Source organism: Mesorhizobium sp. WSM4815 (assembly GCF_055811575.1).
The window spans coordinates 56,009-112,443 of record NZ_JBVVQS010000091.1; the positions used below are offsets into that span (position 1 = coordinate 56,009).

The window sequence follows — 56,435 nt, forward strand, 5'->3', positions numbered from 1 at the left end:
GTCGTAGCGCCCGTACTGGCTGGCGCCGGCCGGATTGCCGGGCAGATGGAAAGTGGTCGTCATTGTCAGCGGCAGCGAGACCGGATCGCCCTTGGCGAGCTTGACGCCACGCAAATGGGCAAGGGTGGCCGCGCGCGACTTGGCTGTTTCGGACATGTATTTTCAACCTTCTGACCGAGAAAAGAACCTGTTTCTGACCGAGAAAAGACAGGCCAACGCTATGCGTGGTGGCGCTCCGCGGCAAGCCGCCTCCGGTTAGGCCAATCGGCTCTAAACGCTTCGTTAGGCTTAATGGAGCATAAACACGGGAGTGCCGTCAAAGCTGCCCTCATCGGTTGTGGCGCGCGTTTTGTGAAGCCTATTCCCGTTGACGCCCATAGTACCCCATGATATCCCATTCACATATTCAAGCCTTCGTTCCGCGTCAGGGTGAAGCGTACGCCAATCGGGCAGCCGCGGCGGCTGCGCGTTCGCCTGTTTTTGCCTTTTGGAGCGAAGTGAGTTTTGGGCAGGGACCGCGCTGCGGCGGCGCGGGCGGGAGGATGCAGAGGGGTGCGGCGGCGCAAGCGGCCGTAACGCGTAATGGACCGGTTTCTGTCAAGCGCGGTGAACAGGATCGATGCGAAGGGGCGGGTGTCCGTTCCAGCGCATTTCCGTGCGGTTGTGCAGAAGCGCGGTTATTCGGAACTCTATGCGCTGCGCTGCCTGGACCGTCCGGCGATGGATGTCGGCGGGCTCGACCTGCTCGACCGCTACGAGCAGCGCATCGCGCAGGAAGACCCCTTCCTGCAGACCTCGGACGACATGTCGTTCTTCTGCCATGGCGATGGAACCTTTCTCAAGCTCGATCAGGACGGCCGCATCTCGATGACCGATTTCATCCGCGAGCATACCGGCATTTCCGCGGAAGTGGCTTTTGTCGGCCGCGGCAATTTCTTTCAGATCTGGGAACCTGGACGGCTCACCGCCTATGGGGCGGAAGCACGCGCCCGGCTTTTGCAGCTTCGGCAGGGGACGAACCCTGGGGAGCGGCCGGAATGATGGCGGGCTACGGCGATGACCCTCACGCCGTTGGCGGACCAGCCCGTCACATTCCGGTCCTCCTTGCCGAAGTGCTGGAGGCGCTTTCGCCCAAAACGGGCGAGGTGGTCGTCGACGGCACATTCGGCGCCGGCGGCTACACCAAAGCCATTCTGGCGAGGGGCGCCTCGGTTGTCGCGATCGACCGCGATCCGGATGCGATTGCTGCCGGTCGTGTTCTCGAGCAACAATCGGGCGGCAGGCTCCGGCTCGTCCAGGCGCCGTTCTCGACATTGGACGAGCATGTCGAAAGCGCTGACGGCGTCGTGCTCGACATCGGCATCTCCTCCATGCAGATCGATCAGGCGGAGCGCGGTTTTTCGTTCCGTGCCGACGGACCGCTCGATATGCGCATGGCGCAGGCTGGCCTCAGCGCCGCCGATGTCGTCAACTCTTTCAAGGTGGGCGATCTTGCCCGCATCTTCGGGTTTCTTGGCGAAGAGCGCCATGCCGGCCGCATCGCCCGCATGATTGAAAGCCGTCGCGAAAAACATCCGTTCGAGCGCACGCTCGACCTTGCAGACGCCATTGAGACGCATATCGGCCGCGCGCCGAAGGACAAGATCCATCCAGCGACCCGCGTCTTCCAGGCGCTGCGCATTTTCGTCAATGACGAACTCGGCGAACTGGCCAAAGCGCTGTTTGCGGCTGAACGCGTGCTGAAACCGGGCGGACGGCTGGCCGTGGTGACGTTCCATTCCCTGGAAGACCGCATCGTCAAGCGCTTCATCGCCGATCGCGCCGATGCGGCGACCGGATCGCGGCACCTGCCCGAGGCGCAGGCGCGCAGCGCCACCTTCAAAAAGGTGGGCAGCGGCGTGACGCCCGGTGAGGCCGAGATATCGGCCAATCCGCGGGCGCGCTCGGCAAGGCTGCGCGCGGCGATCCGCACCGACGCGCCGGCGCGCGCCGGCGATTTTTCGATTTTCGGGCTTCCAAAACTTCCTGATCCAAAATTTCCCGGTGCCGAGCGGCCGGGAGAGAGGTGAGCACGTGTTTCGTACCAGCGACATAGTCCTTATCGCCGTCATGGTTTCGGCCGCGGCCTTGACCTTCAAGACCAAGCGCGAGGCCGAGGAACAATTGGCGGCGGTGCACAAGATCCAGGCGCAGATCCGCTACGAGGAGGATACGATCGATCTCCTCAAGGCGGACTGGAGCCTGCTTACCCAACCGTCGCGTCTGCAAAAGCTGGCCGAGACCTATAAATCGCAACTCGAGCTCGAGCCGGTCAGCGCCCGCCAGATCATCGGGCTGGACGATCTGCCGGCAAAACCCCTCACCATCGAGGACCTTTCGTCCGAGCGGCTGGGCGGCATGGCCGACAGTTCCAGCAAGGAACCGATGGGCAACGACCCCGTGGTCACCGGAGGCATCGTCCAATGATCGCCAGACTTCCAGTGATCACCAGTCTGCTGACGCGCCGCGCCAAGTCCGGTGACGACGGATCGATTGTGGTCGAAGGCGCCCGCAAGGCGACCGGCGGCAAGGGCAGGACCCGTGTCGTGATGACGATGGCGGTGTTTTTCGGCATCTATCTGACCATCACCGGGCGGCTGGTCTATCTCGGTTTCCAGAACCCCGACCTGTCCGGCGGTCCGCAGAGCCGGGTGACGGCGTCGCGGCCCGACATCGTCGACCGCAACGGCGAAGTTCTCGCGACCGACATCAAGACGGCGTCGCTGTTTGCCGAACCGCGCCGCATTGTCGACGCCGACGAGGCGATCGAAAAACTGGCGACGGTGCTTCCCGAAATCGACTACGAGCAGACCTATCACAAGCTGAAGAGCGGCGCCGGCTTCGTCTGGCTGCAGCGGCAACTGACGCCCAAGCAACAATCTGAGATTCTGCAGCTCGGCATTCCCGGCATCGGCTTCCGCACCGAAAAGCGCCGCTTCTATCCGGCCGGCGAAACCTCGTCCTACATTGTCGGCCTCACCAACATCGACAACCAGGGCATCTCCGGCATGGAGAAATACATCGACGAACAGGGGCTGAGCGATCTTCAGGCGTCCGGCCTGGCGGTGGCCAAGGATCTGAGGCCGGTGCAGCTTTCGATCGACCTGCGCGTCCAGCATATCGTGCGTGACGAGGTCGCCACCGGCATGGAAAAATACCGCGCAATCGCGGCGGGGGCCGTCGTTCTCAACGTCAAGACCGGCGAAGTGGTCGCGATGGCCTCGGTTCCGGACTTCGATCCGAACAACCCCTATAATGCGCACGACAAGGACCGCTTGAACCGCATGTCGGCCGGGCTCTACGAGATGGGCTCGACCTTGAAGAGCTTTACCACCGCCATGGCGCTCGATTCCGGCAAAGTGACGCTGGAAAGCCGTTTCGACGCTACGCGCCCGATCAGGATCGGCCGCCAGACCATCCATGATTTTCATGGCAAGTCCCGGGTGCTGTCGGTGCCCGAAGTGTTCATCTATTCGTCCAACATCGGTTCGGCCAAGGAAGCCGAAGCGGTCGGCATCGAGGGGCACCGCGAATTCCTGCATCGCCTGGGCATCCTCGAGAGAATGCAGACGGAACTGCCTGAGGTCGCCCGCCCGACCGAGCCAAAGGTCTGGAAACAGGTCCATTCGATCACCATCGCCTTTGGTCACGGTGTGTCGACGACGCCGCTGCAGACGGCGGTCGGCTGTGCCGCGCTGATGAACGGCGGCTATCTGATCCAGCCGACATTCCTGAGACGGGCGCAGGAACAGGCGATGTCGGTGGCCAAGAAAGTCGTCAGCGACAAGACCTCCGAGAACATGCGCTATCTCTATGCACTCAATGCCGAGAAAGGCTCAGGCAGGAACGCCAGGGTTCCAGGTTATCGCGTCGGCGGCAAGACGGGAACGGCCGAGAAGGTTGTCAACGGCCGCTACTCAAAGGACAAGAACTTCAATGCCTTCGTCGCGGCGTTCCCGATGGACGATCCGCAATACATCGTGCTTACCATCGCCGACGAACCGAAGCCGGAAAAACCCGGCATGGGTGCGACGGCCGCCTCGAATGCTGGCGCCATGGCTGCAAACATTATCCGACGTTCGGCTTCCATGCTTGGCGTGAAGCCAGATTTCAGCCATGAAAATGGCGCAACGCTGGTTTCCTATCAGTGATTCTGAGGGCGCGCCGGCAACTGCGCGCTATTTTGTTGCTATGAACGGGGTTCGATGAAGCTGAAAGACCTAGCCGGTATCCTGCCTGTCGAGGGGACAGCGTCCTTCGATACGGAGGTTACCGGGATTTCTTTGGATTCCCGCCAGGTAGGACCGGGCGTGGTCTTCTTCGCCCTCGCTGGCACCAAGACCGATGGCGCGGCCTATGCCGCCGATGCCGCCAAGCGCGGCGCCGCAGCGATCGTGACCGGCAAGGGCAGCGGCGCCGTCACCGGACTGCCGGTGCCGGTTTTCGCTGTCGACGATCCGCGCCTGGCGCTGGCGCTGAGTGCGGCCCGCTACTTCGGCAGGCAGCCGCAAACCATGGTCGCGGTGACCGGCACCAGCGGCAAGACATCGGTTGCGGCTTTCACCAGGCAGATCTGGGAGCAGTCAGGCTTTGCCGCTGCTTCGATCGGCACGACCGGCGTGGTGGCGCCGGGCCGCAACGAGTACGGCTCGCTGACCACCCCCGACCCGGTCGACCTGCACAGGCTGCTGCGCGAACTGGCGGAGGCCGGCGTCACCCACGCGTCGATGGAGGCCTCCAGCCATGGTCTCGATCAGCGCCGGCTTGACGGCGTGAAACTCGCAGCCGGCGGGTTCACCAATCTCGCCCGCGATCATATGGACTATCATCCGACAGTCGAGGACTATCATCGCGCCAAGCTGCGCCTGTTCGACGCGCTGCTGCCGAAGGGCGCGCCGGCCGTCATCTTTGCCGACGATCCCTGGTCGGAGCCGACGATCCAGGCGGCAAGGGCCGCGGGACTGGATGTGCTGACGGTCGGCCGCCACGGCGAGTTCCTGACACTGAAGCGGGTCGAGCACGAGCGCCACCGCCAGCGTGCCGAGGTGGAAGTCGATGGCGTTCTCCACGAGATCGACCTGCCGCTGGCCGGCGATTTCCAGATCGCCAATGCCCTGGTTTCGGCGGGCCTCGCCATTTGTACTGGAACACCTGCCGCCAAAGCCCTGATGGCGTTGGAGAAATTGAAGGGAGCCCCGGGCCGGCTGGACCTTGTTGGCACCGCTGTCAACGGTGCGCCGGTCTATGTCGATTACGCGCACAAGCCGGACGCGCTGGAAAACGTGTTGGCTTCGGTCCGGCCGTTCACCACCGGCCGCGTCATCGTCGTGTTCGGCTGCGGCGGCGACCGCGACCGTGGCAAGCGTCCGATCATGGGCGAGATCGCCACGCGGCTCGCCGATGTCGTCATCGTCACCGACGACAATCCGCGCTCGGAAGTGCCCGAAACGATCCGTGCCGCGATTCTTGCCGCTGCACCCGGCGCCATCGAGATCGGTGACCGGCGCAAGGCGATCCACCAGGCAGTCGCCATGCTCCATGCCGGCGATACGCTGATCGTGGCCGGCAAGGGGCATGAGGAAGGCCAGACCGTCGGCGCCGAAACGCTGCATTTTTCCGACCATGAGGAAGTCCGCGCCGCGCTCCAGGAGCACGCCGCATGAGCTTCCTGTGGACCTCAGAGGATCTCGTCGCCGCCATGGGCGGACGACCGCTCGGTCCGATGCCGGAGGGTATCAGCGGCATCTCGATCGACAGCCGCAGCCTTGAGCCGGGCGATGCTTTCTTCGCGATCAAGGGCGAGGCGATGGACGGCCATGATTTCGCGACCGCCGCCATCAAGGCCGGCGCCGGCGTGCTGGTCGTCGCCGAGGGCAAGCTGCCGTCGCTCGGGCGGCTGACGGCGCCGATGATCGTCGTGCAGGACGTCTTGGCCGCGCTGGAAAAGCTGGGGCTGGCCGCCCGCGCGCGCTCGAATGCCAAGATCATCGCGGTGACCGGTTCGGCGGGCAAGACCACCACCAAGGAAGCGCTGCGCCATGTGTTGTCAGTGGTCGGCAAGGTGCACGCATCGGCGCAGTCTTTCAACAACCACTGGGGCGTGCCGCTGACGCTGGCGCGGATGCCTGTGGATTGCGACTATGCCGTGTTCGAGATCGGCATGAACCATCCCGACGAGGTCCGACCACTGGCCAGGATGGTCCGGCCGCATGTCGCCATCGTCACGCTGATCGCCGCGGCACATCTCGGCTTCTTCCGCAATCTGGACGAGATCGCCAAGGCCAAGGCCGAGATTTTCGAAGGACTGGAACCGGACGGCGCCGTCCTTCTCAACCGCGACGACCCGCGCTGGAAGCTTCTGGACAAGATGGCGAGAGCCGCCGGCGTCGAGCACATCTACGGCTTTGGCGAGAATGCCCGTGCAACCTTCAAGCTGCTGACATGCGCGCTGCATGCCGATCATTCCGTCATCACCGCCAAGATCGGCGGTCAGGAGATCACCGCCAGGGTCGGCGCGCCGGGCCGACACATGGTGCAGAATGTGCTGGCTGTGCTGGGCGCCGCGCACCTGGTCGGCGCCGACATCGCCAGGGTGGCGCTGGCGCTGGCCGATCTTTCGGCCGAACGCGGACGCGGCAAGCGCCATGTGCTGCGCCACCCCAAAGGTCCGATCACGCTGATCGACGAGAGCTACAACGCCAATCCGGCGTCGATGAGCGCAGCGATGGCGCTGCTCAATGCGACGCCGGTGTCAGGCGAAGGCAGGCGCATCGCGGTGCTCGGCGACATGCTCGAGCTCGGCGATCATTCGGCGAAGCTGCACGCTGCCCTTGCCGATCTCATCATCGGCACCGAGACGCGCACGGTGTTTCTCGCCGGCCCGCAAATGCGGGCGCTGGCCGACATCCTGCCTGATGAGATCGAGACAGAATATCGCGCCGGCGCGGAGGATCTGAAACTGGTGCTTCTGTCGGCGCTGAAGCCGGGCGACGTGGTGATGATCAAATCGTCGAAAGGCATCGGGTTTTCCAAACTGGTCGACGCACTGCTCAGCAAATTTCCGGCGGCAGCCGCAACCGCCAAACAGACCTAGAGCCAGGTCCGGGGACCGAATCGCATGTTCACACTGCTCGTCGAATTCGCGGACAAGATCTCGGTCTTCAACGTCTTCCGCTACATAACCTTCCGCACCGGCGGCGCGCTGATCACCGCGGCGCTGATCGTCTTCATCTTCGGCCCGGCCATCATCAATTCGCTGAGGCTGCGGCAGGGCAAGGGCCAGCCGATCCGTGCCGACGGGCCGCAGACGCATTTCAAGAAAGCCGGCACGCCGACCATGGGCGGGCTGATGATCCTGTGCGGCATCATCGGCTCGTCGCTGCTGTGGGCGAACCTGTCCAGCATCTATGTCTGGGTGGTGCTGCTGGTGACCCTGGGTTTCGGCTCGATCGGGTTCTACGACGATTATCTCAAGGTGACGAAGCAATCGCATCTCGGCTTTTCCGGCAAGGCGCGGCTGGGGCTTGAATTCGTCATCGCCGGCATCGCCGCCTGGGTGATCATGCACAACGGCCAGGCGCCGTTCTCGTCGTCTCTGACCTTCCCCTTCGCCAAGGAGTTCCTCATCAATCTCGGCTGGTTCTTCATCCCGTTCTCGTGCTTCGTCATCGTCGGCGCCGGCAACGCGGTGAACCTGACCGATGGCCTCGACGGCCTTGCGATCGTGCCGATCATGATCGCGGCGGCGTCCTTCGGCGTCATCGCCTACCTGTCCGGCAATGCGGTGTTCGCCGAGTATTTGCAGATCCATTTCGTGCCCGGCACCGGTGAATTGGCGGTGGTCCTCGGCGCAGTGATCGGCGCCGGCCTCGGCTTCCTGTGGTTCAACGCACCGCCGGCGGCGATCTTCATGGGCGATACCGGCTCGCTGGCGCTTGGCGGCCTGATCGGCACGGTTGCGGTTGCCACCAAGCACGAGATCGTGCTGGTCATCGTCGGCGGCCTGTTCGTCGTCGAGATCCTGTCGGTCATCATCCAGGTCGGCTACTTCAAGATGACCGGCAAGCGGGTATTCCTGATGGCGCCGATCCACCATCATTTCGAAAAGCTCGGCTGGACCGAAAGCCAGGTGGTGATCCGCTTCTGGATCATCGCCGTCATCCTGGCGCTGGTCGGCCTGTCGACCCTCAAGCTGCGATAGGAGGCCGCTTGATCCCCGCCGCATCCTTCGCAGGCAAGCGCGTTTCACTCTTCGGGCTCGGCGGCTCGGGGATCGCCACTGCGCGCGCGTTGATCGAGGGCGGGGCGGAGGTGCTCGCCTGGGACGACAATCCCGGCAGTGTCGCCAATGCCGCGGCCGTCGGTATCGCGACCGGCGACCTGCGTGGCGCCGACTGGGCGAAATTCTCGGCCTTCGTGCTGTCGCCCGGCGTGCCGCTGACGCATCCGAAGCCGCACTGGACAGTGGAACTGGCGCGCGCTTCAGGCGTCGAGATCATTGGCGACATCGAGCTGTTCTGCCGGCAGCGGACCTTGCTGGCGCCGGCTGCACCCTTCGTCGCCATAACCGGCACCAACGGCAAATCGACGACCACGGCGCTGACGGCGCATATCCTGAAATCGGCCGGATGCGACACGCAGATGGGCGGCAATATCGGCCGCGCGGTGATGACGCTCGATCCGCCGGAGCCGGGGCGGCATTATGTCGTGGAATGCTCGTCCTACCAGATAGACCTGGCGCCCTCGATCAATCCGACTGCCGGCGTCCTGCTCAACCTGACGCCCGATCATCTCGACCGTCATGGCACGATGCAGCACTACGCCGCGATCAAGGAGCGGCTGACGGCCGGCAGCGAAACGGCCATCGTCGGCGTCGACGATTCCTGGTGCGCCCAGCTCGCCGACCGGCTGGAGCGGGCAGGCCGGCACGTCATTCGCATTTCGAAGCGCCTGCCGCTGACCGACGGCTATTTCGCCGACGGCACCGATCTGATGGAGGCGGTGCACGGCCGTTACAGCCGGGTCGCCTTTCTCGAAGGCATCGGCTCGCTGCGCGGCCAGCACAATGCGCAGAATGCGCTGGCCGCTCTCGCCGCCTGCCTCAAGGTCGGGCTCGATCTGGGCGAGATCCAGTCGGGGCTGGAGAGCTTTCCCGGGCTGGCGCACCGTATGGAGCAGGTCGGCCGCAAGGGCCATGTGCTGTTCATCAACGATTCCAAGGCGACCAATGCCGATGCGGCTGCGCCCGCATTGTCCTCCTTTTCGCGCATCTACTGGATCGCCGGCGGGTTGCCGAAAGAGGGTGGCATCGAGCCGTTGCGCGGCCTCTTTCCGCGCATCGCCAAGGCCTATCTGATCGGCGAGGCCGCACCAGCCTTCTCGGCGACGCTTGGCGAGGCGGTGCCCTACGAGATCTCCGGCACTCTGGCCGCAGCAGTCGAGCATGCGGCAAGCGACGCGGCGAGGGACGACTGCAACGGCGAGGTGGTGGTGCTGCTTTCACCGGCCTGCGCCAGTTTCGACCAGTTCAAGAATTTCGAAGTGCGCGGCGAAGCCTTCAGGCAAGCTGCGAGCACTATTGATGGCGTGAAGCTCATCGGAGGGGCACGATAATGCAAAGCCGTCTCGACAAAAGCCCGGTTGCCACTTGGTGGTGGACGATCGATCGCTGGTTCCTGGCTGCGTTCCTGTCGCTGATGGGGCTCGGCATCGTGCTGTCCTTCGCGGCAAGCCCGGCGGTGGCCCAGCGCATCGGCCTGGACAGTTTCCACTTCGCCACGAGGCAGATCATCTTCACCATTCCCGCACTTGGCGTGATGCTGGCCGTCTCCTTCCTGGAATCGCGGCAGATCAGGCGCATGGCCCTGGCGATGCTGTGCATCACGCTGGTGCTGATGTTGGCGGTGCTCTACATCGGCGTCGAGGTGAAGGGCGCGCGTCGCTGGGTGTCGCTCGCCGGCGTGTCGCTGCAGCCGTCGGAATTCCTGAAGCCTGCCTTCGTCGTCATCTGCGCCTGGCTGTTTGCCGAACACAAGCGCCAGCCCGACATTCCAGGCAATCTGTTCGCCATGCTGCTGCTGGCCCTCGTCATCTCGCTGCTGGTGGCACAGCCCGATTTCGGCCAGACCATGCTGGTACTCGGCACCTGGGGGGTGATGTTCTTCATGGCCGGGCTGCCATGGCTGTGGATCATCGCGCTGGGCGCTGTCGGCGTCGGCGGCGTGTTTGCCGCCTACACCGTGTTCCCGCATGTCGCCGGCCGCATCGATCGCTTCATGACCGGCGAGGGCGACACGTTCCAGGTCGACATGGGCCGCGATGCGCTGATCAATGGCGGCTGGTTCGGCGTCGGGCCGGGCGAGGGCACCGTCAAGCGGGTGATACCCGACAGCCATGCCGATTTCGTCTACTCGGTGGCCGGCGAGGAGTTCGGACTGATCATGTGCTTCTTCATCATGACCATCTTCGCCTTCATCGTGCTGCGCGGCCTCGGCACCGCGCTCAAGGAGCAGGACGATTTCACACGCTATGCGGTCGGCGGCCTGGTCACGGTCTTCGGTCTGCAGTCGGTCATCAACATGGCCGTCAATCTGCAGCTGATGCCGGCCAAGGGCATGACCTTGCCGTTCATCTCCTATGGCGGCTCTTCGCAGATCGCCATCGCCATCTCGATGGGCATGGTGCTGGCGCTGACGCGCAAGCGACCGGAAAAGCGCAAGCAATTGGGCTTCGCGCCGTCGCGGCGCGCCATGCCGGCGGAGTGAAATGTCGAGGGGCGCGATCCTTCTGGCGGCCGGCGGCACGGGCGGGCATCTCTTCCCGGCCGAGGCGCTGGCGCACGAGCTGATCAGGCGCGGCTGGACGGTGCATCTGGCCGCCGATGATCGTGCCGAGCGTTTTGCCGGCCAGTTCCCGGCGGCGGGCATCCATCCGATCCAGTCGGCGACCATTGGCTCGAAAAACCCGTTCGCCGTGCTCGCCGCCTTCTGGAAGATCTGGGGCGGCGTGCGGCAGGCGTCGGCCGTGATCGGTCGGGTCAAGCCAGCCGTGGTGGTCGGTTTCGGCGGCTATCCGACGCTGCCGCCGCTCTATGCGGCGACGCGGCGCAAGGTGCCGACGCTGATCCACGAGCAGAACGCGGTGATGGGGCGCGCCAACCGGGCGCTCGCCGGCCGTGTCGATGCCATCGCCGGCGGGTTCTTGCCCGAAGATTCAAGCGCTGCAGGCGCCAAGACGGTGACGACCGGCAATCCGGTCAGGCCGCAAGTGCTGGAGGCGGCAAAGACGCCCTATGCGGCGTCGACCGGGGAGCAGCGGTTCCGCTTCCTGGTGTTCGGCGGCAGCCAGGGCGCACAGTTCTTTTCCGATGCGGTGCCGGCGGCGGTTCGACAGCTTTCCGATGCACAACGCAAGCGGCTTGATATCACCCAGCAGGCGCGTGCCGACGATGTCGAGCGGGTGAAGGCGGCCTATGCCGTCCTTGGCGTCGAGGCTGAGGTGTCGCCCTTCTTCACCGACTTGGCGGCGCGCATGGCTGCGGCGCACCTGGTGATGTCACGATCCGGCGCATCGACCGTATCGGAAATCGCGGTGATCGGCCGGCCGGCGCTGCTGGTGCCCTATCCGCATGCGCTCGACCACGACCAGGCCGCCAATGCTGCGGCATTGGCCGCGGCAGGCGGCGCCGAAGTGCATCCGCAATCGACGCTTTCCTCCGAGCGCATCGCCGCGCTCGTCGGAGCGCTGATGGACAATCCGGAGCGGCTGACCACAATGGCAGCGGCGGCCAAATCGGCCGGAAAACCGGACGCGGCACGGTTGCTCGCCGATCTGACAGAGGCTATTGCGTCGAAGAAAAGCGTATCGGAATTCAGGAAGGAGACGCACGTATGAAGATGCCGCAGACGATCGGCCTCGTGCATTTCATCGGCATCGGCGGTATCGGCATGAGCGGCATCGCCGAGGTGCTGCATAATCTCGGCTACCAGGTGCAAGGGTCCGACCAGGCCGACAACGCCAATGTGCAGCGGCTGCGCGACAAGGGCATCGAGTGCTTTGTCGGTCACCATGCCGACAATATCGGCGATGCCGAAGTGGTCGTCGTCTCGACGGCGATCAAGAAATCCAATCCCGAGCTGAAGGCCGCACGCGAGAAACTGCTTCCCATCGTCCGTCGCGCCGAGATGCTGGCCGAACTGATGCGCTTCCGGCAGGCGGTGGCCATCGGCGGCACGCATGGCAAGACGACGACGACCTCGATGGTGGCGACGCTGCTCGAGGCCGGCGGGCTCGATCCGACCGTGATCAATGGCGGCATCATCAATGCCTACGGCACCAACGCCCGCATGGGCGATGGCGAATGGATGGTGGTGGAGGCCGATGAGAGCGACGGCACGTTCCTGAAGCTGCCGGCCGAGATTGCCGTCGTCACCAACATCGATCCCGAACATCTCGACCATTACGGCTCCTTCGACAAGGTGCGCGAGGCCTTTCGCCAGTTCGTCGAAAACGTGCCGTTCTACGGCTTCGGCGTCATGTGCACCGACCATCCGGAGGTGCAGGCGCTGGTCAGCCGCATCGAGGACCGGCGCGTCATCACCTATGGCGAGAACGCACAGGCCGACGTGCGTTTCATCAATCACCGCATGGATGGCCCGACCTCGGAATTCGACGTGGTGATCCGCGACCGCAAGACCGGCGGCCAGTCGACGATATCAGGCCTGCGCCTGCCGATGCCCGGCCGTCACAACGTCGCGAATGCGACGGCGGCGATCGCCGTCGCGCATGAGCTCGGCCTTTCGGCCGAGGCGATCAGGAAGGGCCTGTCGTCCTTCGCCGGCGTCAAGCGGCGCTTCACCCGTACCGGTTCGTGGAACGGCGTCGATGTGTTCGACGATTACGGCCACCATCCGGTCGAGATCACGGCGGTTCTGAAGGCGGCGCGCGATGCCACCAAGGGCCGCGTCATCGCCATTGCCCAGCCACACCGCTTCACCCGGCTTCACGACCTGTTCGACGAGTTTTCCGTCTGCTTCAACGATGCCGACACGGTGATGGTGGCGCAGGTCTATGCGGCAGGCGAAGAGCCGATCGACGGGGTGACGTCCGAGGCATTGGTGTCGCGCATCCGCTCCGGCGGTCATCGCGACGCGCGCTACATCGAAGGCCCCGCGGCGATTGCGCCGGTTATCCGCGACCTGGCCAAACCAGGCGATTTCATCGTCTTCCTCGGTGCCGGCAACATCACCCAATGGGCCTACGCGCTGCCCAGGGAACTCGGCGGTACTGCCTCATGATGCGTGGCCAGGCATTGATCGACAAGCTTGGCGGCCGGCTTGCCGGCCTGCGCGGCCGCATCACGCCCAATGCCGAGATGGACAAGATCACCTGGTTCCGCGCCGGCGGGCTGGCCGACGCACTGTTCCAGCCGGCCGACGAAGACGATCTCGCTGCGTTCCTGGGAGCAGTGCCCGAAGAGATACCGCTGACCACCGTCGGTATCGGCTCGAACCTGCTTGTCCGTGACGGCGGTATTGCGGGCTTCGTCATCCGGCTTTCGGCCAAGGGCTTTGGCGAAGCCGAAGTGATTGCGCCGACCACGATCAAGGCGGGCGCGGCCACCCCCGACAAACGCCTTGCCGCTGTCGCCTATCAGGCTGGCATAGGCGGCTTTGAGTTCTACCACGGCATTCCGGGCGCCATCGGCGGTGCGCTGAGGATGAATGCCGGCGCCAATGGCGTCGAGACGCGCGAGCGCGTTGTCGAGGTGCGGGCGCTCGACCGCAAGGGCAATGTGCATACGCTGAGCAACGCCGATATGGGCTACGCCTATCGCCATTCGGCAGCACCTGCCGGGCTGATCTTCACATCAGCCGTGTTCGAAGGCGTTTTGGCAGACAAGGCCGCGATCAAGGCGGCAATGGACGCCGTCCAGCATCATCGCGAGACCGTGCAGCCGATCCGCGAAAAGACCGGCGGCTCGACCTTCAAGAATCCGGAGGGCACCTCGGCCTGGAAGGAGATCGACAGAGCGGGCTGTCGGGGACTGATGATCGGCGGTGCGCAGATGTCGCCGATGCATTGCAACTTCATGATCAACACGGGAACCGCGACCGGCTACGACCTTGAATATCTTGGCGAGACGGTGCGCGCGCGCGTGCTCGAACGGTCGGGCATCCGGCTGCATTGGGAAATCAAGCGCATCGGCAAATTCCGGCCGGGGCACGAGGTCCAGGAATTCCTCGGACAGTTGCTGTAAGGACTCAACAACACAGTTTTCGCGGCCATTTTTGCGGAAAGTGAATCTCGCGGAATCGTAAGGACTTGCCAGCGATTCAACTCTCTGATTCTCTGCCCTGAAGCGTTTCCTGATTTGAGTCGTTTCGACGCGTCACCAGCGTTTTTCCGTCAGGGGCTGCCTGCCGGGAAACTCGGGGACTCGATGGTGCAGAAATCGTCAGAGCAGGGACTGCTCCGAGCGTTTGAGTGTATGGCCCTTTCCGGGGCGTGTGAGATGCAGACCCGCACTGAAAGGGCCCGCCGTGATAGGGAATGACGGGAAATGAAAAGCAAGCACGTGGCCGTCCTTCTGGGTGGATTCTCGTCCGAGCGGCCCGTGTCCTTGTCTTCGGGGAAAGCCTGTGCCGATGCGCTCGAGACGGAAGGCTACCAGGTCACTCGCGTCGACGTCTCGCGCGATGTTGGATCGGTGCTGGCTGAGCTCAAGCCTGATGTTGCCTTCAATGCGCTGCATGGTCCTTTCGGCGAGGACGGTACCATCCAGGGCATCCTCGAATATCTTGCCATCCCCTACACCCATTCCGGCGTGCTCGCCTCGGCGCTTGCCATGAACAAGGAGCAAGCCAAGAAGATCGCCAAGTCTGTCGGCATACCGGTTGCCGAATCGAAGGTGGTCAATCGCTTCGCCATCCAGAACAAGCACCCGATGAAGCCGCCCTACGTCGTCAAGCCGGTCAATGAGGGGTCGAGCTTCGGTGTCGTCATCGTGCACGAAGGGCAGTCGCATCCGCCGCAGGTCATCGGTTCGTCCGACTGGAAGTATGGCGATACCGTCATGGCGGAGCGCTATGTGCACGGGCGGGAGTTGACCTGCGCGGTGATGGGCGATGTGGCGCTTGGCGTCTGCGAGATCATCCCGACCGGCCATTCCTTCTACGACTATGATTCAAAATACGTCGCGGGCGGATCAAAACACGAATGCCCTGCAAAAATTTCACCGAATATTTACCAAAAAATACAGACACTGACGCTCAGGGCTCACCAAGCTATCGGCTGCCGGGGCGTTTCCCGGTCGGACTTCCGTTATGATGATCGACACTCCGAGAACGGCGAAATTGTCTGGCTCGAGGTCAACACTCAGCCCGGCATGACGCCGACATCCTTGGTGCCTGAGATCGCCGCGCAGGCGGGACACTCGTTCGGCGATTTGTTGAGTTGGATGGTGGAGGACGCTTCGTGTCTGCGTTGAGGTGGGGACAGGGCAAGGGGAAGGGCGCGGCCGGGCCGACGCTGTTCGGTGTGTCGTTGTCGTTCGACCATTTCGTGCTGCCGCGCCTGCTTCGCCGGCCGGCGCGCATGCTCGCGCGTCTGGGCGAGGACGACTTCGAGGTGCCGCCGTTTTCCGCAGCCGTGCTGTCGGCGGCGCTGCTCGTATCGGGCAGTGCCTATGGCGCCTATCTCGGCGGGCATGTCGACGCTATCGTCCAGGGCATCACCGCCCGCACCGGCTTTGCCGTCGACCAGATCAAGGTCGTCGGCAACCGCGCAACCTCCGAGATCGATATTCTCGACAGGATGCAGCTCGATGGCTGGACGTCGCTGATCGGCTTCGATGCCGAAGCCGCGCGGGAACGCATCGCCACGCTGCCCTGGGTCGAGGTTGCGGCGGTGCGCAAGGTCTATCCGCACACGCTGGAGGTGCGCATCGAGGAGCGTGAACCCTTCGCGCTCTGGCAGCAGGGCAGCGAGCTTTCGGTCATCGAGCGCTCCGGCGCCGTGATCGCGCCATTCTCCGGCGGCAAGCAGTCGCTGCTGCCGCTGATCGTCGGCACCGGCGCCCCGGCCAAGGCGCCGGATTTCCTGGCCAGGATCAAGAAATACCCAGAGCTTGCCGCACGGATCAAAGGCTACATCCGCATCGGCGAACGGCGTTGGGACCTGAAGCTGGAAAACGGCATCACGGTCAAGCTCCCCGAGGATGGCGAGGACCAGGCGATCGCCGATCTGCTCAGGATGGACCGAGAGAACGGGCTTTTGACGCGCGATATCGCCGCCGTCGACATGCGCCTTTCCGATCGCCTCGTCGTCCAGTTGACGCCGGAGGCGGCGACGCAGCGTCAGGCCGCGCTCAATGAAAAGCCGAAAATGCCGAAGCGAAAGCCGGAGACGAAGATATGAGCTGGCTTGGCGGCAACAGCGATGCCTCATCGCGCCGGTCCGGCATCATGACGGTGCTGGATGTCGGCTCGAGCAAAGTCTGCTGCGTGGTGGCCAAGCTCAAGCCGCGCGAGGACGGCATGCTGCTGCGCGGGCGATCGCATCGCATACAGGTGATCGGCATCGGCCACCAGAAATCGCAAGGCGTGAAATCGGGTGTCGTCATCGATCTCGACAGGGCCGAACACGCCATCCGCCTTGCCGTCGATGCCGCCGAGCGCATGGCCGGGCTGACCGTCGATTCGCTGATCGTCAACATGACGGCCGGCCGGCTGAAGAGCGAAAGCTTCTCGGCAACCATCAACCTTGGCGGCCATGAGGCCGACGAGGCCGACATCAAGCGCGTGCTTGCCGCCGGCGCCAAGCAGGCGCTGCGGGCCGAACGCGAAGTGATCCATTCGCTTCCCGTCGGTTTTTCGCTGGACGCCGAGCGCGGCGTGCGTGATCCGCGCGGCATGGTCGGCGACCAGCTCGGCGTCGACATGCACGTGCTGACGGGTGACGCGGCACCGTTGCGCAATCTGGAGCTTTGCATCAACCGTTCGCACCTGTCGGTCGAGCGCATGGTGGCGACGCCCTATGCCAGCGGGCTTGCCGCACTGGTCGACGACGAACTCGAGATGGGCGCAGCCTGCATCGACATGGGCGGCGGCACCACGACGATCTCGATGTTTTCGGAAGGCAAGTTCGTTCATGGCGACGCCATCGCCATCGGCGGCAACCACGTCACGCTGGACATGGCCAAGGGCCTGTCAACCTCGCTCGATGCCGCCGAGAGGCTGAAAGTGATGCATGGCTCGGCGCTGCCCGGCAGTGCCGACGACCGCGACCTGGTCTCGATACAGCCGATCGGCGAGGACGGCGAGGTGCCGCTTCAGATCCCGCGTTCGGTGATGACGCGCATCATCCGGGCGCGCATCGACGAAACGCTCGAACTGTTGCGCGACCGGCTGAACAGGTCCGGCTACGGCAACGCCGCCGGCAAGCGCGTCGTGCTGACCGGCGGCGCCAGCCAGCTTTCCGGCCTGCCCGAGGCAGCGCGCCGCATTCTCGGACGCAATGTGCGCATCGGCCGTCCGCTCGGTGTAGCGGGCCTGCCGGAGGCGGCCAAGGGGCCGGCTTTCTCGACGCCGGTCGGGCTTCTGATCTACCCGCAGATGGCGAATTTCGAGAGCCATCCGGCGAAAGGAATTTCTGGTCTCAGGATGACCGGAACAGGCGGAAAACTGCATCGAATGAGTCAGTGGTTGAGAGACAGTTTTTAAAGTGACGGGGACAGCCCCATAGCGGCCGCAGCGGCGAAGCGGCGGGAAAGGCAAAGGACGGAGACAATGACCATCAATCTGCAAAAGCCGGACATCACCGAGCTGAAGCCGCGTATCACCGTGTTCGGTGTCGGCGGCGGCGGCGGCAATGCCGTCAACAACATGATCACCGCCGGCTTGCGCGGCGTCGAGTTCGTGGTGGCCAATACCGATGCGCAGGCGCTGACCATGTCCAAGGCGGATCGGCTGATCCAACTCGGCGCGCATGTCACCGAGGGCCTGGGTGCGGGGTCGCAGCCGGAAGTCGGACGCGCCGCGGCGGAGGAATGCATCGACGAGATCGTCGATCATCTCTCCAACACCCATATGTGCTTCGTCACTGCCGGCATGGGCGGCGGCACCGGCACGGGGGCCGCGCCGGTCGTTGCACGTGCGGCGCGCGAGAAGGGGATTCTCACCGTCGGCGTCGTCACCAAGCCGTTCCATTTCGAAGGTCAGCGCCGCATGAAGACGGCGGATCTGGGCATCGAGGAATTGCAGAAATGCGTCGATACCCTCATCGTCATCCCCAACCAGAACCTGTTCCGGCTGGCCAATGACAAGACGACCTTTGCCGACGCTTTCGCCATGGCCGACCAGGTGCTCTATTCCGGCGTCGCCTGCATCACCGACCTGATGGTCAAGGAAGGGCTGATCAACCTCGACTTCGCCGACGTCCGCTCGGTGATGCGCGAGATGGGCAAGGCGATGATGGGGACGGGCGAAGCTTCCGGCGAGGGGCGCGCCATGGCCGCCGCCGAAGCCGCGATCGCCAATCCGCTGCTCGACGAGACCTCGATGAAGGGCGCCAAGGGGTTGTTGATCTCGATCACCGGCGGCCGCGACCTGACCCTGTTCGAAGTCGACGAGGCGGCGACCCGAATTCGCGAGGAGGTCGACCAGGAAGCCAACATCATCCTGGGTGCGACGTTCGACGAGGATCTCGAAGGCGTCATCCGCGTCTCGGTGGTTGCTACCGGCATCGACAAATCGGCAGCAGACATCGCTGCCGCGCCGATCGCCATCCGCACGGCTCCGCCAAAGCCGGTCAGCCGCCCGGCCGCTCCGGTCACCGAAAGCCGCCCGGCGCCTGTCCAGCAGGGAGGCTACGAGCCGCGCGCCGCCGATCCGGTCGCCGAGGCAATCCAGCTCGCCGAGGCGAATGCGGCGGCGATGGCGCGTCCCGCGCCGGCCTCCCAGGCGGAAGATTTCCGCCCGCAGAGCAAGATCTTCCAGGCGCCGCCGGCCCAGCCGCAGCCGATGCTGCAGCCAATGGTTCAGCAAACGATGCAGCCCGCGCCGCAGCGTGAAGTGCTTCAGCCGGCAGCGCCCCAGCGCATGCCGCGCGTCGAGGACTTTCCGCCGGTGGTGAAAGCCGAGGTGGAAGCCAAAAGCCGTCCGGCCGACCACGAGAACAGCGGACCGATGGGACTGCTCAAGCGCCTGACCAACGGCCTTACCCGTCGCGAAGAAGAGCCTGCACGGCTGCAGCCGGCCCAGCCGCGCGAGCCGAAACTGCGCCAGGCGGCACCCGAAGTGCGCCGCCTTGCCAGCCAGGATCCGCAGCTTTACGCGCCACGCCGCGGCCAGTTGGACGACCAGGGCCGGCTGACGCCGCAGAGCAGGGCTGTCCAGGAAGACGATCAGCTGGAGATTCCGGCATTCCTGCGCCGCCAGGCCAACTGACCTGTTAACGGTCCGTAATAGTTGTTAACAGGCAGACAAGAAATTGTTTGCCTGTTAATGTTAAAAGTGCCTGCAAAACAAGGAGTTAGGAGACCGCATCCGCTTCGGATCGCGGTTACACAGAGTAAGAAACCGTGATTTGGAGACTTCCTGCCGGACCACTATCTTCGCCGCGATCAATTTCGGTTTGCTGGGATTCGGGGAAGTGGCCCTGCCTGCCGATCAAAGAGCCGCGCCTTTGGGCTTATGAAGCGGACGTAGGCAGTATGGGCTATGGGGTTTGTTTTGCACGACTATCAGACGACACTTAGATCGCGTGCGACGCTGACCGGCACCGGCGTTCACAGCGGCAATTCCGTTACCGTTCATTTCCTGCCGGCAGACGCTGATACGGGTGTCGTGTTCCAGCTTTCGAATGGAAGCGAAGTCCGAGAGTTCCGCGCACTCGTTTCCGAGGTCGGCGCCACCGATCTGTGCACCATGCTCGGCGATCCGGCAGGCGAGCACATCGCCACAGTCGAACATCTGATGGCCACGGTTTTCGGGCTCGGCATCGACAATGTCGTCATCGAGATCGACGGCCGTGAGGTTCCGATCCTTGACGGCAGCGCCATGGCGTTCGTCGAGGCCATCGACCAGGCGGGTATCGATACGCTGCCGATCAAGCGCCGCTACATCAGGGTGGTGAAGCCGGTTCGCATCGAGAACGGTGCCTCCTGGGCGGAGTTCAGGCCCTATGACGGCACGCGCTTCGAAATCGAGATCGATTTCGAAAGCCCGGCGATCGGCCGTCAGCTCTTTGCATCCGACATGAACGCCGACATTTTTCGCCGCGATATCGCGCGGGCCCGTACCTTTGGTTTCATGAAGGACGTCGAGCGGCTGTGGGCAGCCGGCTACGCGCTCGGCTCCTCGCTGGAAAACTCCCTGGTGATCGGCGACGACAACCGCGTGATCAACATCGGAGGCTTGCGCTATCCCAACGAATTCGTGCGCCACAAGACGATGGACGCCATGGGCGATCTGGCGCTGGCCGGCGCTCGGTTCATTGGCTGCTTCCGTTCCTATCGCGGCGGCCACAGGCTGAATGCGGCAGCGCTGCGCCGCCTTTTGTCGGACCGTTCGGCGTTCGAGATCGTCGAGACGACACGCCGCGAGCGCGGTCGCACCGTCGAAAAGAGCGCCGTCTATGCACCTGTCTACGCGCCCTGGATGATCTGATTCTTAACGTTTTTCGGGTTTTATGGCCGCCGGCCTGTGTTGCATGAATGCACCATCGGCCGGCGAAATCACGCAAGTGTGCGGGTTGCGCCAGGCTGCCACAAAAATGTGCGAATGGCCGGAGATAGCGTTGCCGGGCACGGCGATTATGGTTATGCCTGCTGCCCCAGGGCGAGATGTCGACTGAAATGACGCCGAAAGGGCGGAATCCAATCATGTTCTTCAAGCGAATTGGTCAATCGAAAGCGCCGCATCGGGCTGTTTTCCTGGCGCTTTCGGTGGTTGTTCCATCGCTGTTCCTGTCGGCCTGCATGTCGTCCGAAAAGGATGTCGACCTGTCGACCTATGTCGAGCAGACCGAGCCGGCAGACGTTCTCTACAATCAGGGCCTCGCCAATCTGAACGCCGGGCGCCTGCAGGAGGCGAGCCGCAAATTCGGTGCGGTCGACCGCCAGCATCCCTATTCCGAATACGCCCGCAAATCGATGGTGATGGGCGCCTTTGCCGACTATCGCCAAGGCAACTATACCGAGGCGATCGGTTCGGCCAAGCGCTATCTCACGCTCTATCCGTCGACCGACGACGCTGCCTATGCCCAGTATATCATCGGGCTGAGCTATTACCGGCAAATCAGGGATGTCACCCAGGATCAGAAGGAAGCGCGTCAGACCGTGCAGACGATGCAGGATCTGGTGACGCGCTGGCCCGATTCCGAATATGTCGACGACGCCAAGGAAAAGATCCGCTTCGCCAACGACCAGCTCGCCGGCAAGGAGATGCAGATCGGCCGCTATTATCTCGAGCGCCGTGAATACATCGCCGCCGTCAAGCGGTTCCGCGTCGTGGTGGAGACCTATTCCAATACGCGCCATGTCGAGGAAGCGCTCGCGCGTCTTACCGAAACCTATTACGCGATGGGGCTGACATCGGAAGCGCAGACTGCCGCTGCTGTGCTCGGCACCAACTATCCCGACAGCGTGTGGTACAAGGATTCCTACAAGCTCCTGCAGACTGGTGGGCTCGAGCCGCGCGAGAATGCGGGCTCGTGGATCGCCAAGGCCGGGAAGCTGATCACCGGCGCCTGAGCGGCGCGTCACCATGCTTTCCAGACTGTCGATCCGCGATATCGTTCTGATCGAGAAGCTGGACATCGACTTCTCGTCCGGTCTTTCGGTGCTGACCGGCGAAACCGGTGCTGGAAAATCCATCCTGCTCGACGCGCTGTCGCTGGCGCTTGGCGCCCGCGGCGACGCCTCGCTGGTGCGGCATGGCGCGGCACAGGGCCAGGTCATTGCCGTGTTCGACGTGCCGCGCAACCATCCTGCCCGCATGCTGCTTGCCGACAACGCTATCGAGGACGATGGCGACATCATCCTGCGCCGCGTGCAGACGGCGGATGGCCGTACCCGCGTCTTCGTCAACGACCAGCCTTCCAGCGTTACACTGATGCGCGATGTCGGTCACGCGCTGGTCGAAATCCACGGCCAGCATGACGAACGTGCCCTGGTCGATCCCGGCGCCCATCGCGAATTGCTCGACAGTTTTGGCGGTCATCTCGGCGCTGTGCGGGCGACCGGCGAGGCATGGCGGTACTGGCGGGCCTGCGAACAGGAACTTTCGCGGCATCGCGCCAAGGTGGAAGCGGCGGCCCGTGAGGCTGACTATCTGCGCGCCGCGGTCGCCGAATTGACGAAGCTCGACCCCCAGCCAGGCGAGGAAGCCGACCTTGCCGAGTTGCGCGCCTCGATGATGCGGGCGGAAAAGATCGCCTCGGAAATCCACGATGCGCAAGATGTGCTCTCAGGCCCGTCTTCGCCCCTGCCGCAACTCGCCAGCCTGTTGCGGCGGCTGCAGCGCAAGGTGACGGAGGCGCCCGGCCTGCTCGACGACGTGGTCAAATCGCTCGATGAGGCGATGCTGTCGCTCGACGCAGCGCAATCGGGCGTGGAAGCTGCACTTCGCGCCACCGAATACGATCCGCGGCGGCTGGAACAGGCCGAGGAGCGGCTGTTTTCGCTGCGCGCCGCCTCACGCAAGCACAGTGTGGCGGTCGACGACCTGGCGCAATTGCGCGATACGATGGCCGCAGACCTCGCCGATCTCGACGCCGGCGAGGAGCGCCTGCACGGGCTGCAGAAGCAGGCCGGCGCCGCGCGCGAGACCTATGACATTTCCGCTGCCCAGCTTTCGTCGCTTCGCCATGCGGCGGCGGTCGGATTGACCAGGGCGGTGATGGCCGAACTGCCGGCGCTGAAGCTCGAACGGGCAGCCTTCATCGTCGAAATGACAAGCGAGGCCGAGAGCCGCATGGAAGACGGCATCGATCAGGTCGAGTTCTGGGTGCGCACCAATCCCGGCACAAGGCCGGGCCCGATGATGAAAGTCGCCTCCGGAGGCGAACTTTCGCGGTTCCTGTTGGCGCTGAAGGTGGCGCTGGCCGACCGCGGCTCGGCGCCGACGTTGGTGTTCGATGAAATCGACACCGGCGTTGGCGGCGCGGTGGCTGACGCCATCGGGCAAAGGCTGGCGCGGCTGTCGAAGCGCGTGCAGGTGCTTTCGGTCACGCACGCGCCGCAAGTGGCGGCACGCGCGGCGACGCATTTCCTGATCTCCAAATCCGGCGGCGCCGATCGCGTCGCCACCGGCATCGCCGAGATGGACCGGGCGGCGCGCCAGGAAGAGATCGCGCGGATGCTTGCCGGGGCGACCATCACCGACGAGGCGCGCGCAGCGGCCGAGCGGCTGCTTCGCGAAAACACCGCGGCCTAAAGCGCGTCGCATTTGAACGAATTCATGCGACGCGCTTTAGGTTCTTGTTTTTATGCATGTCGTTATCGCAAAACCGCTGCGCACGCTCGGTTCAAGCCCGAGGGCATGCTTTTGCGCGACATGCATTAGCGGACCTCATGCTCGGCGTTGTGGATCGAGTCAGGATGTGGCTCCATCCTGCTGTTCAGCAATGATTTTCTCAAAATCCTGATCTATTGTGGCGCGCCGCGCGTCCTTCGAACGCGCAAGGACGCTGTAGCAATTTGATTTCGCGCATGGCCCAGGAAATCGTTCCGGGTCAGCGTCGAGGAGCCGTGCATGCCCGAAAAACCAGTCGATTCACTCGGCGAAAGTGAAGCAGCCAGCGAGCTGAAACGGTTGGCCGAGGAAATCGCCGCCCACGACCAGCGTTACCACGCCGAGGACGCGCCGACGATTTCGGACGCGGCCTACGATGCGCTGCGGCGGCGCAACCTTGCCATCGAGCAGCGGTTTCCTGCCCTTGTGCGCGAGGATTCGCCGTCACGCAAAGTCGGCGCGGCGGTGTCGGAGAAATTCCGCAAGATCGTCCATGCCATTCCGATGCTGTCGCTCGACAACGCTTTCGCCGATGCGGACGTGATCGATTTCGTCGGCCGGATCCGCCGTTTCCTCAGGCTCGGCGCCGACGCGCCGCTGGCGATGACTGCCGAGCCGAAGATCGACGGCCTGTCGCTGTCGCTGCGCTACGAGGCCGGACGGCTGGTGACGGCGGCAACGCGCGGCAATGGCCAGGTCGGCGAGGATGTGACGGCCAACGCCCGCACCATCGCCGAGATTCCCAACGTGCTCTCAGGCGATTGTCCCGATGTGCTGGAAGTGCGGGGCGAGGTCTATATGCGCCTCACCGACTTTGCCGAGCTCAATCGCCGCAATGCCGAGGCCGGAAAGCAGGTTTTTGCCAATCCGCGCAACTCGGCGGCAGGCTCCTTGCGCCAACTCGACACCTCGATCACAGCCAGCCGGCCGCTGCGGTTTTTCGCCTATACCTGGGGTGAGGTGAGCGCCATGCCCGCCGACACGCAGATGGGCATGGTGGCGGCGTTCGAGCGCTTTGGCTTCAGGGTCAATCCGCTGATGAAGCTGTTCGACAGCGTCGAGGGACTGCTCGAGCAATACCGGCTGATCGAATCCAACCGGGCGACGCTCGGCTACGACATCGACGGTGTCGTCTACAAGGTGAACAGCCTCGAACTGCAGCAGCGGCTGGGCTTCGTCTCGCGTTCGCCGCGCTGGGCGATCGCTCACAAATTCCCGGCCGAGAAGGCGACGACGATCCTGACCGGCATCGACATCCAGGTCGGCCGCACCGGCGCGCTGACGCCGGTGGCGCGGCTGGTGCCGGTGACGGTCGGCGGCGTCGTGGTGACCAACGCGACACTGCACAATGAGGACTACATCAAGGGCATCGGCAACAACGGCCAGCCGATCCGCGAAGGCCGCGACATTCGCATCGGCGACACGGTGAGCATCCAGCGTGCTGGCGATGTCATTCCGCAGGTCATCGACGTGGTCATGGAAAAGCGGCCGCCCGACAGTGTGCCATATGCTTTCCCAGTGCTTTGCCCGGCCTGCGGCAGCCACGCCGTGCGCGAGGAGGGGGAAGCAGTCAGGCGCTGCACCGGCGGATTGATCTGCCCCGCGCAGGCGGTGGAGCGTCTGCGCCATTTAGTCTCTCGGGGTGCTTTCGATATCGAGGGGCTCGGTGAGAAGCAGATCGAGTTCTTCTTCCACGCTGAGGATCCGACACTACGCATCTATTCGCCGGCCGATATTTTTACGCTGAAGAAGCGGCAGGCAGCATCGCTGACCAAGCTCGAGAACGTTGACGGTTTCGGCGCGACCTCGGTACGCAAGCTGTTCGCGGCAATCGACGATCGGCGGCAGGTCGAGTTCTCGCGCTTCCTCTATGCGCTCGGCATCCGCCACATCGGCGAGACCAACGCCAAGCGGCTGGCCCGCCATTTCCTATCCTTTGCCGCCTTCCGCGAAGCCGGGCAGAACGCCGTCATGCCGGCCGGCAAGGGCGACCCTGGCAACGCTGCCTGGCAGGAGTTGAACGGCATCAACGGCATCGGCTCGATCGTTGCCGAGGCGGTGGTCGATTTCTTCGCTGAAGACCATAACCGGCAGGCGCTCGATGCATTGCTGGCGGAAGTAACAGTGCTCGACGAGGAGCCGGTCGGTGGCGTGTCGTCGCCGGTCTCCGGCAAGACGGTGGTCTTCACCGGCGCGCTGGAAAAGATGTCGCGCGACGAAGCCAAGGCGATGGCCGAAAAGCTCGGCGCCAAGGTCGCCGGCTCGGTGTCGAAGAAGACCGATCTCGTCGTTGCCGGGCCAGGTGCTGGCTCCAAGCTCAAGCTTGCCACCGAACTCGACATCGAGGTGATCGACGAAGACGCTTGGTTGGCGCGGATCGGCAAGGCGTGATGGAAGGCGCGTTCAGCGGTTTCGGCCAAAAGGCCATTCCCTTCCTCAAGGCGCTCGATTTTCATCAGAGCCGGGAGTGGTTTCTGGAAAACCGCGACCTCTTCGAAAGCGAGCTGCGCGACCCCTTCGGCGATCTGGTCGAAACGCTCTCCGAGCGCTTCGCGGCAGCGGGGCTGGGCTTGCGCGGCGATCGCAAGAAGTCGCTGTTCCGGATCAATCGCGACGTGCGCTTCGCCAAGGACAAACGGCCCTACAACCGGCATCTGTCGGCAATCCTCTCGCCTGATGGCACCAAGATGGAACAGGGCGTGTTCTTCATCCATATCGGGCTTGAGCGCTGCTTTGCCGGCGTCGCCTGGTGGCAGCCCGGACCGGCGCTGCTGCTGGCAATGCGCAACGCCATCGCGACGCGGCCGGGTGAATTCCGGGCGCTGATCGAGGCGCTGAAGCAAAACCGCCTCGAACTCGATGCGGAAGGCTGCATGAAGCGCGCGCCACGCGGCTTCGAGCCTGTCACGGCGGCCGATCTCGCGGCGGCCATCCGCAACCGGCATTTCGCCGTCCGGCACGAAATCGACCCTGCGGGAATCCACGGGCCGGCGCTGGTCGACGAGCTGGTCGATTTCGCCTTGCGGGCCAAGCCGCTGCTCGACTGGGGCAGGGCGATCGAAGCCAAGGTCCCGGTGGACTGAGCACTGGCCGAAACGCGCACGCCTGAACCTGCGACGAGGATCACTTCCGCTGATCGTTGGCTCAAGCGAATTGGTGTGACAAGGCTGACAGCGCTCCCTACATACCAGCTTTCCCCCGCATCGGCCCGAAAATCGGGATCGATTTTCGGATGGCCCGACGCGTGGAATCAAAGTGTTAGAGCGTCCTTTGATCGTCCAAAAGGACGAGCGGCGCTCTGTGGATTCAAAGTGTTAGAGCGTCCTTTGCTCGTCCAAAAGGACGAGCGGCGCTCTAAGGAGTGGCTGATGTCGGCGGAAGCAATCTCCGAAAACCGCGCAAAAAGCGATTTCTGGCAAGGCGTACGGCTCAGCATGCCCGTCGTGGTGGCGGCGGCGCCGTTTGGACTGCTGTTCGGGGCGCTCGCCGTCGACAACGGATTTTCGGTGCTTGAAGCCTTGCTGATGAGCGCCATGGTTTTCGGCGGCGCCAGCCAGATGGTCGGCATCGAATTGTTCGGGCAGCATGTCGCGCCTTGGCTGATCGTGCTGTCGATCTTCGCCGTGAATTTCCGCCATGTGCTTTACTCCGCGGGCATTGGCCGGCGCATCGCGCACTGGCCGCCGGTGCAGCAGGCGGTCGGCTATTTCCTGCTCACCGATCCGCAGTTCGCCGTGGCCGAGCGCAAGGCGGAGGCTGGCGAGACGGTCGGCTTCGCCTGGTATATGGGGCTTGGCCTGCCGGTCTATGTGTTCTGGGTGACCGAAAGCGCGCTTGGCGCGGTATTCGGCAGGCTTATTCCCGATACCCATGCGCTGGGCATCGATTTTCTGCTGCCGATCTATTTCCTCGGACTGGTCATGGGCTTTCGCAAACGGCCACTTTGGCTGCCGGTGGTCGTCGCCAGTGCTGCTGCCTCCATCATCGCCTACAAGACGGTGGGCTCGCCCTGGCACGTCTCGATTGGCGCCGTGGCCGGCGTGCTGCTCGCGGTCATCCTGCCGCCGCGCCACAGCGGCGTGGAGGCGCGGCCATGAGCACAACCTTGTGGATCATCATCGCCGGTGCGATCGCGACCTATCTGACCCGCATCGGCGGCCATCTGGTGATCTCGCGCTTCGAAAACATCCATCCGCGCGTCGAGGCGGGGCTGAACGCCGTGCCGGCGGCGGTGCTGACGACGCTGGTGGCGCCGGCGGCGCTTGGCGGCGGGCCGGCGGAATGGGCGGCGTTGATCGTTGCCGGGCTGGTCTCGCTGCGCGGCGGGCTGATGGCGATGTTTTTGGCCGGCGCCGTCGTGCTGGTGCTGGCCCGGCAGTTCGTCGGGTAACCGGACCGGCTGAGTACGCCAGTCTTACTTGCGCACGATGTTGGAGATCGCGGGATCGAATCGACCTCCTGCAAAGAGCCTGCGCATCGTCTCTTGCGGATCGAGACCAAACGTTTCGGCTGATGTCACCGCAATCAGCGCGTCGAGGTCGAGCGTCGGGGCGAGGTCGCGTCCTTGGTAGAGCGCACCGGCAGACAGTCCCGGCCAATCGGCCAGCACCCGCCCGCCATTCACCGCTCCGCCAGCGATCATCGCAGCCGATGCCGTACCGTGGTCGGTGCCGCCAGTGCCGTTGACGGCGACAGTGCGGCCGAACTCGGTGGCGACCAGCACGGTCGTATCCTTCCAGACATCGCTGAGGCCAACGTGCAACCCATCGATGAGCCCGTCGAGCGCTCTGAGCTGGTTGGCCAGCCTGGCTTGCTGGCCGCTATGGGTGTCCCAGCCGCTGGTTTCGATCATGGCAACGCGCGGTCCGCCGGCCTTGGCGAGGAAGCCCGCGGCGGTGCGGCCGACGCTCGCTGCGTCCTTGCGCTGCGCGTTCACCGCGCCCAACGCCCTTGTCTCCATCGCGCTGCTCCACAGCGCATGCAGCTGTTCGTCGGCGTCATAGAGCTTGCCGACGCGCGTCATCAGGTCGTCCGGCGCCACTGGCAGGGCGGACGGCGCATAGGAGGTGACGTCTGCCTCGCCTCGCAGCGCCAGCGGGATGGTCGGTGCAAAAGCGATTGCTTCGCCGCGAGACTTCGGCAGCATGCCGACCAGCCGGTTCAGCCAACCGTCCTTGCGCTCGTAGGGCGACCTGCCGCCGCTTTCGAGCACATTTTGACCGTCGAAATGCGAGCGCTCGCGATAGGGCGAAGCGACCGCGTGGACGAACAGCGCCTGCTTGTCCTGATGCAGCTTGCGGAGACCGGTGAGCGAAGGATGCAGGCCAAACGTGCCGTCAAGCTTTATCGGATCGTCGATGACCAATGGGCCGCGCAGTGCGCGGTAGGCGGGGTCGGCATAGGGAACGATGGTGTCCAGCCCGTCCGCGGCGCCGCGCTGGATGATGAAAACGAAGCGGCGATCGGTTTCCACATTGGCGAAGACGATGCGCGGCGCGATCAGCATCGAGCCGAGGCCGGCGCCGGCGAGAGTAAGGAATTGACGGCGTTCCATCTTGGTCATCTCCTCTGGAAATCATCTTCGCTGAAAGTCATCTTCGTTGGAATTCGGGCGACACGAGCAGCAGCGCGATGCCGGTGCGCCGGCTCTCGGCGCGCTCGATCTCGGCCATCGCCAGGTCGCTGAGCGAGCCGGCAAAGAGTTTTCGCGCGAGATCTCGCGGATCGATATCGCCAACCTGCGCGGCGAGGCGCTGCGCCACCTCGACCCGGCGGACCAGTGCGTCGGGTGCTGCCCAGCTCCCGGCAACATCGTCATAGCCGGCCGGCGAACGCGGCCGCCATGCCGGTTGGCCGAGTTGGTTGAGCAGTTGCGCCAGACGCGGCTTGCCGAGTTCGCTGCGGCCCAGGCCGCGCAGCGCCGAGATCGTCCATTCCCACGGCGTCTTGAACTTCGCCGCTGCTGGTTGCCAGGCTTCTGGACTGTCGAGGAGCGCGCGGTAGACCGCGACGAGATCGCCCTTTGACCGGCGAAAGGCTTCGGCGAGCCGCGTCACGACCGCGGCCGGCGGTTCGTCGGCGATGAAGTGGCGCGCCAGCTTGGTTGCGATGTGCGTTGCGGTTGCCTCGGCCGCCGCGAGGTCGCCGAGCACGGCGAGCGCCTGTTTGTCGCCGCGCTGGTCGTAGGTCTGGCCGATGATCGTGCGTTGGCCCGGTTCGTGCAGCCCGGGTCGAAAGGTGAAAGCGCCGGCCTGGCCTCGCCCTTTAGCGCGTCCGGTGCTGAAACCGGTCAGCGCCAGTGCGAATTCGGTCACGTCGGCCTGACTGTAGCCGGAGCGTGCACCGAGTGTGTGCAGTTCCATGATTTCGCGGGCCAGGTTCTCGTTGATGCCGGGTTTGCGCTTGGCGCTGCGTTTTGCGGCGCGTTTGGCAACTTTCGAGTTGGGACCGATCGAGCGCACCTGGTCGAGATAGAACAGCATCGCCGGGTGGCGCTCGGCGGCGAGCAGCATATCTTCGAAGCGGCCGAGCACATGTGGGCGGATCGCCTCGCGCTCGAAGGCGCCGGCGATCAGGGTCACCTGCGGTTTCTCCGCCGAGATGGCGAAATGGTTCGACCAGAAATGCACGAGCCGTTCGACGAAGGGGGTCGATGTTTCGAGCGCTGCGCGTGCTCGCATGTCGACCTCGTCGCGATAAAGCGCTTGAGCCTCCTGGCGCGCCGCCTTGCGGGCGGCCATCTTTGCGGCCGCGTCGGCGTCTTTGGCCTCGAGCATCGCTTCGGCATAGCCGGCGCCGAGTGTGGCCGAGTCCTGCGCGCCGGAAAAGACCGCCGGGTTTGCGTCGTAGCTTTCGAACTGCGCTATCAGCCAGGATTTCGGGTCGGCCGGCGCCTCGTCGTCGGGCCGGGCGCCCAGGCCGAAGCGGTTGAGCGCAACCGCCACATCGCTCGGACTTGCCAATGGTGCCTCCGTCAGCATTGCTTTTGGAGGCTTCAACGCGGCAGCGACTGGAATCCGTCGCTGTTTCCAGCTCTATTTTTCGCCCGCTCGGCGCAGCATGTTGCTGCGGCCGCGCAGGCCGTCGACAAGTCGCGCCCTGTCGGCTGCCATCAGTCCCGTCGCGAAGGTCACGATTGCCTGTTCGAGCCGGCCGCGCAGCGCCATATCGGCTTGCCGGACCGAGGCGAGCGTCTCATTGACCGCCGCTGCGTCGATCGGCTCAGCCTCGATCAGGCGCGCCACCGCCTCGCGGCCGACCCGAGCCGCTTCGATGTCGGCAGCCGACTGGCGCCGCGCCTCTGCGAGCGCCTGGCGGAAGGCCTTGCGCTGGTCGGGCGACAGGCCGGCCGCGGCGAAGCGCAGGCCGCGCTGGTCGCCCGCTCTGTCGCGCTGCCCCTGCTGCGCCTGCCATATATAGCCAGCGCCGGCGGCGGCGCCGAGCACGAACACGTTCAGTGCCAGCGAGACGGCAAGCAGGATCCTGATGCTGCGTTCGCTCATTGCACGTCCCCCTGCATGTCGCCGAATGCGGTCAGCGCATAGGTGTCGCCATCGTCAGGGGCGCTGTTGGGCGGCAGCAGCACGGCGACTGTCAGCGCCCCGGCCAGCGCGCCCGCCAGTCCGATGCCGGCCAATCCGGCACACCGCCAAACGAGTTGGGTGCGGCGCCAAAGCGCAGACGGCGCCGTGGCGATGATCCTTCGCGCGAGCGCGTCGTCCGGAGCTGCGACGCGATGGCGCGACAGCAGATCGTCGAGCTCCACCGCCGGTGCAAGCGCGGCTTCGGCTTGAGCCGGATTGGCGGCGATGAAGTCCAGCGCTGCCGTGCGCTCGTTTTCAGGCCAGCGCTGCGGCGACCCGCCATAGGCGGCAACGAGCTCGGAAAACCTCTCTGGAGTCATGTCATTTCGTCCCTGTCTCGTCCGAGCCTGGAGCGCAGCTGCCGCCGCGCCCGCGACAACAGGCTTTCCAATGCCTCGATGCTGATGCCCATGACCTCTGCCGCATCGCTATTCGAAAGCTCCTGATAATACTGCAGCACGATCGCCTCGCGCTGGCGCTCCGGCAACTCGGCCAGCGCGCGCCGCACCTGGTGCTGATCGTCGGCCGCGAGCATATCCGCTTCCACGCCCGGGCGTTCGTCGGGGCGATCGGGAAGTTCCGCCACCGGCGTCTCCCGCCGCCTGCGCAGCCGGTCGTAGCAGAGATTGAGCGCGACGCGATGCAGCCAGGTGTCGAACTTCGCCTCGCCGGCGCGCCAGCCCGGAGCCGCCCGCCAGATGCGCAAGAACGTCTCCTGCGCGACATCCTCGGCCTCGCCGCGGTCGCCCAGCATTCGCGTGGCGAGACGGATCAGCCGCGGCAGCTTGCGCTCGACCATGGCTTCCACCGCAGCCGCATTGTTCTGAGCGATCAGCGCCAGCAGCCGCTCGTCGGTTTCGCCCACGCTCTGCCTTCTCGTTCCACCACGCCAGACCTTGTGCCGACACGACCGTCACCCTGCACCCGCCATGTGTCTTCAACGAGTTTCAAAGCGAAATCCGTCGGCGACCTTGGAGGTTAGAAGGCAGCGATAAGGCCGCAGGCCATTGCCTGCGGACCGGCATCCTTGGGTCCCTAGCTGAGCCACCAGTCTTTCCGAGAAATCAAATCTTCTGGTCGTGCGGCAGCGGTGCGGTTGCCTTCTCCAGCCAGGCCAGCGTCTCGCCGTCGAGCATCGGTCCGATCTCGGCCAGCACGCGGGCGTGGTATTGGTCGAGCCAATACAGCTCGTCGCGCGTCAAAAGGTCAGACCGCACCAGCCTGGTGTCGATCGGCGCCAGCGTCAGCGTCTCGAAGCCGTGCATGGCGATGTCGCCGCCCTCTATCGGTTCGGCCGGCGTCACCAGGATGAGATTCTCGATGCGAATGCCGTAAGAACCCTCCTTGTAGTAGCCCGGCTCGTTGGAGACGATCATGCCTGCCAGCAGCTTTTCGGTGCCGGTCCTGGCGATGCGCTGCGGGCCCTCGTGCACGGCCAGATAGGAGCCGACGCCATGGCCCGTGCCATGGGCGAAATCGCAACCGTGTTTCCACAGGGCAAGGCGCGCCACGGCGTCGATCTCGGAGCCGCGCGTGCCCGGGGGAAAGCGCAGCATGGAAATGCCGATCATGCCCTTCAGCACCAGCGTGAAGCGTTCGCGCATTTCCTCGGTCGGTGTGCCGATCGGCACGGTGCGGGTGATGTCGGTGGTGCCGTCCTGATACTGCCCGCCCGAATCGAGCAGGAACAGTTCGCCAGACTGAAGCTTTCGGCTGGTGGCGCGGGAAACGCGGTAGTGCATGATGGCGCCGTTCGGGCCGGCGCCGGCGATGGTGTCGAAGGACACGTCGCGCAGCGGCATCTGTGTTTCCTCGCCGGTGCTGCGGCGGCACTGCTCGAGCTTGGTGACGACCGCGATCTCGTCGAGCTTGCCCGGTTCCTGGCGGTCGAGCCAGCAAAGCAGCTTGGCAACGGCGGCGCCATCGCGGCGGTGCGCGGCGCGGGCGCCGCTGATCTCGGCCTGGTTTTTCGTCGCGCGCGGAATGCGGGCAGGGTCGGGTGCGGTGATGACGGTGCCGCCATTGTCCTCGACCAGCATTCTCAGTCTCTCCGCCGCCAGCACCGGATCCAGCGCGATCTTAGCGCCGCCCTTGGCCAGGGCTGCGATAGCAGCTTCGAATTCACCGGGTTCGTGCAATTCGGCGAGCTGCGTCAGATAGGCCGCGACGGTGCGTGAAAACTTGCGCTGGTCCATGAAAAGCAGGTGCGATCGATCGGCGGCGAGCACGGCGAAGCCGAGCGCCAGCGGCGTGTGCGGCACATCGCCGCCGCGGATGTCGAAGGCCCAGGCGATGGAGGACGGGTCGGTCAGCACGGCATGGGTGGCGCCATCCTTGCCGATCGACTCGGCCAGCCGCGCCAGCTTGTCCTTGGCCAATTCGCCGGCAAAGCCGATAGGATGAAGCTCGACCGGCGCCAGCGGCGGTTCGGGCTGGTTCTGCCAAATGGCGTCGATCGGATTCCTCTCGAGCGGCACCAATGTCGCTCCCGATTTTTCGGCCGACGCTTTCAGCGCTTTCACGTCGCCGATCGTCTGCAGCCACGGGTCGAAGCCAAGCCGCACGCCCTTGCCGAGATTGTCCTTGATCCAGGTGGCGGGCGGATTGTCGACCAGGCTTTCGATCGAAAAGATGTCGAGATCGACCTCGTGGCGCACCTGCAGCGTGTAGCGGCCGTCGACGAACATGATGGCACGGTCGCCGAGCACGATGGCGACCCCGGCCGAGCCGCTGAAGCCGGTCAGCCATTTCAGCCGCGCCGAGCGGTCGGCGACATATTCGCCCTGATGCTCGTCGGCACGAGGCACGATGAAGCCGTCCAGCCCGTTGGCCGCCAGCCATTGACGCAGCAACGCCACACGTGGCTTGCCGACGGCGGGGTCGCCTGCGGAATCAAAGGTCTGGAACATCATGGCCTCTCCTCGGATGCTGGATGCGAGCGGCGGACTAGTCGACCCGTGCCGCCGCTCACATCCAGGTTTTATGTTTGAGCATCGGGTTTTCCCAAAACCGGTTTCCACTTTTGGGCCCGATGCTTTGGCGCGACCGTAGCGCATGACCCCGAAAATCGGAATCGACTTTTGCTACGCCAGGCGCCGGCCGAATTCGGTCCAGCAGGGCAATCGCTTCAGGTCTGCGCTGCCCCTCATTGCCCGGCAGGGCAATGAGGGACAACGCCGACATCGACGGTGGTCATTCTACGTGAGCTGGGAGGCCCTCTTTTGCCTGCAGTGATTGCCCTGTTCGGTCCAGCATCGCTTTTGCGCATGGACGCCATGCAGAATCAGCGATTTAAAAAAAGGTCAGCAGAGCTTACCTTTTTGGCGTGGAGGAACGAGTCTTACTGCCCTGCAAAGGAGACCATCATGTCCACGATTTCAGCCAGACGCGGATTTTTCAGAAGCGCCGTGAACGCTCTCATCGAAGCGCGCCAGCGCGAAGCGAGCCGCTATGTGAGCGCGGTTCTGCTTGGCTTTGACGACGAAACGCTGAAAGCGAACGGCTACGATCGCGAAGAACTGAAGAAGGCGGCAAGGTCGCGCTATGTCTGAGCGAATTTGCGGCGTGCGATTGAAGGCGCTGCGCGTCACCGCTTGAGGTGGATTGTCACCCAGCCTTCGCGATGCAACGTCCTGACATGGCGGAACTGCTGGCCGACATAGGCGGAGATCACCGCGTCGCGCTGCCGGTCGAGGATGCCCGACAGCACGATCGAGCCGCCCAAACCGACATGCCCGGCCATTTCGGGCGCCAGCCGCATCAGCGGCCGCGCCAGTATATTGGCGACGATGAGGCCAAAAGGGCCGCGCGCGGCAAAAATCGGATGGTGGAAGCCCGGCGCCGTCACCGTTTCGACGAGCGCCTTGACGTGGTTGAGCCGCGCGTTGGCGGCGGCGACTTTTGTGGCGACCGGATCGATGTCGGTCGCCAGCACCGGGACATGGGCGAGCTTGGCCAGCGCGATGGCCAGCACCGCGCTGCCGGTGCCGAGGTCGAGCGCGTTGCGCGGGCGCTCGCGCCGCACGACCTGTTCCAGCATCTCGAGGCATCCGGCGGTGGTGCCGTGATGGCCGGTGCCGAAAGCCAGGCCCGCTTCGATCTCGATGGCGAGTTCGCCGCTGTGGCGCTTCCTGCGGTCATGCGCGCCGTGGACGAAGAAACGGCCGGCGCGTACCGGCTTCAGTCCCTCCAACGAACGCGTCACCCAGTCGATATCAGGCACGGGCTCGCGCGCAATCGGCCTCGACAGGGCCAGCCCGGCAAGGATCTCCTTCAAGCGCGCCTCGACGGCATCGACATCGCCGTCGGCATAGAGTGACACTTCGTGGATGTCGCGGTCCTCGTCGACGTCGACCAAGCCAATCGGCAGGCCCTCATCTTCGAATGCCGCTTCGAACGCCGCGAAGATACGGTCGGCCTCGATCTTTCCAGTGGTGAAATAAAGCCGCGTTTGGGTCATCAAACGATTTTCTTCGTGAGCATGATCTTGTCCGAAAACCGGTTCCCACTTTTCGCTGGCGCGGACCGTCGGTTCGGGACCATGCACTAACCTGCCGCCAGCCGCTTGAGCTTGGCGATGGCGGCGTCCGGGCTTTCGCCATAGGCGATGGTGCCGGCGAAATCGCCCCTGGCGTTGAGCAGCAGCACCGAAGCAGTGTGGTCCATCGTGTAGTCGCCGTTGCCGGTATCGACCTTTTTTGAATAGATGCCGAAGGATTTGGCCATGGCGCGGACCTTGTCCGGATCGCCGGTGATGCCGAGGATGCGATCGGAGAAGTTGCTGATATAGGCGTTCATGATTTCGGGCGTGTCGCGCTCCGGGTCGACCGTCACGAAATAGGCGCGCAGGTTCTTGCCATCGTCGCCCATCGTCTTCAGCCAGCCGGCCAGTTCGAACAGCGTGGTCGGGCAGACTTCCGGGCAGTGGGTGAAGCCGAAGAAGACGACGCTGGGCTGGCCGCGAAAGGCAGCCTCGGTGATTGGAGCGCCCTTCTGGTCGACCAGCGTGAACGGCGCGCCGAACGGCTCGCCGCCATAATGCCCGCGGTACCATTCAAAGGTGAGCCAGCCGATGCCCGCCGCCATCAGGACGAGAATGCCGACCAGTATTGAACGCATCATCAATTGGCTGTCCGTCGCTATTTTCATCGGCGCCGTATCGGCGCCTTTGGAGCTTGTTGGGCGAACACTCTTAACGGTTTGATCTCGCTCGCGCAAAGATGTCGCGTTGCCGCAACCGGCTTTCTCTTAAAAAATGATCCGCTTGCAAAGTGCTGCCGCCCGTCCCACCTGAGGTCGGCAAAACTCGAACGGCAGGAGGCTTCCTTGCAAGGACTGATTGGGCAAGGACTGATTGGGCGAAAACTGATCGGCGCTTTGGCCGCATGCCTTGTCGTCGGTGCTGGTGCGGCTGTCGCTCAGGAGGTCGGCAAGGTCGGCGTCGACTGGCTCGGCAACGACATCATCGTCGAGGCGATCAAGGACCCGAAGGTTGAAGGCGTGACCTGCCATGTCTCTTATTTCGACCGTGGCGTGATCGATCGCCTGCAAAAGGGCAACTGGTTCGAGGACCCATCCGATTCCTCGATCGCCTGCCGCCAAACCGGGCCGATCACCATCGGCGACATCGACATGAGCGAGGCCGGCGAGGAGGTGTTCAAGCAAGGCATCAGCCTGATCTGGAAGAAACAGGTGGTGAACCGCATCTACGATAAAGCCAACGAGACCCTGATCTATCTGTCGCATTCGCGCCAGGTGCAGGACGGTTCGGCGAAAATGTCGGTCACCACGGTGCCGCTCTATGGCCAGAACGTGGAGTGGACCAACGGCAAGCCGAAATAGGCTCTGGAAACAGGTGACGACGATTGCTCCCGCTTGCGGGACTAACCGCTCGGGCGTAAAGCCGCCGGGATGGACCGTCCCGAAAACCTCGTCCTGAAAGACCCCGAGCCGCGGATCCACCCGACCGCGGAGTTGAAGGCATGCAAGCTTGGGCGCTACGCCTCGATCGGCGAGCGGGTCATCTTGCGCGAAGTCATAGTCGGTGACTTCTCCTATTTCGAGCGCCACGCCGAGGCGATCTACACGACAACAGGCAAGTTCTGTTCGATCGCCGCCAACAGCCGTATCAACGCGCTCGAGCATCCGATCGAACGGTTGACCCAGCACAAGATCAGCTATCGGCCAAACGAATATCTCCGCTGGCTCGGCGTCGACGCCGGATTTCGGGAGCGACGGCGGGCGACGCCCGTCACCATCGGCCACGACGTCTGGATCGGTCATGGTGCGGTGATCATGCCTGATGTGAGCATCGGCAATGGCGCGATCGTCGGCGCCAATGCGGTGGTGACGCGCGATGTACCTGCCTATGCGATCGTCGCCGGGGTTCCGGCCAAGCCGCTGCGCCAGCGTTTTGCCGAGAAAACCGCTGCGCGGATTGAAAGCCTCGGCTGGTGGGACTGGTCGGTCGAAAAACTCGCCAGGGCGATTCCTGACATGCAGGTGCTTTCCATCGAGGCCTTCCTCGACCGCTGGGAGCACGAAATCCCCTGATCCTTGCGGGTCTCTAAACGGCTACGTCGGGGAAAGGAGGGAACCCGGAGCGGATGCTGGTTGTTTCTCCTGCCATGATGGAGAAGCTTTTCACCAGGATCGCCACCTACGTTGCCCATCTTGCCGGTCTGCCGGCGACATTCGCCGTCTGTTTCCTGATCATTGTTGCGTGGGCGGCAAGCGGACCGATGTTCGGGTTTTCCGATACCTGGCAGCTCATCATCAACACCGGCACGACGATCGTCACCTTCCTGATGGTGTTCCTCATCCAGAACACCCAGAACCGCGATGGCACGGCGATTCAGACGAAACTCGACGAGTTGATCCGGGTCGGCAAAGCTCACAATACCTTTATCGGCATCGAGCACCTGACCGAATCCGAGGTCGAGGAGATCCGTAGAAAATGTGAACAGGCGGCGAAACGGCATGATACGGCGGTCAAGAAAGCCACTGCGCAAAAGCGCGGCTCGAAGACGCATGCGGCGTGAGCGTCACCTTTCCATGAACGCCGCGAAAGCGTCCTTGTGGTCCGGGTGCCAGCGCGACAGAGCAGGGCGATTTTCGATGATGTCGCCGATCGCCCAGGCCATGCGCTTTTCGTCCATGGTCCGTGTCGCCTCGTTGTCGGGGCACAGGATGTAGAAGTCGCCACGCACCAGCGCGGCCATCATGAAGTCGATCACCTGCTCGCCGGTCCAGGCGCCGGCGGGCTTTTCGGTTGCACCCTCGGTCAGGCCGGTAAAAGTGAACCCCGGAATGAGCAGATGCGCAGCAATCTTTCCGCCGGGCTCGTTGCGCAGCGCATGCGCCAGCCCTTCGGTGAAGCTCTTCACGCCCGATTTGGAGACGTTGTAGGCAAGGTTGCCGGGCGGCGTCGTGATGCCTTGCTTGGAGCCGGTGTTGACGATCAGGCCGGGCCTGCCGGCCGCCAACATGCGCGGCACGAAGGCCTCGACGCCATGGATGACGCCCCAGAAATTGATGTCCAGCAGCCGCTTCCAGGCGTCGCGGTTCTCCCAGGGTTTGCCGGGATTGTTGCCGACGCCGGCATTGTTCATCAACAGCGACACGCCGCCGAAGGCATTGAATGCCTTTTCGGCCAGCCGGTCGACTTCGTCGGCTTTCGAGACGTCGGTGGCGACCGCGAGTACCGCGCTGTCGCCGGCAATCGTTGCAACGGCACCGGCAGCCTCATCGAGCCGCGCGCCGCCGATGTCGGCCAGCACGATTTTCAGGCCCATTGCCGCCAGCCGCCTGGCCGCGGCAAGGCCGATGCCGCTGGCGCCGCCGGTGATGACGGCAACGTTGCCGGAGCCAAGGGCAGGCAAAGCGCTCTGGATTTCGGCGTCGGTGGTCATCGATCGTGTCCTCGTTCAGGTTGCGCCGAACTTAACGCGGCGACAGGCTCGCGCAACCCCGTTTGGGCGTCCTTGGGTTGACCACATCGGCAGGCGCTGCGCATGCTGTCCGCGTAAGAAGGAGATTACCGATTGACCGACTGGATCGAGATCCTGAAAGAACAGACCGCCACCGGCGACCAGATGAGCCGTGAGGTGCCGCAAATGCTTGCCAATCCCGACATCAGCGAAGCGCAAGTGAGAACGCTGTTTTCGGCGCTCGAAAAGCAGGCGGAGTTCGTCGAGAAGCTGCGCATGGCGCTGGAAAAATTCGGCCATGATTTTTCGGTGATCAAGGCGGCCGAGCGGCTGGAGGAGCGCTATGCCGACCTTGCGGCCTCGGTGGCGGAAAAGCTGAAGGCGATGCGGGGATAGGGCGGACCTATTTTTCGATCTGCCTTTCGAAACGCTTGTCCGGCACGAACCAGATCATGGCAACCAGCACATAGAGCGCGACGCTGATCCATTGATTGACGAAGGTCAGCGGAATGACGGCGATGTAGAGGACCACCGAGATCTTTTCCTTGCGATCGGTGCCTGCCGCTCTGGCGAAGGCAGTGTCGTTGCCATGCAGCCGGTGCAGGAGGACGACCAGAATGAAGTAGGCGGCCGCGCAAAGCGCCAGGACAACACCGTAAACGGCGACAGGCACCGGCGCGAAATGGTTTTCGCCCATGAAGGCGGTGGTCACGGGCATCAGCGACAGCCAGAACAGCAGATGCAAATTCGCCCACAGCACGCGGCCATCGACCCGCTGCACGGTGTGGAACATGTTGTGCAGATTGTTCCAGTAGATGCCGACATAGATGAAGGACAGCACGTAGCTGAGAAAGGTGGGCCATAGCGGTGCCAGCGCGGAAAAATCCGCGCTATGCGGCACCTTCAATTCCAGCACCATGATGGTGATGATGATGGCCATGACGCCATCGGAAAATGCCTCGACCCGTCCCTTGCCCATGGATTCTCCCCTGCTGCGCCTGACTCATCCTAGGCGATCGACGTGGCTGGAGGGAAGGCCCGGCCATCATCAGTCGCTGTCGCGCGCGATCAGCTCCAGCGGCCAGACCTCACGGATGATCCGCGCGCCTTCGGGGCCGGCGAAGGCCGGGATCGACGCCAGCAACATTTCGGCAAGCCGCCGTCCCATCGGCTCCAGGCGAGGGCGGAAGCCGGTCAGTGCCGGTGAAAAATAGCGGCAGAGCGGCGTGTCGACGATGACGATCACCGCAATGTCGTGGCCCGGCTTGATGCCCATCTCGGCCAGCGCCTTGCAGCCGCCGAGTGCCATCGCGTCATTGTTGAAGATGATGGCGGTCGGCGGGTCCTTGGAGCGCATGACCTGCGGCGTCACCGCGTCGCCGCCGGCCTCGTTGATGAAGCCTTTCGCGATCAGCCCGGGGTCGACCTCGATGCCGTGCCGCCGCAAGGCCTTGCGATAGCCGGCCAGGAACAGGTAGCCGAAATTGAGGTTGAGGGACGGGCGGATGGCGGCGATGCGGCGATGGCCGCGCGCCACCAGGCGGTCGACCGCGTCGGCCCCGGCTTTTTCGAAATCGAGGTCGAGCGACGGATAGGTCTTGCCGCCGGAGCGGCTGCGGCCGAGCGTCGCGAACGGGAATCCGACCCTGGTCAGGTAATCGATGCGCTCGTCCTCGCGACGCGTATAGGCCAGCACCACGGCGTCGGCCCGGCGCGTCTCGACCACCCGGCGCAGGCGCTCCTGCTGGTAGTCGCCCGGCGCGCCCATCACCACGATCAGATCGAGCCCGCTTTCGGCGAGTTTCGCCTGCAGCCCGGTCAGGAATGGAATGAAGAACGGCTCGCCATATTGCTGGTCGCCCGGGTGCGGCTGCAGCATGAAGGCGATCGAGTGGGTGGCGCCGCGGCGCAGGCTGCGGCCGGACTGGTTCGGCGAATAGTTCAGCTTTGCCGCCGCATCGAGCACGCGCTGGCGGGTGTCGGCATTGACGTCGGCACGGCCGTTGAGCGCGCGCGACACGGTGCCGATCGAAATGTTCAGGTGACGCGCAAGGTCGTGGATGCTGGACGCCAAAGGACAGTTCTCCCCCTTGCCTGGCTATCATCGGCCGCTCTTCAGGCCAAGGTGATCTAGGTGATTTTCGCGAGCGGCCAATTGACATTCTACGCCTTCCGGTGTGTTCTCGTAAACGTTTACGGAAAAACGTTTACGGTCATGCCGTGAATGCCGTGACGATCAGTCTGGAGGGGCCGAGCGGAGGAGGAGCGCTGGATGATGAATGTCGTCCTGGTCGGCTGCGGAGCGATGAGCAAGCACTGGCTCGATGCGGCGAGGCAGATCGACGGGTTGGCTATTGTCGGCCTTGTCGACCTCGACGCCGACAGGGCGAAGGCAAGGGCGCGCGAATACGAGCTTGCCGGCGCCATTGTCGGGACCAATCTTGACGCCGTGCTCGACCAGACCAAGCCCGACGCTGTGTTCGACGTCGTGGTTCCGGCGGCTCGGCGCGATGTCGCGCTTTCGGCCTTTGCGCATCACTGTCACCTCCTGACGGAGAAGCCGCTGGCTGACAGCCCGGAGAACGCGCGCGCCATCGTCGAGGCAGCCCGACGCGCCAGGCGCGTGCACGCCGTCGTCCAGAACCGCCGCTATGTCGCCAACGTCAGGCGCATCAGGCGTTTTCTCGATTCCGGCGCCATTGGTGCGCCAACCAGCATCCACGCCGAATTCTTCGTCGCGCCGCATTTCGGCGGGTTTCGCGAGGAGATGCGCCATGTCCTGCTGCTCGACATGGCGATCCATACTTTCGACGCCGCCCGCTACATGGTCGGCGGCGCGCCGGCCAGCGTCTACTGCCAGGAATGGGAGCCGGTCAATTCCTGGTACCGGCAGGGATCGTCGGCCACCGCAATTTTCGAGCTCGGCGGCGGCAAGCTGTTCACCTATGCCGGCTCCTGGTGCGCCGACGGGTTCCGCACCAGTTGGGAGAGCACATGGCGCATCGTCGCCGAGCACGGCAGCCTGGTCTGGGACGGTGAGGATGGGCTGAGGGCGGAAGTCGCGCGGCCTATCCGTGAAGGCCTGTTCGATCGCACAGAGCCGCTCGCCGTGCCGCCGCTCGATCCCAATGACCGCATCGGCGGCCATCTCGGCATTATCCAGGATTTTGTGCGCGCCGTCGAAACCGGCAGCGAGCCGGAGACGCGTGGCGCCGACAACATCAAGAGCCTGGCCATGGTCTTTGCCGCGATCGAAAGCGCCGAAACCGGGCGCCGGGTCGCGATCGCACAGGAAGGGTGACGATGCCAAACCCGCTTCTCGACATCAGGATCGGCACCATGGTGCGGGCCAATCTCGATGACCCGGCCGCCTATATCAAGGCCATCCTGCCGCTCGGCTTCGAGAGTATCCAGCCCTTCTTCTGGCAGACGCTGGGCGGCAAGGATCTTCCACGGCTGGCCGGCCAGATCCGCGAGGCGATCGGCGACGCCGACGTCGTCGTCTCCTCGCTCGGCGTCTTCGGCAATCCGCTGGAGAGCGGCGATGTCGATCGCGGCGTGCTTGATGCCTGGGAAACGGCCATCGACCATGCGCATCTGTTCGGCACCGCGATGGTCAGCGGCTTCACCGGCCGCCTCCGCGGCAAGCCGCTGCCCGACAGCCTGCCGCGCTTCCGCGAGGTCTGGGGACCACTGGCCCGGCGCGCCGCCGACAAGGGCGTGCGCATCGCCTTCGAGAATTGCGCGATGGACGGCAACTGGGCCGATGGAGACTGGAACATCGCCCACAATCCGGACGCCTGGGAGCTGATGTTCAACGAATTGCCCGATGACAATCTCGGCCTGGAATGGGAGCCCTGCCACCAGCTCGTTTACCTGATCGATCCGATCCCGCAGATCCGCAAATGGGCGCCGCGCATTTTTCATGTCCACGGCAAGGACGCGACGGTGCGCTGGGACGTGATCCGCGAGCATGGCGTGTTCGGCCGGCTGCCGTTCGTGCAAATGCGCACGCCTGGCTTCGGCGACAGCGACTGGACGCGGGTGATCAGCGAATTGCGGCTGGCCGGATACAGGGGCGCCATCGACATCGAAGGCTGGCACGACCCGGTCTATCGCGGCGACCTTGAGATTACCGGGCAAGTTCGGGCGCTGGACTACCTCAAGCAATGCCGGGGAGGTGCGACGTATCTGCCGAACCCGGCGTGAGGCTAATGCATGTCGCGCAAAAGCATGCCCTCGGGCCTGACCCAGGGCCTGACCCAAGGGTGTGCAGCGGTTTTGCGGCAACGACATGCATCAAACAGGGAGCCGGCCAGCGAAGCATTGCGGCGAGAAGCCGAAGCATTCGTCGAAGACCCCTCGGCTTGCGAGGGAACAAAGGGAGGATAAGTGCATGAGCATCACGATGAGAAGGACAGTTCTGCGCTCGACCGTCATGGCGGCCGCTACGGCGCTCGCCGCCGCAATCTCCACCTTGCCCGCCCAGGCGCTCGATGCCCAGTGGTGCAAGGACGTCCACATCCGCTTCTTCGTCGGCGGCGCCGAGGGCGACGCCTTCGGCACCATCGTCTACAATGGCGCCAAGCAGGCCGAGGCCGATCTTGGGCCGAAGGTCGACTACATCTTCTCCCAGTGGGATGTCGAGAAGATGGTGCAGCAATTGCGCGAGGCAGTCGCGGTCAAGCCCGGCGGCATCGCCATGATGGGCCACCCGGGCGATGCTTCGATCATGCCGCTGGCCGAACAGGCGCACAAGGACAGCATCAGGATGATGTACCAGAACGTGCCGGTGCCGAAGGTCACGGCAGCGTTCGGCGGCGGCTATGTCGGCGCCCAACAGGAAGAGCAGGGCCGCGCGCTCGGCGCCGAGGCGTTCAAGCTGGCCAGGCTCAAGGCCGGCGACAAGGCGATCATGATCGGCCCGTTCGAGAACGAGAGCCGCGGCGCGCGCGAGCGCGGCACGGTCGCCGCCCTGAAAGAGGCGGGCGTCGAGGTCATCCAGCTCTCCTCGCCGCCGAGCGGCGAATGGGCTTCCGATCCCAATCTGGCCATTCCGGTGATTACCGCAGCACTCCTCAACAATCCCGACGTCAAGGCGGTTGGCTATCCCGGCGGACAGATGCTGGGCAACGTCCCGACCTACATGCAGGCGGCAGGCAGGAAGGCTGGCGATATTTTCAATTTTGGCTTCGACACCAGCCCGCAGATCGTCGAGGGTTTTAAGGGCGGCTGGGTCCAGCTGACGGCCGACCAGCAGCCGTTCCTGCAGGGTTATCTGCCGATCCTCAGCCTCTGCCAGCAGGTGGTGCTGGGCCTGGCGCCAATGAATGTCGACACCGGCGCCGGCTTCGTCACGCCTGACAATTACGAGATCGTCGCCGAACTCGCCAAGCAGGCGCTGCGCTGACCTTTTGACACGGCTGCCGGTCTTCCGACCGCAGCCGGAACCAAGTGAGGATCGCCATGGCAGAACGCCTTATAGAGCTGCGCGACATCAGCAAGTCCTACGGTCAGGTCTATGCGCTGGGTGGGGTCAATCTCAGCGTCGACCGCGGCGAGGTGGTCGGCCTGATCGGCGACAACGGCGCCGGCAAGTCGACGCTGATCAAGATCCTCTCCGGCGTGGTCAAACCGACCAGCGGCGAGATCCTCATCCGCGGCCAGCCGGTGACCGGCTGGAGCGCCGCGCGCTCGCGCGACGCCGGCATCGAGACGGTATTCCAGGACCGGGCGCTGGCCGTGCAGCAGACGATCGTGCGCAACATCTTCATGGGCCGCGAACTCACCGGCTTTCTCGGCTGGCTGAAGGTCAACAAGGAAATCGAGGAGGCGAGCCGGCTGATGCGCGAGATCGGCTTCACCTCGAAAGTGTTCACGCCGCAATCGATCGTCGGCCAGCTTTCCGGCGGCGAACGCCAGGGCGTGGCGATCGCCCGGGCAATCTACAAGCAGGCCGACCTGATCATCCTCGACGAGCCGACGACGGCGCTGTCGCTGACCGAGACCGCCAAGGTCTTCCATTTCGTGCGCCAGGTGCGGGCGAGCGGACGGTCGATCCTGTTCATCGGCCACAACATCCACCACGTCTTCGACATCGCCGATCGTTTCGTCGTGCTGGACCGCGGCAAGGTCGCGCTCACCGCCGACCGCAGCCAGGTCAAGTCGGCCGAAGACCTCATCAACTTCATGGAAGACGTCGCGCATCCGGGTGGATTGCCGGGACTGCACGACGCCGGCGACCCGGAGCAGAGAGCACGATGAGCAAGACGATGGAGCCCGATCTGCAAGAGCCGTCCGCAGGCATCTCCCGTCCCGGCAATCCCCGGAAAGAGTGGAAACACCCATCCGATCACTGGATACGCGGCTTCATCCTCGACAACCGCGCCGCACTTGGCACGCTTGCCGTGTTCGTGGTGATGATGACGGTGTTCATGATCGCCAACCCGACCGTCTTCACCACCTGGTATCTCTACAGTTCCGTGCTCACCACGCTGCCGGTTGCGCTGTTCGTGGTGGTGCCGCTGGTCTTCGTCGTCACCTGCGGCGAGATCGACCTGTCGTTTCCGGCGACGATGGGTTTTGCCTCATGGGTGTTCGCGCTGGTCGTGCAGGCCGGCTACGACCCGTTTCTCGGTATTGCCGCCGCCATTGGAACGGGCACGTTGCTCGGCTTCTTTGTCGGGTCGCTGGTCGTCTATGGCGGGCTGTCGTCGCTGATCGCCACGCTCGGCATGAACTTCCTGCTGCGCGGCCTGATCCAGATCATCAACGAAGGCAGGTCGACGGCGCTGACCAGTCTTGCCGACAGCTGGGCCTACAAGATCTTCTCCAGCCAGCTTTACGGCATCCCGGTGCAGATCTTCTGGGCCATTGGCTTTGTCGTGCTGTCGGCGCTGCTCTACAACAGGCATCGTTTCGGCGCGCAGGTGAAGGTGGTCGGCGACAATCCCGACAGCGCCCAGCAGATGGGCATCGACGTCAAGCGCGTGCGGGTGAAAGTATTCGTCTTCGTCGGCATCGGGGCGGCGATCGCCGGCACCTTTTCGGTGATGATCAACTTCACCTGGTGGCCGACGGCCGGCGACGGCTATCTGCTGCCGGTGCTGGCATCGGTGTTCGTTGGCGGCACGCCGACCTGGGGCGGCATCGGCACCGTGGTCGGCGGCGCCATCGGCGCCGTCACCGTGTCATTCATCCAGACCGGCGTCGTCGCGGCAGGCCTGAGCGGCTTCTATGTCCAGTTCTTCAACGGGCTGATCATCATCCTGTCGCTGCTCGGCCACAAATGGAACCAGGCGCGGTATCGGTGAGGGGGAGACTCACACCCCGGTGACAAACCCGTCCAGCACGCGTTTCTGGCCGGCCTTGTCGAAATCGATGGTCAGCTTGTTGCCGTCGATGGCGGCTATGTTGCCGTTGCCGAATTTCTGGTGGAAGACGCGGTCGCCGACGCTGAAGGCCGACGGCGTGTCGGCGACGGACTTGGCGACCAGTTCGCCGTCGATGGTGCGGCCCTTGATCGAGGTGCGGCCGGCGCCATAGCCACTGTCGGTCTCGCCATAGCCGATGCGCTCGACCTGGTGGCCGGAGCGCGAGCCCCAGTTGCGGTCGGTCGCCTCGGTGCGGTTCTGCTGCGCGCGCTGCCAGCCCGGCGTTGCATAGGTGCTGGAGAAGGCGCCGGATTTTTCTGCGCCGATATTGTCGAAGCGCGAAGCGCCGTAAGGATTCTGCCGTCCTGCCGCCTGGCCGCCCCGTCCGGAGGCGAAGGAGCCGCCGCCATAGGCATTGCCGTAGCCGCCATAGGAGTTGCCGCTCTCGGCGACCTCGACATGGGCTTCCGGCAATTCATCGAGGAAGCGCGACGGGATCGTCGATTGCCACAGGCCGTGGATGCGGCGGTTGGAGACGAACCACAAATGCAGGTTGTTCTTGGCGCGGGTCAGCCCGACATAGGCCAGCCGCCGCTCTTCCTCCAGCCCGGAGCGGCCGCCCTCGTCGAGCGCGCGCTGATGCGGGAACAGTCCTTCCTCCCAGCCGGGCAGAAAAACCGTCTCGAATTCGAGGCCCTTGGCCGAATGCAGCGTCATGATGTTGACGGCGTCGAGCTCGGCGTTCTGCTCGGCGTCCATCACCAGCGCTACATGTTCGAGGAAGGAGCGCAGCGATTCGTACTCCTCCATGGAGCGGATCAGTTCTTTGAGGTTTTCCAGCCGGCCGGGCGCTTCTACCGAGCGGTCGTTCTTCCACATGTCGGTGTAGCCGCTCTCCTCCAGGATGGTCTCGGCCAGCTCGGTGTGCGGCGTGGTCTCCAGCGCCTTCTGCCAGCGCTCGAAATTGGCGGCGACTTCGCGCAGCGCCGCGCGCGGCTTTGGCTTCAGCTCGTCGCTCTCAGCGAGTTTTTCCGCAGCCTCCAGCATCGGGATGCGCAGCGCCCTGGCGGTGTCGTGGATCTGGCGGATGGTGGCTTCGCCCAGCCCGCGCTTCGGCACGTTGACGATGCGCTCGAAGGCGAGGTCGTCTGCGCCTTGCGCGACGACGCGGAAGAAGGCCAGCGCATCGCGGATTTCGAGGCGCTCGTAAAAGCGCGGGCCGCCGATGACGCGATAGTTGAGGCCGAGTGTGACGAAACGATCCTCGAACTCGCGCATCTGGAAGGACGCGCGGACAAGAATGGCCATGTCGTTGAGATTGTGCTTCTGCCGCTGGTAGGCCTCGATGGTTTCGCCAACGGCGCGCGCCTCTTCCTCGGAATCCCAGGCGGCATGGACATGCACCTTCTCGTCGTCCTCGGCGATCTTTTCGGTGAACAGCGTCTTGCCGAAGCGGCTTTCATTGTGGGCGATGAGGTGGGAGGCGGTGCCGAGGATGTGCGCGGTGGAGCGGTAGTTGCGTTCCAGCCGGATGATCGTGGCGCCGGGGAAATCCTTGTCGAAGCGCAGGATGTTGTCGACTTCGGCCCCGCGCCAGCCATAGATCGACTGGTCGTCGTCGCCGACGCAGCAGATGTTTATGGTGGACCTAGCTCGGCCTTCGGATGAAGAGCGCCCAATCTCCCCCCTAGAGGGGGAGATGTCGCCGGAGGCGACAGAGGGGGGCGCTGTCCCTCCAGCCTGTCGGCGCGAGGCACCCCCCTCTGTCCTGCCCGACATCTCCCCCTCAAGGGGGGAGATCGGCTTGGCATCCGGCCGCTGCGCCAGCAGTCGCAGCCACATGTATTGGGCGGTGTTGGTGTCCTGGTACTCGTCGACGAGGATGTAGCGGAAGCGCTTGTGGTATTCCTTCAGCACGTCCGGATTGGCGCGGAAGATACGGATCGGGTGGCACAGGAGATCGCCGAAGTCGCAGGCGTTCAGCGTCTTCAGCCGCTCCTGGTAATCCTTGTAGAGCTCGCGGCCCTTGCCGTTGGCGAAGGCGCGGGCGTCGCCCTCGGCAATCTCGGCGGGGCCAAGCCCTTTGTTCTTCCAGCCGTCGATCATCTGGGCGAACTGCTTGGCCGGCCAGCGTTTGTCGTCCAGTCCTTCGGCCTGGATGAGCTGCTTGATCAGGCGCACGACGTCGTCGGTGTCGAGAATGGTGAAGTCGGATCTGAGCCCGGCAAGCTCGGCGTGGCGGCGCAGCAGCTTCACTCCAATCGAGTGGAAGGTGCCAAGCCACGGCATGCCTTCGACATTGCCTTCGCCGATCAGCAGGCCGATGCGCTGCTTCATCTCGCGCGCCGCCTTGTTGGTGAAGGTGACGGCGAGGATCTGCGACGGGAAGGCCTTGCCGGTGGCGAGGATGTGGGCGATGCGGGTGGTCAGGACGCGCGTCTTGCCGGTGCCGGCGCCGGCCAGCACCAGAACCGGACCCTCTGTGGTTTCCACCGCCAGCCGCTGCTCGGGGTTGAGCCCGTTCAGATAATCGGGCGCATTGGCATGGCCGCTGCGGGCAGCCATGGCGCGCGCAGCAATGCCCGACGGGGCCACGGGCCGCGCGTTCGGTTCATCAAAAAAAGGCATATCTTCCGAAAAGCCGGACATCTCCCCCGAATGTAGTGATTCGGCAGCGAAAGGCCAGAAGTGTCTCCGTTTTGTTCTCAATCCAGGCGGGGGAGTTACAAATCCGATGGCACGACAGCCATAACGCCGGCCCTGCTCGACAGGCACGGCGGGTCGGAGAAAGTGGGACAGCGCACCAGTCGAACGGTGTCATCCTGGACCAGCCGCCGGTCTGGCGGACCTGCGCTCGCGTCAGCAGCGCCTCACCGATCCGTGACTGGACCGTGCGGGCTTCTACCCTATCTTGCGCGGCGGACATGTTCCCGAAGCCGAGGAGAGCGCCATGACAAAACCGAGCCCTGCCAGCCCCGCTGTCACCAGACCCGCCATTACTCAGGCGATGATCGACGCGTATGACGAATACACGCATCTGACGCTCGACCGGCGGCGCTTCATGGAACAGTTGACCAGGCTTGCCGGATCAGGTGCGGCCGCCGCCGCAATCGCACCGCTGCTGGCGGCGAATTCAGCCCGGGCGGCAATTGTTGCCGAGGACGATTCACGCGTGACGGGCGAGGACATCAGCTATCCCGGCAGCGGTGGCGAGATGAAGGGCTATCTGGTCAAGCCGGCCGGCCAGTCCGGCAAGCTCGGCACGGTCATCGTCGTGCATGAGAACAGGGGGCTCAACCCGCATATAAGCGATGTGACGCGGCGCGTGGCGCTGGAAGGCTTCGTTGCGCTCGCCCCGGATTTCCTGTCGCCGCTCGGCGGCACGCCGGCCGACGAAGACAAGGCGCGCGAGCAGTTTTCCAAGCTCGATCCGGCGCAAACCACTGCCAATGCGGTCGCAACGGTCGCTTTCCTCAGGGGCAGCGAGGATGGCAACGGCAAGGTCGGCGCGGTCGGCTTCTGCTGGGGCGGCGCCACGGTGAACACACTGGCTGCCAATGCGCCGGATCTGGCTGCCGCTGTCGCCTATTACGGCATGCAGCCGAAGGCCGAGGATGTGCCGAAGATCAAGGCGGCGCTGCTGCTGCATTATGCCGGGCTCGACACCCGCACCAATGCCGGTATCGACGCCTTCAGGAAGGAGCTCGATGCAGCCGAAGTCGAGTACACGATCGATGTCTATGAAGGCGCCAATCATGCCTTCAACAATGACACGTCGGCGGCTCGCTACGACAAGAACGCGGCGGACCTCGCCTGGGGCCGGACGATCGCCTTTCTCAAGGAGAAGCTTGCCTGATCAGGCATTTGCCGGTTTGTGAAAAGCGACGCCGGCCACCACCAGCGCGATGCCGATGCAATCGGTGGGGCTTGGTATCTGGCGGAGCACAATGACGCCGATCAGCGTGGCGGTGACCGGCAGCAACGACAGCATCAGCGCGAAGCTCGATCGTGGCAGCCGCGACATGGCAAGCTGGTCGCAGATATAGGGGATGACCGACGAGCAGATGCCGACGCCGATGGCGGCGATGAGCAGTGGCGGCGCCGAGAAAGCCGGCAGCGCATCGGTGAAGCCGATCGGCAGCACGATGAGGAAGGCGACCGCCATGGCGGCGCCCAGGCCGGCGATGCCGTCGCCAGCGCCGGCGCGGGCAACGCGATGGCCAAGCACGATGTAGCCGACGAACAGCGCGCCGTTGAGGAAAGCCCAGAACAGCCCGATCGGGTCGCTTGACCATTTGACGTCGATGAGCAGCAAGGTGCCGGTGACGGCAACGGCAAGCGCTGCGAGATTGCGCGGGCTTCTGACGCCGACCAGCGCAACGCCGATGGTGCCGACGAATTCGATCGCCGCGACCAGCGAGATCGGCAGGCGGTCGAGCGCCAGGTAGAAGGAGCAATTCATCACGCCGAGGCAGGCGCCAAAACCGAGAAGCAGCAGCCGTGTCGGCCCGTCGGCGCGGGCGAAGGCCGTCCACGGCCGGGTCAGCGGCGCGAAGACAAGGGCGGCCGTGACGATGCGCAGCCAGGCCATGCCGAGCACGCCGACATGCGGGAAAAGCAGCACGGCGAAAGCCGGCCCGAGATAATGAAACACAGCGCTGACACCGAACCAGACATGCGGCGGCAGCGATGTCGCCAGCCTGCCAAAGACAGGGCCGCCGAGGGCAGGGATAGCAGCTGGGGCTTGCGCTTGATCGTCCATAGGATCATTATTGCAGGCAGTTTTACCTTTTTATATGGGCAATGGCCGACCAAAGAGATCATTTGTTCTCCTGAACAAAGGAGTTTTTCCTGAAACGCGTTCGAAACGAAAATGCTGATCTGGATGCGGCGGATCTGAAAATCCTGCGCCTGCTGGAAAAGGATGGTCGCACCAGCACCGCCGAACTGGCGCGCTCGGTCGGCCTGTCGGCGCCGAGCGTGGCCGAGCGCATCAAGCGGCTGCAGGAGAGCGGTGTGATCGAGGCCTATACTGTGCGGATCAACCCCGCCGCGCTCGGCATGAAGCTGTCGGCATGGCTGCGGATCAGGCCGGTGCCCGGGCAGTTGGCTGCGGTCGCCGAGATCATCCGCGATTTGCCGGAAATCGCCCAGTGCGATCGGGTGACCGGCGAGGACTGTTTCATCGCGCTGGCGCATGTCGGCTCGGTGGCCGAGCTCGAACGGGTGATCGACCGCATCATTCCGTTTGCGATGACCAACACCGCAATCATCCAGTCGTCGCCGGTGGTGGCGCGTTCACCGCTTGCGGCAGTGTTCGTCAATACATCAGCTTAACTGGAAAAAGTCGCGCAGCCCCTCATCGCCCTGCCGGGCACTTCTCCCCGTATAGTGACGGGGAGAAGGACGCTGTCATCAATGGTTTCGCCAATTTGCGGGCGTTGCTGGAAGAGCGCCGAGGCTGCGGCAAGCTCCCTTCTCCCCGTCTCTATACGGGGAGAAGGTGGCGGCAGCCGGATGAGGGGCGGCGCAAACGCCCCCGAAAATGCGACCGGAGGACGAGACCATTTCTTCCCGCGCCGATCAGGCGTGGCCGCGCTTCAACCGTGCTTGCTTCAGGATGGCGCGCCAGCGGATCATGGCGAAAGGGATCGGCTCGTTGTTGTTGGCGATGGAAAAAATTTCGTAGTTGAGGTTCTTCAGCGATCGCCAGAAATCGTAGTCGCTGATGCGTGGGTCGGCCGCCAGCCTGTCCGCCTCGACCTTGATATCGGTTTTCATGCAATTTCCCCGAACCGCTTCAGCCCCCGCCGCCAGTATCCCAATGCGGACGGTTTTCGAACACCCGGCTGAGTCGTTCAACGCCTCAATTCGGCTTGTTCACGTTAAAACCCTGGTAAGGTTAACGGCGGTCTGACTGCGGCTCAAGCGTCTTGCGACGAATACCGATCGAACGGCCGGCGCGCTCAGGCATCGGCAGCGCCGCATGGGCGGCGCGCATGGCTTCGACCTTGGCCAGGACATCGGCCGGGAAGGGCGCCACCTTCGGTCCGGACATGTCGACATGCAGCGACAATGATTCGGACGTGGCAGCGAGCCAGCCGTCGACATGGCGGATTTCCTGGTAGGCTCTCAGCCGCTTGTCGTCATGGTCGAGCAGCTGGAACGAGACATCGACCTTATGGTCGAGATGTAGCTCCCTGATATAGCAGACATGGACTTCCGCCGTGTAGATGGTCAGCCGGCGCTGCTTCGCATAGTCCGGCCCCATCCCCATCATTTCGAACGCTTCGTCGGAACAGCGGTCGAACAGCACGTTGTAATAGGCCATGTTGAGATGGCCGTTATAGTCGATCCAGTCTTTTTCGATGGCCATGGGAGCAGAGGCGAAGGGGGCGGCGGTGGACATCGAAAACTTCCTTCTGGCTGGACAGGACGTGGTCGGGGAGACTAGAGCGACGTGCGTCCAATTGGACGCACAAAGTACGCTCTAGCACATTGAATCTTCGCATCGTGCTTCCGAAAATCGATTTCGATTTTCGGGCCGATGCGATAGGCATCCATAAGTCCATAACAAGGGTGGACGCTGGTCCATTCGCGGAGGAATAGATGGCTCTGAGCGACCTCAATCCGGTCGAGCGCAACGAAGAAGGCATCGCCGCGGTGCTCGGCATCCTCAAGCAGCGGCTCGGCGAACGGTTCCAGACCGGGCAGGCGATCCGCACCCAGCACGCGCATACCACCACCTACATTCCGACCCAGGCGCCGGACGGCGTGGCATTTCCGGAGACCACGGCGGAGGTGCAGGAGATCGTTTCGGCCTGCGCCGCGCACCGCGTGCCGGTGATCGCCTTCGGCGTCGGCTCCTCGCTGGAGGGCCATACCAACGCGCCGGGCGGCGGCATCTCTGTCGATACGTCGCGGATGAACCGCATCCTCGCGGTCAACCTGCAGGATCTCGATTGCACGGTTGAGCCCGGTGTGACGCGCGAGGATCTCAACCGGCACCTGCGCGACACCGGCCTGTTCTTTCCGATCGATCCGGGCGCCAATGCATCGCTCGGCGGCATGGCGGCGACGCGGGCGTCGGGCACCAATGCGGTGCGTTACGGCACGATGCGCGAGAATGTGTTGTCGCTGACGGCGGTGATGGCCGACGGCGAGACGGTGACGACCGGCAAGCGCGCAAAAAAGAGCTCTGCCGGCTACGATCTGACGCGGCTGCTGATCGGCTCCGAAGGCACGCTCGGCATCATCACCCAGCTGACGCTTAAGCTGCAGGGCATTCCGCAGGCGATTTCCGGCGGCGTCTGTCCGTTTCCAAGCGTCGAGGCGGCCTGCAACGCGGTGATCGCGACAATCCAGATGGGCATTCCGGTGGCGCGCATCGAACTGGTCAATGCGCTGCAGATGCGGGCGATGAAGAGCTATTCGAAACTTGACTATCCCGAAAGCCCGTGCCTGTTCGTCGAATTCCATGGCAGTGATGCCGGCGTTGCCGAGCAGGCCGAAACCTTCGGCACGATCGCCGAAGACTATGGCGGCGGACCATTCCTGTGGACCAGCGTCGCCGAGGAGCGGACGAAGCTGTGGAAGGCCAGGCACGACGCCTATTGGTCGTCGCTGACGCTGCGGCCGGGCGCCAAGGGGCTGTCGACCGACGTTTGCGTGCCGATCTCGCGCTTTGCCGAATGCGTTATGCAAACCGAGGCCGACATCGCCGAGATGGGGCTGATCGCGCCGATCGTCGGCCATGCCGGTGACGGCAATTTCCATGTGCTGGTGCTGATGGACGCGGACGATCCGAAGGAAATCAAGCAGACGGAAGAGTTTGTCGCGCGGCTGAACATGCGGGCGATCGGCATGGATGGAACCTGCACCGGCGAACACGGCATCGGACAAGGCAAGATCGGCTTCCTGCGCCATGAACTCGGCCACAGCGTCGATATCATGCGCACGATCAAGCAGGCGCTCGATCCGCAGAACATTATGAACCCTGGGAAGATACTGCCGGCCGACTAAAGTCTTTTGCTTTTGGGGCGATCGATTTGCCTCTTTATCGACACGCTGATGCGGGTAGAGTGCGGCTGATTTTCACTCAACTGCTTGGGGGTTGATGCTCGCACGCCTGTTCGTGATCTTCGGTGGTTTTTTCGTGCTGGTGCTGTGTGCGGCGCTGGTGGTGCCGTATTTTATCGACTGGACGGGCTACCGGGCCGATTTCGAGCGCGAGGCGAGCGCCATTCTGGGCCGCAAGGTCACCGTTCAGGGCGATGCAACGGCGAAATTGCTGCCGTTTCCCTCGGTGACCTTCTCGAATGTCACTGTCGCCGGCGGCCCCGGCGGCCGGCCGGCAATGACCGTCGAGACCTTTTCGATGGATGCCGAACTGGCGCCCTTCCTGAGCGGCGAGGTGCTGATCTTCGACATGCGGCTGGTGCGGCCGAAGGCGACGATCGACATTGCCGCCGACGGCACGGTCGACTGGGCGATACGCCCGTCCTCGCCCTACGATCCCAGCCAGATCTCGATCGAGAAGCTGACGGTGACCGACGGAGAGATCGCGCTGCGCCATGCCGCCGGCGGCCGCAGCCATCGTCTTTCCGAGATCAATTCGACAATCTCTGCCAGATCGCTGGCCGGACCCTGGCGGATGGATGGTTCGCTGCGGCTCGACGGCCTGCGCAGCACGGTCGTCGTGTCCACCGGCAAGGCCAGTGGCGACGGACAATTGCGGCTCAGGCTCAAGGCCGATCCAGACGCCTATCCGCTGGTCATCGAAGCGGATGGCAATGCCGGTATTGTCGATGGTGCCGCGATCTATTCGGGCCAGTTCAAGGTCACAAGCTCTGACAGGAATGGCGCCGACAAGCGTTTGGCGCAGCTTGACGGCACCGACGGTGAGAAGGCCAGCGCCGGCAAGCCGGAACCGGGGTTCAGGCTGAACGGCAAGTTCTCGCTCGACCACCGGAAGCTTGGCGTCGACGAATTCCGCTTCGAGACCGGGCCACTCGACAATCCCTACACCGCCGACGGCAAGGCTGCCGTCGACCTTGGGCCGAACCCTCGCTTTTCAATCGAGGCCGATGGCGCTCAGGTGCAGTTCGATGAAGCCGTCGGCGCCGCGACCGGACTGACGCTGTCGGAGCGCGTCGCGGCGTTGGAGCAGGCGCTGCTCGCCCTGCCCAAGCCGACCATACCGGGCACCGTCGAGGTGAAGTTGCCGGCGGTAGTGGCCGGCGACACGACGGTTCGTGACGTGCGCCTTTCGGCCGAGCCGGCCGATGCCGGCTGGTCGGTGAAGTCGCTGGGCGCGACGCTCCCGGGCCGTGCCAGGCTGGAAGCAAACGGCATGCTCAGTCTCGAGGATCAGTTCGGCTTCAGCGGTTCGCTGCTTCTGGCCGTGGGGCAGCCTTCCGGCTTCGCCGCCTGGCTGTCGAAGGATGTCGACGAGGCGATCCGCCGGCTTCCGGCCGCCGGCTTCAAGGCCAAGGTCGACCTGTCCGGTAACCGCCAGGCCTTCAGCGACCTCGAACTCGTTCTCGGCAAGGCGAAATTTTCCGGCCGCATCGATTCCAGCCAGGGCAACGACGCCAGGCCGTCGGTGCTGATGCGGCTCGACGGCGGCGAGCTCGACGTCGACGGGCTCGCCGCCTTCGCCTCGATCTTCATCAGCGACAAGGGCGCCAACCGATTTTCCGACCGCGACCTCGATTTCCAGATCAAGGCCGGGCCGGTCAGCGCCGGCGGACTGACCGCCGATACGGTCGATACGGCGCTCAGGCTGCGCGACGGGCTGCTTGAAATCGACCGGCTCTCGGTCGGCGGACTTGCCGGCGCCTCGATCAGCGCCACCGGCCGGATCAAGGATTTCCCAGCGAGCCCGACCGGCAAGCTCGATGCCTCTGTGGTCGCCGTCGATCTCAAGCCGTTGGTCGATGTCGCGGCGAAGCACTATCCCGACAATGCCGTGCTGAAAGGGCTGGCGGGGCGTGTCGC

General features: G+C 64.1%; 53 protein-coding genes (2 of these 53 running past the window's edge). 37 read left to right on the forward strand and 16 right to left on the reverse strand.

Annotated features, from left to right (window positions below):
• Positions 1 to 156 carry the 5' end (the start) of a cystathionine gamma-lyase gene (locus AC0L2B_RS13635; RefSeq protein ID WP_473745695.1) on the reverse strand. It extends 972 nt beyond the left edge of the window, so only the first 156 of its 1,128 coding nucleotides appear in the window; the start codon lies at positions 154 to 156; its stop codon lies off the left edge, out of view.
• A gap of 426 nt (positions 157 to 582) precedes the next feature.
• On the opposite strand from AC0L2B_RS13635, the gene mraZ reads away from it, so the two are divergent.
• From mraZ to AC0L2B_RS13750, 23 genes are all read left to right on the forward strand, one after another.
• Positions 583 to 1,041, forward strand: a complete 459-nt coding sequence (mraZ, locus tag AC0L2B_RS13640; RefSeq protein WP_473745696.1) for a division/cell wall cluster transcriptional repressor MraZ — start codon at positions 583 to 585, stop codon at positions 1,039 to 1,041.
• Positions 1,038 to 2,069 carry a 16S rRNA (cytosine(1402)-N(4))-methyltransferase RsmH gene (rsmH, locus tag AC0L2B_RS13645; protein ID WP_473745697.1) on the forward strand — a complete coding sequence of 344 codons (1,032 nt, stop codon included), beginning with the start codon at positions 1,038 to 1,040 and terminating at the stop codon, positions 2,067 to 2,069. Before mraZ ends, rsmH begins: the two co-directional genes overlap by 4 nt.
• 4 nt (positions 2,070 to 2,073) lie before the next feature.
• Positions 2,074 to 2,466 (forward strand): cell division protein FtsL, encoded by a 393-nt coding sequence (gene ftsL, locus AC0L2B_RS13650; protein ID WP_023798732.1) that lies wholly within the window; start codon positions 2,074 to 2,076, stop codon positions 2,464 to 2,466.
• Positions 2,463 to 4,190: a peptidoglycan D,D-transpeptidase FtsI family protein gene (locus AC0L2B_RS13655; protein ID WP_473585720.1), complete on the forward strand. Its 1,728-nt coding sequence runs from the start codon at positions 2,463 to 2,465 to the stop codon at positions 4,188 to 4,190. The genes ftsL and AC0L2B_RS13655 overlap by 4 nt, the downstream gene beginning before the upstream one ends.
• 54 nt (positions 4,191 to 4,244) lie before the next feature.
• Complete coding sequence (locus AC0L2B_RS13660) at positions 4,245 to 5,702, forward strand: UDP-N-acetylmuramoyl-L-alanyl-D-glutamate--2,6-diaminopimelate ligase (protein ID WP_473745698.1); 1,458 nt, start codon at positions 4,245 to 4,247, stop codon at positions 5,700 to 5,702.
• Positions 5,699 to 7,132 (forward strand): UDP-N-acetylmuramoylalanyl-D-glutamyl-2,6-diaminopimelate--D-alanyl-D-alanine ligase, encoded by a 1,434-nt coding sequence (locus AC0L2B_RS13665; RefSeq protein ID WP_091594146.1) that lies wholly within the window; start codon positions 5,699 to 5,701, stop codon positions 7,130 to 7,132. The genes AC0L2B_RS13660 and AC0L2B_RS13665 overlap by 4 nt, the downstream gene beginning before the upstream one ends.
• Positions 7,133 to 7,156: 24 nt before the next feature.
• Positions 7,157 to 8,239: a phospho-N-acetylmuramoyl-pentapeptide-transferase gene (mraY, locus tag AC0L2B_RS13670; RefSeq protein ID WP_023798736.1), complete on the forward strand. Its 1,083-nt coding sequence runs from the start codon at positions 7,157 to 7,159 to the stop codon at positions 8,237 to 8,239.
• Positions 8,240 to 8,247: 8 nt separating this feature from the next.
• Positions 8,248 to 9,651 carry a UDP-N-acetylmuramoyl-L-alanine--D-glutamate ligase gene (gene murD, locus AC0L2B_RS13675; RefSeq protein WP_473745699.1) on the forward strand — a complete coding sequence of 468 codons (1,404 nt, stop codon included), beginning with the start codon at positions 8,248 to 8,250 and terminating at the stop codon, positions 9,649 to 9,651.
• Positions 9,651 to 10,802 (forward strand): putative lipid II flippase FtsW, encoded by a 1,152-nt coding sequence (gene ftsW / locus AC0L2B_RS13680; protein ID WP_473745701.1) that lies wholly within the window; start codon positions 9,651 to 9,653, stop codon positions 10,800 to 10,802. The genes murD and ftsW overlap by 1 nt, the downstream gene beginning before the upstream one ends.
• Position 10,803: 1 nt before the next feature.
• Positions 10,804 to 11,931, forward strand: coding sequence for an undecaprenyldiphospho-muramoylpentapeptide beta-N-acetylglucosaminyltransferase (gene murG, locus AC0L2B_RS13685; RefSeq protein ID WP_473745702.1), 1,128 nt, complete (start codon positions 10,804 to 10,806; stop codon positions 11,929 to 11,931).
• The gene (gene murC, locus AC0L2B_RS13690) at positions 11,928 to 13,334 is read left to right on the forward strand and encodes a UDP-N-acetylmuramate--L-alanine ligase (RefSeq protein ID WP_473745703.1); all 1,407 of its coding nucleotides are present in this window, start codon (positions 11,928 to 11,930) and stop codon (positions 13,332 to 13,334) included. The genes murG and murC overlap by 4 nt, the downstream gene beginning before the upstream one ends.
• Complete coding sequence (murB, locus tag AC0L2B_RS13695; RefSeq protein ID WP_128167162.1) at positions 13,331 to 14,296, forward strand: UDP-N-acetylmuramate dehydrogenase; 966 nt, start codon at positions 13,331 to 13,333, stop codon at positions 14,294 to 14,296. Before murC ends, murB begins: the two co-directional genes overlap by 4 nt.
• Positions 14,297 to 14,599: 303 nt before the next feature.
• Positions 14,600 to 15,526 carry a D-alanine--D-alanine ligase gene (locus AC0L2B_RS13700; protein ID WP_023798742.1) on the forward strand — a complete coding sequence of 309 codons (927 nt, stop codon included), beginning with the start codon at positions 14,600 to 14,602 and terminating at the stop codon, positions 15,524 to 15,526.
• Positions 15,514 to 16,455 (forward strand): cell division protein FtsQ/DivIB, encoded by a 942-nt coding sequence (locus AC0L2B_RS13705; protein ID WP_473745704.1) that lies wholly within the window; start codon positions 15,514 to 15,516, stop codon positions 16,453 to 16,455. Before AC0L2B_RS13700 ends, AC0L2B_RS13705 begins: the two co-directional genes overlap by 13 nt.
• The gene (ftsA, locus tag AC0L2B_RS13710; RefSeq protein ID WP_023798744.1) at positions 16,452 to 17,759 is read left to right on the forward strand and encodes a cell division protein FtsA; all 1,308 of its coding nucleotides are present in this window, start codon (positions 16,452 to 16,454) and stop codon (positions 17,757 to 17,759) included. The genes AC0L2B_RS13705 and ftsA overlap by 4 nt, the downstream gene beginning before the upstream one ends.
• A gap of 66 nt (positions 17,760 to 17,825) precedes the next feature.
• The gene (ftsZ, locus tag AC0L2B_RS13715) at positions 17,826 to 19,484 is read left to right on the forward strand and encodes a cell division protein FtsZ (protein WP_473509122.1); all 1,659 of its coding nucleotides are present in this window, start codon (positions 17,826 to 17,828) and stop codon (positions 19,482 to 19,484) included.
• A gap of 273 nt (positions 19,485 to 19,757) precedes the next feature.
• Entirely contained in the window at positions 19,758 to 20,705 is a 948-nt protein-coding gene (lpxC, locus tag AC0L2B_RS13720) for a UDP-3-O-acyl-N-acetylglucosamine deacetylase (protein ID WP_077383199.1), read from the forward strand.
• A 215-nt stretch (positions 20,706 to 20,920) separates the two neighbouring features.
• Positions 20,921 to 21,790 carry an outer membrane protein assembly factor BamD gene (locus AC0L2B_RS13725; protein WP_128174186.1) on the forward strand — a complete coding sequence of 290 codons (870 nt, stop codon included), beginning with the start codon at positions 20,921 to 20,923 and terminating at the stop codon, positions 21,788 to 21,790.
• 13 nt (positions 21,791 to 21,803) lie between these two features.
• Positions 21,804 to 23,474, forward strand: a complete 1,671-nt coding sequence (gene recN / locus AC0L2B_RS13730; RefSeq protein WP_473745705.1) for a DNA repair protein RecN — start codon at positions 21,804 to 21,806, stop codon at positions 23,472 to 23,474.
• Positions 23,475 to 23,792: 318 nt separating this feature from the next.
• A complete protein-coding gene (gene ligA, locus AC0L2B_RS13735) occupies positions 23,793 to 25,943 on the forward strand; it encodes an NAD-dependent DNA ligase LigA (protein WP_473745706.1) in 2,151 nt (716 codons plus the stop codon).
• Complete coding sequence (locus AC0L2B_RS13740) at positions 25,943 to 26,635, forward strand: DUF2461 domain-containing protein (protein ID WP_473745707.1); 693 nt, start codon at positions 25,943 to 25,945, stop codon at positions 26,633 to 26,635. Before ligA ends, AC0L2B_RS13740 begins: the two co-directional genes overlap by 1 nt.
• 285 nt (positions 26,636 to 26,920) lie before the next feature.
• Positions 26,921 to 27,649, forward strand: coding sequence for an AzlC family ABC transporter permease (locus AC0L2B_RS13745; RefSeq protein WP_128167158.1), 729 nt, complete (start codon positions 26,921 to 26,923; stop codon positions 27,647 to 27,649).
• Positions 27,646 to 27,942 (forward strand): AzlD family protein, encoded by a 297-nt coding sequence (locus AC0L2B_RS13750; RefSeq protein WP_091594168.1) that lies wholly within the window; start codon positions 27,646 to 27,648, stop codon positions 27,940 to 27,942. The genes AC0L2B_RS13745 and AC0L2B_RS13750 overlap by 4 nt, the downstream gene beginning before the upstream one ends.
• Positions 27,943 to 27,966: 24 nt before the next feature.
• Here the strand turns inward: AC0L2B_RS13750 and AC0L2B_RS13755 are convergent, their stop codons facing one another.
• From AC0L2B_RS13755 to AC0L2B_RS13780, 6 genes are all read right to left on the reverse strand, one after another.
• Positions 27,967 to 29,106: a DUF1501 domain-containing protein gene (locus tag AC0L2B_RS13755; RefSeq protein ID WP_473745708.1), complete on the reverse strand. Its 1,140-nt coding sequence runs from the start codon at positions 29,104 to 29,106 to the stop codon at positions 27,967 to 27,969.
• 37 nt (positions 29,107 to 29,143) lie between these two features.
• Positions 29,144 to 30,514: a DUF1800 domain-containing protein gene (locus tag AC0L2B_RS13760; protein WP_473745709.1), complete on the reverse strand. Its 1,371-nt coding sequence runs from the start codon at positions 30,512 to 30,514 to the stop codon at positions 29,144 to 29,146.
• Between the two features lie 72 nt (positions 30,515 to 30,586).
• Positions 30,587 to 31,054, reverse strand: a complete 468-nt coding sequence (locus tag AC0L2B_RS13765; protein WP_473745710.1) for a periplasmic heavy metal sensor — start codon at positions 31,052 to 31,054, stop codon at positions 30,587 to 30,589.
• On the reverse strand, positions 31,051 to 31,455 hold the full coding sequence (locus AC0L2B_RS13770) for a hypothetical protein (protein ID WP_091594174.1): 405 nt from the start codon (positions 31,453 to 31,455) through the stop codon (positions 31,051 to 31,053). The genes AC0L2B_RS13765 and AC0L2B_RS13770 overlap by 4 nt, the downstream gene beginning before the upstream one ends.
• Entirely contained in the window at positions 31,452 to 32,000 is a 549-nt protein-coding gene (locus tag AC0L2B_RS13775) for an RNA polymerase sigma factor (RefSeq protein WP_473745711.1), read from the reverse strand. The genes AC0L2B_RS13770 and AC0L2B_RS13775 overlap by 4 nt, the downstream gene beginning before the upstream one ends.
• A 199-nt stretch (positions 32,001 to 32,199) precedes the next feature.
• Positions 32,200 to 34,044, reverse strand: a complete 1,845-nt coding sequence (locus AC0L2B_RS13780; RefSeq protein WP_473745791.1) for an aminopeptidase P family protein — start codon at positions 34,042 to 34,044, stop codon at positions 32,200 to 32,202.
• Between the two features lie 312 nt (positions 34,045 to 34,356).
• On the opposite strand from AC0L2B_RS13780, the gene AC0L2B_RS13785 reads away from it, so the two are divergent.
• On the forward strand, positions 34,357 to 34,686 hold the full coding sequence (locus AC0L2B_RS13785) for a hypothetical protein (RefSeq protein WP_473745712.1): 330 nt from the start codon (positions 34,357 to 34,359) through the stop codon (positions 34,684 to 34,686).
• Between the two features lie 35 nt (positions 34,687 to 34,721).
• Here the strand turns inward: AC0L2B_RS13785 and AC0L2B_RS13790 are convergent, their stop codons facing one another.
• On the reverse strand, positions 34,722 to 35,594 hold the full coding sequence (locus AC0L2B_RS13790; protein ID WP_473745713.1) for a 50S ribosomal protein L11 methyltransferase: 873 nt from the start codon (positions 35,592 to 35,594) through the stop codon (positions 34,722 to 34,724).
• Between the two features lie 86 nt (positions 35,595 to 35,680).
• Complete coding sequence (locus tag AC0L2B_RS13795) at positions 35,681 to 36,256, reverse strand: SCO family protein (protein WP_128246426.1); 576 nt, start codon at positions 36,254 to 36,256, stop codon at positions 35,681 to 35,683.
• A gap of 204 nt (positions 36,257 to 36,460) precedes the next feature.
• On the opposite strand from AC0L2B_RS13795, the gene AC0L2B_RS13800 reads away from it, so the two are divergent.
• From AC0L2B_RS13800 to AC0L2B_RS13810, 3 genes are all read left to right on the forward strand, one after another.
• Positions 36,461 to 36,976 carry a CreA family protein gene (locus tag AC0L2B_RS13800; RefSeq protein ID WP_473745714.1) on the forward strand — a complete coding sequence of 172 codons (516 nt, stop codon included), beginning with the start codon at positions 36,461 to 36,463 and terminating at the stop codon, positions 36,974 to 36,976.
• Between the two features lie 69 nt (positions 36,977 to 37,045).
• On the forward strand, positions 37,046 to 37,687 hold the full coding sequence (locus AC0L2B_RS13805) for a DapH/DapD/GlmU-related protein (protein WP_473745715.1): 642 nt from the start codon (positions 37,046 to 37,048) through the stop codon (positions 37,685 to 37,687).
• Positions 37,688 to 37,764: 77 nt separating this feature from the next.
• Positions 37,765 to 38,175, forward strand: coding sequence for a low affinity iron permease family protein (locus AC0L2B_RS13810; RefSeq protein WP_473745792.1), 411 nt, complete (start codon positions 37,765 to 37,767; stop codon positions 38,173 to 38,175).
• A 3-nt stretch (positions 38,176 to 38,178) separates the two neighbouring features.
• On the opposite strand, the gene AC0L2B_RS13815 is transcribed toward AC0L2B_RS13810, so the two are convergent.
• Entirely contained in the window at positions 38,179 to 39,045 is an 867-nt protein-coding gene (locus tag AC0L2B_RS13815; protein ID WP_473745716.1) for an SDR family NAD(P)-dependent oxidoreductase, read from the reverse strand.
• 132 nt (positions 39,046 to 39,177) lie between these two features.
• Between AC0L2B_RS13815 and AC0L2B_RS13820 the strand changes: the two genes are divergently transcribed.
• The gene (locus tag AC0L2B_RS13820) at positions 39,178 to 39,459 is read left to right on the forward strand and encodes a hypothetical protein (protein ID WP_128167136.1); all 282 of its coding nucleotides are present in this window, start codon (positions 39,178 to 39,180) and stop codon (positions 39,457 to 39,459) included.
• Positions 39,460 to 39,466: 7 nt separating this feature from the next.
• Here the strand turns inward: AC0L2B_RS13820 and AC0L2B_RS13825 are convergent, their stop codons facing one another.
• Both AC0L2B_RS13825 and AC0L2B_RS13830 read right to left on the reverse strand, forming a co-directional pair.
• Positions 39,467 to 40,042 carry a TMEM175 family protein gene (locus tag AC0L2B_RS13825; protein ID WP_473745717.1) on the reverse strand — a complete coding sequence of 192 codons (576 nt, stop codon included), beginning with the start codon at positions 40,040 to 40,042 and terminating at the stop codon, positions 39,467 to 39,469.
• A gap of 69 nt (positions 40,043 to 40,111) precedes the next feature.
• Entirely contained in the window at positions 40,112 to 41,137 is a 1,026-nt protein-coding gene (locus AC0L2B_RS13830; RefSeq protein WP_023798764.1) for a LacI family DNA-binding transcriptional regulator, read from the reverse strand.
• Between the two features lie 198 nt (positions 41,138 to 41,335).
• On the opposite strand from AC0L2B_RS13830, the gene AC0L2B_RS13835 reads away from it, so the two are divergent.
• The 5 genes from AC0L2B_RS13835 (at position 41,336) to AC0L2B_RS13855 (ending at position 46,376) form a co-directional block, all read left to right on the forward strand.
• A complete protein-coding gene (locus AC0L2B_RS13835; RefSeq protein WP_287291540.1) occupies positions 41,336 to 42,364 on the forward strand; it encodes a Gfo/Idh/MocA family protein in 1,029 nt (342 codons plus the stop codon).
• Positions 42,365 to 42,366: 2 nt separating this feature from the next.
• Positions 42,367 to 43,272 (forward strand): sugar phosphate isomerase/epimerase family protein, encoded by a 906-nt coding sequence (locus tag AC0L2B_RS13840; protein WP_208602508.1) that lies wholly within the window; start codon positions 42,367 to 42,369, stop codon positions 43,270 to 43,272.
• A gap of 187 nt (positions 43,273 to 43,459) precedes the next feature.
• Positions 43,460 to 44,473: a substrate-binding domain-containing protein gene (locus AC0L2B_RS13845; RefSeq protein ID WP_473745718.1), complete on the forward strand. Its 1,014-nt coding sequence runs from the start codon at positions 43,460 to 43,462 to the stop codon at positions 44,471 to 44,473.
• A 56-nt stretch (positions 44,474 to 44,529) separates the two neighbouring features.
• Positions 44,530 to 45,327 (forward strand): ATP-binding cassette domain-containing protein, encoded by a 798-nt coding sequence (locus tag AC0L2B_RS13850; protein ID WP_077383235.1) that lies wholly within the window; start codon positions 44,530 to 44,532, stop codon positions 45,325 to 45,327.
• On the forward strand, positions 45,324 to 46,376 hold the full coding sequence (locus AC0L2B_RS13855; protein ID WP_473745720.1) for an ABC transporter permease: 1,053 nt from the start codon (positions 45,324 to 45,326) through the stop codon (positions 46,374 to 46,376). The genes AC0L2B_RS13850 and AC0L2B_RS13855 overlap by 4 nt, the downstream gene beginning before the upstream one ends.
• 9 nt (positions 46,377 to 46,385) lie before the next feature.
• On the opposite strand, the gene AC0L2B_RS13860 is transcribed toward AC0L2B_RS13855, so the two are convergent.
• Entirely contained in the window at positions 46,386 to 49,085 is a 2,700-nt protein-coding gene (locus AC0L2B_RS13860) for an ATP-dependent helicase (protein ID WP_473745721.1), read from the reverse strand.
• Between the two features lie 301 nt (positions 49,086 to 49,386).
• On the opposite strand from AC0L2B_RS13860, the gene AC0L2B_RS13865 reads away from it, so the two are divergent.
• The gene (locus AC0L2B_RS13865) at positions 49,387 to 50,292 is read left to right on the forward strand and encodes a dienelactone hydrolase family protein (RefSeq protein ID WP_473745722.1); all 906 of its coding nucleotides are present in this window, start codon (positions 49,387 to 49,389) and stop codon (positions 50,290 to 50,292) included.
• Here AC0L2B_RS13865 and AC0L2B_RS13870 read toward each other — a convergent pair whose 3' ends face one another.
• Positions 50,293 to 51,198, reverse strand: a complete 906-nt coding sequence (locus tag AC0L2B_RS13870; protein ID WP_287057515.1) for an EamA family transporter — start codon at positions 51,196 to 51,198, stop codon at positions 50,293 to 50,295.
• An 89-nt stretch (positions 51,199 to 51,287) separates the two neighbouring features.
• Between AC0L2B_RS13870 and AC0L2B_RS13875 the strand changes: the two genes are divergently transcribed.
• Positions 51,288 to 51,773 (forward strand): Lrp/AsnC family transcriptional regulator, encoded by a 486-nt coding sequence (locus tag AC0L2B_RS13875; protein WP_473745793.1) that lies wholly within the window; start codon positions 51,288 to 51,290, stop codon positions 51,771 to 51,773.
• Positions 51,774 to 52,019: 246 nt separating this feature from the next.
• Here the strand turns inward: AC0L2B_RS13875 and AC0L2B_RS13880 are convergent, their stop codons facing one another.
• Positions 52,020 to 52,217, reverse strand: a complete 198-nt coding sequence (locus AC0L2B_RS13880; protein WP_473493986.1) for a hypothetical protein — start codon at positions 52,215 to 52,217, stop codon at positions 52,020 to 52,022.
• 121 nt (positions 52,218 to 52,338) lie between these two features.
• A complete protein-coding gene (locus AC0L2B_RS13885; protein ID WP_473745723.1) occupies positions 52,339 to 52,845 on the reverse strand; it encodes a thioesterase family protein in 507 nt (168 codons plus the stop codon).
• A gap of 200 nt (positions 52,846 to 53,045) precedes the next feature.
• On the opposite strand from AC0L2B_RS13885, the gene AC0L2B_RS13890 reads away from it, so the two are divergent.
• Both AC0L2B_RS13890 and AC0L2B_RS13895 read left to right on the forward strand, forming a co-directional pair.
• Positions 53,046 to 54,458: an FAD-binding oxidoreductase gene (locus tag AC0L2B_RS13890; protein ID WP_473745724.1), complete on the forward strand. Its 1,413-nt coding sequence runs from the start codon at positions 53,046 to 53,048 to the stop codon at positions 54,456 to 54,458.
• A 94-nt stretch (positions 54,459 to 54,552) separates the two neighbouring features.
• A protein-coding gene (locus AC0L2B_RS13895; protein ID WP_473745725.1) for an AsmA family protein crosses the window boundary here: on the forward strand, positions 54,553 to 56,435 show its start. It continues 2,074 nt past the right edge of the window; the window shows 1,883 of its 3,957 coding nt (coding positions 1–1,883); its start codon is at positions 54,553 to 54,555; the stop codon falls past the right edge of the window.

Bases quoted from the DNA above. Each gene is read 5' to 3' on its own strand.
- mraZ (WP_473745696.1), top strand. From the start codon at position 583: ATGGACCGGTTTCTGTCAAGCGCGGTGAACAGGATCGATGCGAAGGGG.
- rsmH (WP_473745697.1), top strand. From the start codon at position 1,038: ATGATGGCGGGCTACGGCGATGACCCTCACGCCGTTGGCGGACCAGCC.
- AC0L2B_RS13655 (WP_473585720.1), top strand. From the start codon at position 2,463: ATGATCGCCAGACTTCCAGTGATCACCAGTCTGCTGACGCGCCGCGCC.
- AC0L2B_RS13660 (WP_473745698.1), top strand. From the start codon at position 4,245: ATGAAGCTGAAAGACCTAGCCGGTATCCTGCCTGTCGAGGGGACAGCG.
- AC0L2B_RS13665 (WP_091594146.1), top strand. From the start codon at position 5,699: ATGAGCTTCCTGTGGACCTCAGAGGATCTCGTCGCCGCCATGGGCGGA.
- mraY (WP_023798736.1), top strand. From the start codon at position 7,157: ATGTTCACACTGCTCGTCGAATTCGCGGACAAGATCTCGGTCTTCAAC.
- ftsW (WP_473745701.1), top strand. From the start codon at position 9,651: ATGCAAAGCCGTCTCGACAAAAGCCCGGTTGCCACTTGGTGGTGGACG.
- murG (WP_473745702.1), top strand. From the start codon at position 10,804: ATGTCGAGGGGCGCGATCCTTCTGGCGGCCGGCGGCACGGGCGGGCAT.
- murC (WP_473745703.1), top strand. From the start codon at position 11,928: ATGAAGATGCCGCAGACGATCGGCCTCGTGCATTTCATCGGCATCGGC.
- murB (WP_128167162.1), top strand. From the start codon at position 13,331: ATGATGCGTGGCCAGGCATTGATCGACAAGCTTGGCGGCCGGCTTGCC.
- AC0L2B_RS13700 (WP_023798742.1), top strand. From the start codon at position 14,600: ATGAAAAGCAAGCACGTGGCCGTCCTTCTGGGTGGATTCTCGTCCGAG.
- ftsA (WP_023798744.1), top strand. From the start codon at position 16,452: ATGAGCTGGCTTGGCGGCAACAGCGATGCCTCATCGCGCCGGTCCGGC.
- ftsZ (WP_473509122.1), top strand. From the start codon at position 17,826: ATGACCATCAATCTGCAAAAGCCGGACATCACCGAGCTGAAGCCGCGT.
- lpxC (WP_077383199.1), top strand. From the start codon at position 19,758: ATGGGGTTTGTTTTGCACGACTATCAGACGACACTTAGATCGCGTGCG.
- AC0L2B_RS13725 (WP_128174186.1), top strand. From the start codon at position 20,921: ATGTTCTTCAAGCGAATTGGTCAATCGAAAGCGCCGCATCGGGCTGTT.
- recN (WP_473745705.1), top strand. From the start codon at position 21,804: ATGCTTTCCAGACTGTCGATCCGCGATATCGTTCTGATCGAGAAGCTG.
- ligA (WP_473745706.1), top strand. From the start codon at position 23,793: ATGCCCGAAAAACCAGTCGATTCACTCGGCGAAAGTGAAGCAGCCAGC.
- AC0L2B_RS13740 (WP_473745707.1), top strand. From the start codon at position 25,943: ATGGAAGGCGCGTTCAGCGGTTTCGGCCAAAAGGCCATTCCCTTCCTC.
- AC0L2B_RS13745 (WP_128167158.1), top strand. From the start codon at position 26,921: ATGTCGGCGGAAGCAATCTCCGAAAACCGCGCAAAAAGCGATTTCTGG.
- AC0L2B_RS13750 (WP_091594168.1), top strand. From the start codon at position 27,646: ATGAGCACAACCTTGTGGATCATCATCGCCGGTGCGATCGCGACCTAT.
- AC0L2B_RS13755 (WP_473745708.1), bottom strand. From the start codon at position 29,106: ATGGAACGCCGTCAATTCCTTACTCTCGCCGGCGCCGGCCTCGGCTCG.
- AC0L2B_RS13765 (WP_473745710.1), bottom strand. From the start codon at position 31,054: ATGAGCGAACGCAGCATCAGGATCCTGCTTGCCGTCTCGCTGGCACTG.
- AC0L2B_RS13770 (WP_091594174.1), bottom strand. From the start codon at position 31,455: ATGACTCCAGAGAGGTTTTCCGAGCTCGTTGCCGCCTATGGCGGGTCG.
- AC0L2B_RS13780 (WP_473745791.1), bottom strand. From the start codon at position 34,044: ATGTTCCAGACCTTTGATTCCGCAGGCGACCCCGCCGTCGGCAAGCCA.
- AC0L2B_RS13790 (WP_473745713.1), bottom strand. From the start codon at position 35,594: ATGACCCAAACGCGGCTTTATTTCACCACTGGAAAGATCGAGGCCGAC.
- AC0L2B_RS13795 (WP_128246426.1), bottom strand. From the start codon at position 36,256: ATGATGCGTTCAATACTGGTCGGCATTCTCGTCCTGATGGCGGCGGGC.
- AC0L2B_RS13805 (WP_473745715.1), top strand. From the start codon at position 37,046: ATGGACCGTCCCGAAAACCTCGTCCTGAAAGACCCCGAGCCGCGGATC.
- AC0L2B_RS13810 (WP_473745792.1), top strand. From the start codon at position 37,765: ATGGAGAAGCTTTTCACCAGGATCGCCACCTACGTTGCCCATCTTGCC.
- AC0L2B_RS13815 (WP_473745716.1), bottom strand. From the start codon at position 39,045: ATGACCACCGACGCCGAAATCCAGAGCGCTTTGCCTGCCCTTGGCTCC.
- AC0L2B_RS13825 (WP_473745717.1), bottom strand. From the start codon at position 40,042: ATGGGCAAGGGACGGGTCGAGGCATTTTCCGATGGCGTCATGGCCATC.
- AC0L2B_RS13835 (WP_287291540.1), top strand. From the start codon at position 41,336: ATGATGAATGTCGTCCTGGTCGGCTGCGGAGCGATGAGCAAGCACTGG.
- AC0L2B_RS13840 (WP_208602508.1), top strand. From the start codon at position 42,367: ATGCCAAACCCGCTTCTCGACATCAGGATCGGCACCATGGTGCGGGCC.
- AC0L2B_RS13845 (WP_473745718.1), top strand. From the start codon at position 43,460: ATGAGCATCACGATGAGAAGGACAGTTCTGCGCTCGACCGTCATGGCG.
- AC0L2B_RS13850 (WP_077383235.1), top strand. From the start codon at position 44,530: ATGGCAGAACGCCTTATAGAGCTGCGCGACATCAGCAAGTCCTACGGT.
- AC0L2B_RS13855 (WP_473745720.1), top strand. From the start codon at position 45,324: ATGAGCAAGACGATGGAGCCCGATCTGCAAGAGCCGTCCGCAGGCATC.
- AC0L2B_RS13860 (WP_473745721.1), bottom strand. From the start codon at position 49,085: ATGTCCGGCTTTTCGGAAGATATGCCTTTTTTTGATGAACCGAACGCG.
- AC0L2B_RS13865 (WP_473745722.1), top strand. From the start codon at position 49,387: ATGACAAAACCGAGCCCTGCCAGCCCCGCTGTCACCAGACCCGCCATT.
- AC0L2B_RS13870 (WP_287057515.1), bottom strand. From the start codon at position 51,198: ATGGACGATCAAGCGCAAGCCCCAGCTGCTATCCCTGCCCTCGGCGGC.
- AC0L2B_RS13880 (WP_473493986.1), bottom strand. From the start codon at position 52,217: ATGAAAACCGATATCAAGGTCGAGGCGGACAGGCTGGCGGCCGACCCA.
- AC0L2B_RS13885 (WP_473745723.1), bottom strand. From the start codon at position 52,845: ATGTCCACCGCCGCCCCCTTCGCCTCTGCTCCCATGGCCATCGAAAAA.
- AC0L2B_RS13890 (WP_473745724.1), top strand. From the start codon at position 53,046: ATGGCTCTGAGCGACCTCAATCCGGTCGAGCGCAACGAAGAAGGCATC.